Annotated in this window: 65 protein-coding genes and 3 pseudogenes; 21 read left to right on the top strand and 47 right to left on the bottom strand. The window is 38.6% G+C overall.

Going from position 1 to position 57336, the window contains the following annotated elements; genetic code table 11:
• Nucleotides 1-179: 179 nt before the first annotated feature.
• From rnr to I2F17_RS06900, 3 genes and pseudogenes are all read left to right on the top strand, one after another.
• Nucleotides 180-2376 (top strand): annotated as a pseudogene (gene rnr / locus I2F17_RS06910) (ribonuclease R); the annotation flags it as partial.
• Between the two features lie 402 nt (nt 2377-2778).
• On the top strand, nt 2779-4818 hold the full coding sequence (locus I2F17_RS06905; RefSeq protein ID WP_211139418.1) for a M3 family metallopeptidase: 2040 nt from the start codon (nt 2779-2781) through the stop codon (nt 4816-4818).
• Between the two features lie 26 nt (nt 4819-4844).
• On the top strand, nt 4845-5045 hold the full coding sequence (locus I2F17_RS06900) for a YheV family putative zinc ribbon protein (protein ID WP_196423851.1): 201 nt from the start codon (nt 4845-4847) through the stop codon (nt 5043-5045).
• Between the two features lie 399 nt (nt 5046-5444).
• On the opposite strand, the gene I2F17_RS06895 is transcribed toward I2F17_RS06900, so the two are convergent.
• The 30 genes and pseudogenes from I2F17_RS06895 to I2F17_RS06750 all read right to left on the bottom strand — a co-directional run bounded on the left by I2F17_RS06895 (nt 5445) and on the right by I2F17_RS06750 (nt 21600).
• A complete protein-coding gene (locus I2F17_RS06895; RefSeq protein WP_211139417.1) occupies nt 5445-5693 on the bottom strand; it encodes an FAD assembly factor SdhE in 249 nt (82 codons plus the stop codon).
• A gap of 1377 nt (nt 5694-7070) precedes the next feature.
• Nucleotides 7071-7448: a 50S ribosomal protein L17 gene (gene rplQ, locus I2F17_RS06890; protein WP_195769001.1), complete on the bottom strand. Its 378-nt coding sequence runs from the start codon at nt 7446-7448 to the stop codon at nt 7071-7073.
• 18 nt (nt 7449-7466) lie between these two features.
• Entirely contained in the window at nt 7467-8474 is a 1008-nt protein-coding gene (locus I2F17_RS06885; protein ID WP_211139416.1) for a DNA-directed RNA polymerase subunit alpha, read from the bottom strand.
• A 17-nt stretch (nt 8475-8491) separates the two neighbouring features.
• The gene (gene rpsD, locus I2F17_RS06880) at nt 8492-9115 is read right to left on the bottom strand and encodes a 30S ribosomal protein S4 (protein WP_196423597.1); all 624 of its coding nucleotides are present in this window, start codon (nt 9113-9115) and stop codon (nt 8492-8494) included.
• A 12-nt stretch (nt 9116-9127) separates the two neighbouring features.
• Entirely contained in the window at nt 9128-9514 is a 387-nt protein-coding gene (gene rpsK, locus I2F17_RS06875; protein ID WP_088823437.1) for a 30S ribosomal protein S11, read from the bottom strand.
• 20 nt (nt 9515-9534) lie between these two features.
• Entirely contained in the window at nt 9535-9891 is a 357-nt protein-coding gene (gene rpsM / locus I2F17_RS06870) for a 30S ribosomal protein S13 (protein WP_196423598.1), read from the bottom strand.
• A 107-nt stretch (nt 9892-9998) separates the two neighbouring features.
• Complete coding sequence (gene rpmJ / locus I2F17_RS06865; RefSeq protein ID WP_017395330.1) at nt 9999-10115, bottom strand: 50S ribosomal protein L36; 117 nt, start codon at nt 10113-10115, stop codon at nt 9999-10001.
• A gap of 21 nt (nt 10116-10136) precedes the next feature.
• Nucleotides 10137-11456: a preprotein translocase subunit SecY gene (gene secY / locus I2F17_RS06860; RefSeq protein ID WP_211139428.1), complete on the bottom strand. Its 1320-nt coding sequence runs from the start codon at nt 11454-11456 to the stop codon at nt 10137-10139.
• A 44-nt stretch (nt 11457-11500) separates the two neighbouring features.
• Nucleotides 11501-11941 carry a 50S ribosomal protein L15 gene (rplO, locus tag I2F17_RS06855; protein WP_092748461.1) on the bottom strand — a complete coding sequence of 147 codons (441 nt, stop codon included), beginning with the start codon at nt 11939-11941 and terminating at the stop codon, nt 11501-11503.
• Nucleotides 11942-11945: 4 nt separating this feature from the next.
• Entirely contained in the window at nt 11946-12122 is a 177-nt protein-coding gene (gene rpmD, locus I2F17_RS06850; protein ID WP_196423599.1) for a 50S ribosomal protein L30, read from the bottom strand.
• Between the two features lie 6 nt (nt 12123-12128).
• Nucleotides 12129-12626 carry a 30S ribosomal protein S5 gene (gene rpsE, locus I2F17_RS06845; RefSeq protein ID WP_196423600.1) on the bottom strand — a complete coding sequence of 166 codons (498 nt, stop codon included), beginning with the start codon at nt 12624-12626 and terminating at the stop codon, nt 12129-12131.
• 2 nt (nt 12627-12628) lie between these two features.
• Nucleotides 12629-12979: a 50S ribosomal protein L18 gene (gene rplR, locus I2F17_RS06840; protein ID WP_196423601.1), complete on the bottom strand. Its 351-nt coding sequence runs from the start codon at nt 12977-12979 to the stop codon at nt 12629-12631.
• Between the two features lie 14 nt (nt 12980-12993).
• Nucleotides 12994-13527, bottom strand: coding sequence for a 50S ribosomal protein L6 (gene rplF, locus I2F17_RS06835; RefSeq protein ID WP_196423602.1), 534 nt, complete (start codon nt 13525-13527; stop codon nt 12994-12996).
• 13 nt (nt 13528-13540) lie between these two features.
• Complete coding sequence (gene rpsH / locus I2F17_RS06830; protein ID WP_196423603.1) at nt 13541-13936, bottom strand: 30S ribosomal protein S8; 396 nt, start codon at nt 13934-13936, stop codon at nt 13541-13543.
• A 12-nt stretch (nt 13937-13948) separates the two neighbouring features.
• Nucleotides 13949-14254, bottom strand: a complete 306-nt coding sequence (rpsN, locus tag I2F17_RS06825) for a 30S ribosomal protein S14 (protein WP_196423604.1) — start codon at nt 14252-14254, stop codon at nt 13949-13951.
• Between the two features lie 9 nt (nt 14255-14263).
• On the bottom strand, nt 14264-14800 hold the full coding sequence (rplE, locus tag I2F17_RS06820; RefSeq protein WP_196423605.1) for a 50S ribosomal protein L5: 537 nt from the start codon (nt 14798-14800) through the stop codon (nt 14264-14266).
• Nucleotides 14801-14816: 16 nt separating this feature from the next.
• Nucleotides 14817-15137: a 50S ribosomal protein L24 gene (gene rplX / locus I2F17_RS06815; protein ID WP_196423606.1), complete on the bottom strand. Its 321-nt coding sequence runs from the start codon at nt 15135-15137 to the stop codon at nt 14817-14819.
• A 10-nt stretch (nt 15138-15147) separates the two neighbouring features.
• Nucleotides 15148-15516 (bottom strand): 50S ribosomal protein L14, encoded by a 369-nt coding sequence (rplN, locus tag I2F17_RS06810; RefSeq protein ID WP_195768989.1) that lies wholly within the window; start codon nt 15514-15516, stop codon nt 15148-15150.
• A 92-nt stretch (nt 15517-15608) separates the two neighbouring features.
• Nucleotides 15609-15866, bottom strand: coding sequence for a 30S ribosomal protein S17 (gene rpsQ / locus I2F17_RS06805; protein ID WP_092748482.1), 258 nt, complete (start codon nt 15864-15866; stop codon nt 15609-15611).
• Nucleotides 15863-16060, bottom strand: coding sequence for a 50S ribosomal protein L29 (rpmC, locus tag I2F17_RS06800; RefSeq protein WP_195768987.1), 198 nt, complete (start codon nt 16058-16060; stop codon nt 15863-15865). The genes rpsQ and rpmC overlap by 4 nt, the downstream gene beginning before the upstream one ends.
• Complete coding sequence (gene rplP / locus I2F17_RS06795) at nt 16060-16473, bottom strand: 50S ribosomal protein L16 (RefSeq protein WP_195768986.1); 414 nt, start codon at nt 16471-16473, stop codon at nt 16060-16062. Before rplP ends, rpmC begins: the two co-directional genes overlap by 1 nt.
• A pseudogene (gene rpsC, locus I2F17_RS06790) lies at nt 16371-17226 on the bottom strand (30S ribosomal protein S3). Before rpsC ends, rplP begins: the two are co-directional and overlap by 103 nt.
• A 1-nt stretch (nt 17227) precedes the next feature.
• Nucleotides 17228-17557, bottom strand: coding sequence for a 50S ribosomal protein L22 (rplV, locus tag I2F17_RS06785; protein ID WP_195768984.1), 330 nt, complete (start codon nt 17555-17557; stop codon nt 17228-17230).
• A 10-nt stretch (nt 17558-17567) separates the two neighbouring features.
• Complete coding sequence (rpsS, locus tag I2F17_RS06780; RefSeq protein ID WP_195768983.1) at nt 17568-17843, bottom strand: 30S ribosomal protein S19; 276 nt, start codon at nt 17841-17843, stop codon at nt 17568-17570.
• A gap of 20 nt (nt 17844-17863) precedes the next feature.
• Nucleotides 17864-18688 (bottom strand): 50S ribosomal protein L2, encoded by an 825-nt coding sequence (rplB, locus tag I2F17_RS06775; protein ID WP_196423607.1) that lies wholly within the window; start codon nt 18686-18688, stop codon nt 17864-17866.
• Nucleotides 18689-18699: 11 nt separating this feature from the next.
• Nucleotides 18700-19020 carry a 50S ribosomal protein L23 gene (gene rplW / locus I2F17_RS06770; protein ID WP_196423608.1) on the bottom strand — a complete coding sequence of 107 codons (321 nt, stop codon included), beginning with the start codon at nt 19018-19020 and terminating at the stop codon, nt 18700-18702.
• Nucleotides 19017-19619, bottom strand: a complete 603-nt coding sequence (gene rplD / locus I2F17_RS06765; protein WP_196423609.1) for a 50S ribosomal protein L4 — start codon at nt 19617-19619, stop codon at nt 19017-19019. Before rplD ends, rplW begins: the two co-directional genes overlap by 4 nt.
• An 11-nt stretch (nt 19620-19630) precedes the next feature.
• The gene (gene rplC / locus I2F17_RS06760) at nt 19631-20269 is read right to left on the bottom strand and encodes a 50S ribosomal protein L3 (protein ID WP_196423610.1); all 639 of its coding nucleotides are present in this window, start codon (nt 20267-20269) and stop codon (nt 19631-19633) included.
• Nucleotides 20270-20326: 57 nt separating this feature from the next.
• Complete coding sequence (gene rpsJ / locus I2F17_RS06755; RefSeq protein WP_000070912.1) at nt 20327-20638, bottom strand: 30S ribosomal protein S10; 312 nt, start codon at nt 20636-20638, stop codon at nt 20327-20329.
• A gap of 245 nt (nt 20639-20883) precedes the next feature.
• The gene (locus I2F17_RS06750; protein WP_211139415.1) at nt 20884-21600 is read right to left on the bottom strand and encodes a type 1 glutamine amidotransferase; all 717 of its coding nucleotides are present in this window, start codon (nt 21598-21600) and stop codon (nt 20884-20886) included.
• 202 nt (nt 21601-21802) lie between these two features.
• Here I2F17_RS06750 and yihA point away from each other — a divergent pair, with 202 nt between their 5' ends.
• Entirely contained in the window at nt 21803-22582 is a 780-nt protein-coding gene (gene yihA, locus I2F17_RS06745; protein ID WP_211139414.1) for a ribosome biogenesis GTP-binding protein YihA/YsxC, read from the top strand.
• Between the two features lie 62 nt (nt 22583-22644).
• Here yihA and purU read toward each other — a convergent pair whose 3' ends face one another.
• Nucleotides 22645-23508, bottom strand: coding sequence for a formyltetrahydrofolate deformylase (gene purU, locus I2F17_RS06740; protein WP_196423613.1), 864 nt, complete (start codon nt 23506-23508; stop codon nt 22645-22647).
• A gap of 73 nt (nt 23509-23581) precedes the next feature.
• A complete protein-coding gene (locus I2F17_RS06735) occupies nt 23582-24268 on the bottom strand; it encodes a TetR/AcrR family transcriptional regulator (protein ID WP_211139413.1) in 687 nt (228 codons plus the stop codon).
• A gap of 500 nt (nt 24269-24768) precedes the next feature.
• On the opposite strand from I2F17_RS06735, the gene rpmB reads away from it, so the two are divergent.
• The 3 genes from rpmB (at nt 24769) to I2F17_RS06720 (ending at nt 26993) form a co-directional block, all read left to right on the top strand.
• Complete coding sequence (rpmB, locus tag I2F17_RS06730; RefSeq protein WP_092748508.1) at nt 24769-25005, top strand: 50S ribosomal protein L28; 237 nt, start codon at nt 24769-24771, stop codon at nt 25003-25005.
• Nucleotides 25006-25017: 12 nt separating this feature from the next.
• Nucleotides 25018-25173 carry a 50S ribosomal protein L33 gene (rpmG, locus tag I2F17_RS06725; protein ID WP_001205031.1) on the top strand — a complete coding sequence of 52 codons (156 nt, stop codon included), beginning with the start codon at nt 25018-25020 and terminating at the stop codon, nt 25171-25173.
• A 107-nt stretch (nt 25174-25280) separates the two neighbouring features.
• Entirely contained in the window at nt 25281-26993 is a 1713-nt protein-coding gene (locus I2F17_RS06720) for a cation:proton antiporter (protein ID WP_196423615.1), read from the top strand.
• Between the two features lie 55 nt (nt 26994-27048).
• Here the strand turns inward: I2F17_RS06720 and I2F17_RS06715 are convergent, their stop codons facing one another.
• The 9 genes from I2F17_RS06715 to I2F17_RS06675 all read right to left on the bottom strand — a co-directional run bounded on the left by I2F17_RS06715 (nt 27049) and on the right by I2F17_RS06675 (nt 35511).
• A complete protein-coding gene (locus I2F17_RS06715; protein WP_196423616.1) occupies nt 27049-27330 on the bottom strand; it encodes a hypothetical protein in 282 nt (93 codons plus the stop codon).
• A 108-nt stretch (nt 27331-27438) separates the two neighbouring features.
• The gene (locus tag I2F17_RS06710; RefSeq protein ID WP_211139412.1) at nt 27439-27945 is read right to left on the bottom strand and encodes a DUF6586 family protein; all 507 of its coding nucleotides are present in this window, start codon (nt 27943-27945) and stop codon (nt 27439-27441) included.
• A 34-nt stretch (nt 27946-27979) separates the two neighbouring features.
• Nucleotides 27980-28216 carry an RNA recognition motif domain-containing protein gene (locus I2F17_RS06705; RefSeq protein WP_196423618.1) on the bottom strand — a complete coding sequence of 79 codons (237 nt, stop codon included), beginning with the start codon at nt 28214-28216 and terminating at the stop codon, nt 27980-27982.
• A gap of 59 nt (nt 28217-28275) precedes the next feature.
• A complete protein-coding gene (locus I2F17_RS06700; RefSeq protein WP_211139411.1) occupies nt 28276-30258 on the bottom strand; it encodes an ATP-dependent helicase in 1983 nt (660 codons plus the stop codon).
• A gap of 46 nt (nt 30259-30304) precedes the next feature.
• Complete coding sequence (locus I2F17_RS06695; RefSeq protein WP_211139410.1) at nt 30305-31060, bottom strand: hypothetical protein; 756 nt, start codon at nt 31058-31060, stop codon at nt 30305-30307.
• Between the two features lie 33 nt (nt 31061-31093).
• The gene (topA, locus tag I2F17_RS06690) at nt 31094-33739 is read right to left on the bottom strand and encodes a type I DNA topoisomerase (RefSeq protein WP_211139409.1); all 2646 of its coding nucleotides are present in this window, start codon (nt 33737-33739) and stop codon (nt 31094-31096) included.
• A 25-nt stretch (nt 33740-33764) separates the two neighbouring features.
• Nucleotides 33765-34205, bottom strand: a complete 441-nt coding sequence (locus tag I2F17_RS06685) for an ammonium transporter (protein WP_211139408.1) — start codon at nt 34203-34205, stop codon at nt 33765-33767.
• Nucleotides 34206-34385: 180 nt separating this feature from the next.
• Entirely contained in the window at nt 34386-35195 is an 810-nt protein-coding gene (locus I2F17_RS06680) for a PIN domain-containing protein (RefSeq protein WP_211139407.1), read from the bottom strand.
• A 73-nt stretch (nt 35196-35268) separates the two neighbouring features.
• Complete coding sequence (locus I2F17_RS06675) at nt 35269-35511, bottom strand: SlyX family protein (protein ID WP_196423624.1); 243 nt, start codon at nt 35509-35511, stop codon at nt 35269-35271.
• 36 nt (nt 35512-35547) lie between these two features.
• On the opposite strand from I2F17_RS06675, the gene I2F17_RS06670 reads away from it, so the two are divergent.
• The 9 genes and pseudogenes from I2F17_RS06670 (at nt 35548) to infA (ending at nt 45180) form a co-directional block, all read left to right on the top strand.
• A complete protein-coding gene (locus I2F17_RS06670) occupies nt 35548-37419 on the top strand; it encodes an ATP-binding cassette domain-containing protein (protein ID WP_196423625.1) in 1872 nt (623 codons plus the stop codon).
• A 67-nt stretch (nt 37420-37486) separates the two neighbouring features.
• A pseudogene (locus I2F17_RS06665) lies at nt 37487-37879 on the top strand (tautomerase family protein).
• A 77-nt stretch (nt 37880-37956) separates the two neighbouring features.
• Nucleotides 37957-38898, top strand: a complete 942-nt coding sequence (locus tag I2F17_RS06660; RefSeq protein WP_196423627.1) for an LpxL/LpxP family acyltransferase — start codon at nt 37957-37959, stop codon at nt 38896-38898.
• 120 nt (nt 38899-39018) lie between these two features.
• The gene (gene asd, locus I2F17_RS06655; protein WP_196423628.1) at nt 39019-40137 is read left to right on the top strand and encodes an aspartate-semialdehyde dehydrogenase; all 1119 of its coding nucleotides are present in this window, start codon (nt 39019-39021) and stop codon (nt 40135-40137) included.
• 118 nt (nt 40138-40255) lie between these two features.
• Nucleotides 40256-41227 (top strand): FimV/HubP-related protein, encoded by a 972-nt coding sequence (locus tag I2F17_RS06650; RefSeq protein WP_196423629.1) that lies wholly within the window; start codon nt 40256-40258, stop codon nt 41225-41227.
• 63 nt (nt 41228-41290) lie between these two features.
• A complete protein-coding gene (locus I2F17_RS06645; RefSeq protein WP_211139406.1) occupies nt 41291-43021 on the top strand; it encodes a hypothetical protein in 1731 nt (576 codons plus the stop codon).
• Nucleotides 43022-43067: 46 nt separating this feature from the next.
• Nucleotides 43068-44045, top strand: coding sequence for an asparaginase domain-containing protein (locus I2F17_RS06640; RefSeq protein ID WP_211139405.1), 978 nt, complete (start codon nt 43068-43070; stop codon nt 44043-44045).
• A gap of 13 nt (nt 44046-44058) precedes the next feature.
• The gene (truA, locus tag I2F17_RS06635; protein WP_211139404.1) at nt 44059-44856 is read left to right on the top strand and encodes a tRNA pseudouridine(38-40) synthase TruA; all 798 of its coding nucleotides are present in this window, start codon (nt 44059-44061) and stop codon (nt 44854-44856) included.
• 102 nt (nt 44857-44958) lie between these two features.
• Nucleotides 44959-45180, top strand: a complete 222-nt coding sequence (gene infA, locus I2F17_RS06630; protein ID WP_004718087.1) for a translation initiation factor IF-1 — start codon at nt 44959-44961, stop codon at nt 45178-45180.
• A gap of 170 nt (nt 45181-45350) precedes the next feature.
• Here infA and I2F17_RS06625 read toward each other — a convergent pair whose 3' ends face one another.
• The 5 genes from I2F17_RS06625 to leuC form a co-directional block, all read right to left on the bottom strand.
• Nucleotides 45351-46340, bottom strand: coding sequence for an SMI1/KNR4 family protein (locus tag I2F17_RS06625; RefSeq protein WP_211139403.1), 990 nt, complete (start codon nt 46338-46340; stop codon nt 45351-45353).
• Between the two features lie 705 nt (nt 46341-47045).
• Nucleotides 47046-48122, bottom strand: coding sequence for a 3-isopropylmalate dehydrogenase (gene leuB, locus I2F17_RS06620; RefSeq protein WP_211139402.1), 1077 nt, complete (start codon nt 48120-48122; stop codon nt 47046-47048).
• A 40-nt stretch (nt 48123-48162) separates the two neighbouring features.
• Nucleotides 48163-48741, bottom strand: coding sequence for a hypothetical protein (locus I2F17_RS06615; RefSeq protein ID WP_196423636.1), 579 nt, complete (start codon nt 48739-48741; stop codon nt 48163-48165).
• An 86-nt stretch (nt 48742-48827) separates the two neighbouring features.
• Entirely contained in the window at nt 48828-49478 is a 651-nt protein-coding gene (gene leuD, locus I2F17_RS06610) for a 3-isopropylmalate dehydratase small subunit (protein WP_196423637.1), read from the bottom strand.
• Between the two features lie 11 nt (nt 49479-49489).
• A complete protein-coding gene (gene leuC, locus I2F17_RS06605; protein ID WP_211139401.1) occupies nt 49490-50908 on the bottom strand; it encodes a 3-isopropylmalate dehydratase large subunit in 1419 nt (472 codons plus the stop codon).
• A 238-nt stretch (nt 50909-51146) separates the two neighbouring features.
• Here leuC and I2F17_RS06600 point away from each other — a divergent pair, with 238 nt between their 5' ends.
• Both I2F17_RS06600 and I2F17_RS06595 read left to right on the top strand, forming a co-directional pair.
• Nucleotides 51147-52034: a LysR family transcriptional regulator gene (locus I2F17_RS06600; RefSeq protein WP_196423639.1), complete on the top strand. Its 888-nt coding sequence runs from the start codon at nt 51147-51149 to the stop codon at nt 52032-52034.
• A 179-nt stretch (nt 52035-52213) separates the two neighbouring features.
• Nucleotides 52214-52561, top strand: a complete 348-nt coding sequence (locus I2F17_RS06595) for a hypothetical protein (protein ID WP_211139400.1) — start codon at nt 52214-52216, stop codon at nt 52559-52561.
• Between the two features lie 105 nt (nt 52562-52666).
• On the opposite strand, the gene I2F17_RS06590 is transcribed toward I2F17_RS06595, so the two are convergent.
• Nucleotides 52667-53320, bottom strand: a complete 654-nt coding sequence (locus tag I2F17_RS06590) for an HAD family hydrolase (RefSeq protein WP_196423641.1) — start codon at nt 53318-53320, stop codon at nt 52667-52669.
• Nucleotides 53321-53505: 185 nt separating this feature from the next.
• Here I2F17_RS06590 and I2F17_RS06585 point away from each other — a divergent pair, with 185 nt between their 5' ends.
• The 3 genes from I2F17_RS06585 to I2F17_RS06575 all read left to right on the top strand — a co-directional run bounded on the left by I2F17_RS06585 (nt 53506) and on the right by I2F17_RS06575 (nt 57287).
• Entirely contained in the window at nt 53506-53979 is a 474-nt protein-coding gene (locus tag I2F17_RS06585) for an RNA pyrophosphohydrolase (RefSeq protein WP_196423642.1), read from the top strand.
• A 101-nt stretch (nt 53980-54080) separates the two neighbouring features.
• Nucleotides 54081-56375 (top strand): phosphoenolpyruvate--protein phosphotransferase, encoded by a 2295-nt coding sequence (gene ptsP / locus I2F17_RS06580; protein WP_196423643.1) that lies wholly within the window; start codon nt 54081-54083, stop codon nt 56373-56375.
• 555 nt (nt 56376-56930) lie between these two features.
• Nucleotides 56931-57287, top strand: coding sequence for an IS630 transposase-related protein (locus tag I2F17_RS06575; protein ID WP_196424062.1), 357 nt, complete (start codon nt 56931-56933; stop codon nt 57285-57287).
• The last annotated feature ends 49 nt before the right edge of the window (nt 57288-57336 follow it).

Below are 57336 nucleotides of genomic sequence, written 5' to 3'. Positions count from 1 at the left end.
ATTCTATGTTTTTTTACCTACATATCTTGTGAATAAATAACCTGTTGTACTTTAATCTATTCAAAACATTGCCATGCCATATCTGTAAATAAGTGATGCAATCCGTGATGTGCTGTGTACCCATGTATGACTTATGCTAAAGTAAGACTATTATTTATGTACAGATAAGAAGTTACACTATGGATAAAAACTGGGTAGACCCCGAAGCAAAATCAGAATCAGAACGCTATGACAACCCGATTCCAAGTCGCACACTTATTTTAGATACGATTCAACACACCAATACCCCACAATCACATGCAGAGTTAGTCGATCACTTTCAAATACAAGATCAAAAAAGTATCGAAGCCCTTGGACATCGATTAAATGCCATGATCCGTGATGGACAACTGGCAAAAGAAGGCATTAAATTTTTTATACTACCCGCTCAGCCCATACAAGAAGCGACCGTTTACATCAACAGTAAAGGTTTTGGTATGGCGCAAATTACGGGTGAAGATAATTTACAGCTTGCCGAACGTGAGCTTAGATTAGTTTTTAACGGCGATCAGATCGGAGTACGTAAAACCTCTGTAGATCGCAAAGGTAAAACATGGGGACACATCGAAGAGATTAAACAGCGCCGTGTAAAACAACTGATTGGCAAGCTATCTCAGCATGAAGGTGAATATTTCATTCAACCGCCAATGCCAAACCAACACCAACCAATTACCATTGAAAAAGAATTGGTTGAACATGCCAAAATTAAACTGGGTGACTCAGTAAGAATAGCAATAGATGATTACCCAACTCGTGACACATTTGCTACAGGCCATGTTGTACAATCTATGGCAGATAAAGCAGATACTGAAATTATTATTCCACAAACCATTTTAGAATTCGGATTACCTTACGAGTTTCCAGATGAAGTGGTGGCTGAAGCTGAACGTTTTAAAGAACCGACCGCTAAAGATCGGGCTGATCGCATCGACTTAAGAGACTTACCACTGGTCACGATTGATGGAGAAGATGCTAGAGATTTTGATGATGCCGTTTATGCAGAAAAACGCCCTGGGGGTGGATACCGTGTCGTGGTTGCCATTGCCGATGTCAGCCATTATGTGCGTCTAGGAAAACCATTAGATGACGAAGCACAAGACCGTGGTACTTCGGTTTACTTCCCTCACTACGTACTTCCTATGCTCCCTGAAGCACTCTCTAACGGACTGTGTTCACTCAACCCACATGTAGACCGTTTATGCATGGTCTGTGACTTAACATTGTCCCGTTTAGGTCGAGTGACAGGTTATCAATTTTACCCAAGTGTAATGCACTCAAAAGCGCGCCTAACATATACACAAGTCGGGCAGTTTTTTGAAGGGGATACTCAAGCCGTCCCTCAAGATAAAACTATTCATAAATCCCTTAATACGCTATTTCAACTCTATCAAGTGTTAAAAAACTTGCGTAGCCAGCGACATGCAATGGAGTTTGAAACAACAGAAACGTATATGACTTTTGATGAACTCGGTGGAATTAAAGAAATTTTACCAAGATCTCGAAATGTAGCACATAAATTAATTGAAGAATGTATGTTGTTGGCCAATGTTGCTGCAGCTGAATATGCATTAAACAATGATGTAGATATGCTATATCGTGTACATGAGCCACCTGAATTTTCTCGCACTCAAAAAGTTCGCGATTTTGTTAAACTACTTGGTTTCCATTTCCCAGAGCAACCAACACAGGTAGATTATCAAGCCATTATTGAAGCAACCAAAGACCGTGTTGATGCACAAACCATTCATTCCGTTTTATTACGCTCGATGATGCAAGCCTATTACGGTGCTAAAAACGCAGGCCACTTCGGACTAGCGTATGATGCCTACACTCACTTTACATCACCTATTCGACGCTACCCAGACTTACTGCTACACCGTGCTATCAAAGCCAAATTAAGTCAAAAACCATCGCCAATTTCAGGTCAATCCCTCGATGATGCAGGTGAACATTTTTCACAAACTGAACGTCGTGCAGATGAAGCATCTCGTAGCGTAACGTCTTGGCTCAAATGTCACTATATGCAACAACATTTAGGTGATGAGTTTATTGGTCATATTACAACAGTGACTGAGTTTGGATTATTCGTGACGCTGAAAGATCAATATGTAGATGGTATGATTCACATTAGCCAACTTGGTGATGATTTCTTTGTATATGATGTATCAAGTCAAACTTTAATTGGACAAAATCGTGGTCAGGTTTTTGGTTTAGGTGATGAAGTTAAAATTCAAATTGCAAATGTGAATTTAGAAGAACGTAAAATTGATTTTCAATTGATCAAACAACTAACACATGCTGGACGTGTTGTTCGTGAACGTGCCCCTCGTACACAACAAGTGCCTCAAATCACCACTCATTCAAGTCCCAACAAAGTCACTGAGCAAAATCATGTAAAAGCCTCTCCAACACAAGATACTGAAAAAAAGAAAAAACGTAACCCGAAAAAAACCAGTAGCTATAATAAAAAAACGGCAGATCCTAAAAAATCAGCAAGCAAAGAAAAAAAGAAGAAAATAAAAAAGAAGAAAAAAGCTAATGCAAAAACAAAACAGGAATAAGGCATAGTGCTAAACATCACGCCAAAGACTCACTTGGCGTGATGTGTTTATTATTTTTACAATATGTATAAAGCATAACCAAGCACAAGAATATCTTTGATAAAACGTAAATAGCCCTTGATTTTACGCTAAATAAGACCTAAATCTATAAATATACACTCAATTAGGCAATTATCTTATGACCCTCTCCACAGCGACTTTGCCAGTATCTGATTTTTCTAATCTCAGTATCGCTCAACTCAAACAAAGCATTGAAAGCGTTATTCTTCAAGGACAATCATTTCTAGATGAGCTACAAGATGATCCTAGCAGTGTTCAAGAACAGCTTCATGTCATTAATACCTTAGATGATTTATCTAATCAGCTCGATGCAACATGGGGAGTACTTTCACATCTCAATAGCGTCATGAGTAATACAGAAACACGTGAAGCTTATCAGCATATATTGCCACAACTTAGTCAATTTTTAACTCAAATTGGCCAACATACAGTGTTATATCAAACATACCAAACCTTGTTTGAAAGCGAAGCATTTAAACAACTCTCCGATGCTCAAAAAAGTGCAATTAAACTTTCTTTAGATAATTTTAAACGTTCTGGTGTTGCACTAGAAGGGGAAAAGAAAAAACGCTTTGCAGAAATTTCAGCGCGTTTGTCTCAACTTTCATCTGATTTTTCTAATCATGTACTTGATGCAACACAGGCTTATATTAAGCCATTAGCAGATGCCGAATTAAGTGGATTACCAGACAGTGCAGTGGAATTACTGAAACAATATGGCCAACAGCATCAACTTGAACAAGCAGTCGCTACTCTTGAATTTCCATCCTATATTGCAATTATGACCTATGCTGAGAATCGTAAATTACGAGAAGAGCTCTACAAAGCATACTGTACTAAAGCATCAGATCAAGGTACAGATCCAACACTAGACAACACATCAACGATTGAAGAAATTTTAAAATTACGCCAAGAAAAATCTGAATTATTAGGTTTTAATCATTATGCAGAATTTTCAATTGCAGCAAAAATGGCTCCAAATGTCAAAACTGTATATGATTTTTTAATTAATCTTGCAGAGCATGCCAAAAAACCTGCTGCTCAAGAAATCGAAGCTCTTAAAAATATTGCTGCAAAAGATGGCATTACAGAAATTCAACCATGGGATGTCACTTATTATTCAGAAAAATTAAAACAACAACAATTCGATTTATCACAAGAGGAATTAAAACCTTACTTCCCTGCACCAAAAGTCGTTCAAGGTTTGTTCAGTATTATTAAGCAACTGTACAAATTAGAGATTGTAGAACGCAAAGCGCCTGTATGGCATAAAGATGTCCAATATTTTGAAATTCAAGATCATGGACAAGTCATTGCAGGCTTTTATTTCGATTTATACGCGCGTCAAGGTAAACGAGGTGGTGCATGGATGAATGGGGTTTTTTCCAGAATGCAGACCGCAAATGGACTACAAAAACCTATTTGCTATATGGTATGTAACTTCACACCACCTGTTGCAAACCAACCTGCACTTATTACACATGATGAAGTCACCACCTTATTCCATGAGTTTGGGCATGGATTACATCATATGCTCACTGAAGTCGATAATATCGGTGTTGCAGGCACCAATGGTGTTGCATGGGATGCTGTCGAACTTCCAAGCCAGTTTATGGAGTTTTGGACATGGGATAAAACTTCTCTTGATCAGCTTACAGGGCATGTCAGTACACAAGAAACACTTCCTCAACATTTACTCGATGCTTTACTCAACGCACGTTTTTTCCAATCAGGTATGCAAACGTTACGTCAAATTGAATTTGCATTATTTGACCTTAGTATTCATATGCAAAATAAAGCACTCACTGCACAAGAAGTACAACATACTCTAGATGATTTGCGTTCTAACATTTCAGTATTACCAACGGTATCATATAATCGCTTCCAGCATAGCTTTAATCATATTTTTGCAGGTGGTTACGCAGCAGGTTACTACTCATACAAGTGGGCTGAAGTACTTGCAAGCGATGCTTTTGAACGCTTTGAGCAAGAAGGTCTATTCAATCAAAATACTGGGCAAGAGTTTAGATCAGCAATACTCGCTGTTGGTGGTAAAAATGAAGCTTTGGACGCTTTTATTCAGTTTAGAGGCCGTGAACCTCAAATAGATGCGTTATTACGACATCAAGGTTGGACTGAAACCGTATCAACCTCTTAAATTAATCTCTTTGTGAGCATAGTTATATGAAAAAAAGATTTATTGCAGGTGCAATTTGCCCCAAATGTCAGGCTTTGGACCGTATAGTGATGCTCACAAATCATTTAGGACATGAACACATCGAATGTATTTCGTGTAACTATAAAGACGTGCGTCCTAAACACCCAATGCCTGTACTCAATACCGCAGATGACATCGGTGTAATTCAGTTTAAACCTAAGCGTTAATTCTTTGACACTAAAGAATGACGATATAAACGAGCAAGTATTTTCATTTTTTTATAATCCTCATATGTAAATTGGTCTTTCCAAATAATTTGGGTCGACCAATGAACTCCCTTGTTAAAACAAATAATAAAATATAATTGATGATCCAATATAGCATGTACTACCTGAGTTTTTATTTGACCTTCATAATCAAATGTCCATACATCATGATCTAATACTGCAAACGTCAACAACCTTTGACTTTTTTTGAGAAAAACATATAACGTTACAGCAAAAAAACATCCACAGAAAACAACATAAATAAATTCAATTGATTGATACATCACCAACATAATAAAAGAAATAAATATAAACTGTATCCAATACTTTAAACGGCTTTCATGAATACGAAAATATAGATCACGCATGTACATACATCTTTAACTTTTGAATTAATATTTTCATTTCATCTGATGGTATTTTTTCGTCATTCATAAACCAATCTAATAAGTCTGGGTCTTCATATTCTATAAGTTGTTCAAATAATTGTTGTTCATTTAGTGAAGCCGTTAAATAATACTGCTTAACATACGGGTCAAAATAAATATCTAATTCTTTTAACCCTCGTCTCGCTCTATAAATTGTTTTTCTTTGTTGTAAATTAATCATCGTTATTCCATATTTTCTATCATGATTCATATTATCAATGAATATATACATACGAGAAGCCAAAATCCTCTCTTTTTTAAAATCTAGCAACAAATTACCTTTTACCTATTTTACTAAAATGGATGTCTGGTTAACGTTGTCCTATTTTAGCTATTTAAATTATTATGAAAATAAAATTGAATAAATTACGTACACCCAAAATATTGAAGAACATACATGAAAACCAAACAACATTGCCAAAAAAATTTGATATTAGTAACTATAACTATGTAAAGAGTTAGATGGTTTGACTATAAATATAATTTTTTTGTTATTTAAATAAGAAAGTGAATAAGTGAATAAGTGAATAAGTGAATAAGTGAATAAGTGAATAAGTGAATAAGTGAATAAGTGAATAAGTGAATAAGTGAATAAGTGAATAAGTGAATAAGTGAATAAGTGAATAAGTGAATAAGTGAATAAGTGAATAAGTGAATAAGTGAATAAGTGAATTATAATTAAACACTTTAATTATTCATACAAACATGAAAAAACATCTGAAATAATTGCTTAATACAATCCTCCTGCCTTCTTTTTTCTTCATCCATGTCCATTGAATGTCATTAAAATCAGGGCTATATAAAGTGATAACCATAAAATCTGATGCCCATGGCTATTTTGTGTTTGCTCGTTTGTGAAAGGTCGCGTTATCCATCACAATGACACTGGGTCGGTCATTAAGGAATAAGAAAATACTCTACTCAGAAATGAAATACATCTGAATTAAGTCTGCAATCAAATAAGCCAACATAGTGCTACTTTGGAAGAGTAACCATCAGGTCGATCATCCTGTGATTTAAACTCATTTTCATCAAGATAAACAATGGAATGTTTTTATTGAAGCTGATTTAAAACTTTGGTGAATGTTGATTTAAGGAATTCTTTTGCTTATGAGATGGTGCAAGGTCTTTTTTCAATGTGATTCTTAAAGGTCTTAATAATGTATAACTAGTAGATGTGACTGAGCAGGAAAAGCATACAGCAACTCATATTGATATGAGCAGCACTGTTGCGCAAAAGGATATTTTTCAACATCTACACGTAATGCACCATCGTCAATTTTAAAAGTTTTTCGTGAGCGAGTTTTTTTAACTCAAAATTGTATTTTTATCAATCTCAAATTTTGTAGATACCATACTACTCGTATCAAATATCCATCCCTAAGCTTCTATAACTTTTCGTCTAAAATATTTTGAATAACTCATTCTTATATTGTTTTATATTCTTGATTGTTTGACTATAAATCTCTTTTTTGAGTATTAAAGCAAGAACTAACATTATGATATTCAATAAAAAAGGCCAGAGAAATCTGACCTTTTTTATGATTACTTGAGCAATTTATTCTGCTGAAGTATTTACTTCACGATCTACAAGCTCAACATAAGCCATCGGTGCTGCATCTCCAGCACGAAAGCCTGCTTTAAGCACGCGTAGATAACCGCCGTTACGTTCTTTATAACGAGGGCCTAGAACGGTAAATAACTTACCAACAGTTGCTGCATTACGAGTACGAGCAAACGCAATACGACGGTTTGCTACTGTATCGTTTTTAGCTAAAGTGATTAAAGGCTCAGCAACACGACGAAGCTCTTTCGCCTTCGGTAAAGTCGTTTTAATTAACTCGTGCTCAACAAGAGCATTTGCTAAATTTTGAAACAACGCCTTACGGTGGCTGCTTGTACGGCCTAATTTCACACCACTATTACGATGACGCATGGTGATAGTCCTACTTAATTAACGGCTACGATAGGCAAAACGGTCGTCCATACGAAGACTAGCTGGTGGCCAGTTCTCTAGACGCATACCTAGTTGTAAACCTTTCGATGCCAACACATCTTTAATCTCAGTCAACGATTTCTTACCTAAGTTAGGAGTTTTTAACAACTCAACTTCAGTACGCTGAACAAGATCACCAATGTAATAAATATTTTCTGCTTTTAAACAATTCGCAGAACGAACAGTAAGCTCTAGATCATCTACTGGACGAAGCAAGATCGGATCAACTTCTTCGCGAGGCTCTTGAGCAACTGGTGTTTGATCTTTCTGCAAGTCCACAAATATTGCAATTTGCTGTTGCAGTATTGTTGCTGCCTTACGAATTGCTTCTTCAGGATCAACAGTACCATTTGTTTCAAGATCAATGATCAATTTATCAAGGTCTGTACGTTGTTCTACACGTGCATTTTCAACAGTGTAAGAAATACGTTTGATTGGGCTATAGCTTGCATCTAACTGTAAACGTCCTACTGGGCGAGTTTCGCCTTCAGGAAAGCGTGAGTCAGAAGTTTCATAACCACGACCTTGAGCAACTTTAAGGCGCATTTTTAATGAACCAGATGCACTCAAAGTACCGATCACATGCTCAGGGTTAACCAATTCAACATTATGAGGTAAACGAAGATCTGCAGCTGTAACATCGCCTGAACCTTGTTTTTCTAATGTTAAATATGCTTCATTTTGATCGAACAGCTTAATCGACAATCCTTTAAGGTTCAGCAAGAGCTCGACGATGTCCTGCTGCAAGCCCTCTAAAGTACTGTACTCGTGCTCGACGCCTTCTATTTCAACTTCCACCACAGCAGCGCCAGGTAAAGAAGACAATAGGATGCGACGTAAAGCATTACCAAGAGTATGACCAAAGCCACGCTCTAATGGTTCAAGAATCACTTTTGCCGAGGTCCCGCTTGCCGCTTCGACCTTGATTGCTTGCGGAGTAAGGAACTCGTTTGCAGTACGCGTCATTATTGCTACCTCAAGGATTATTTAGAATACAATTCTACAATCAAGCTTTCATTGATTTCAGCAGGTAGATCAGAACGATCTGGTGCAGCTTTAAACGTACCTTCAAACTTAGAGTGATCAACTTCAACCCAAGTCGGAATACCACGTTGAGTCGCTAATTCAACTGCGCTTTTAATACGTAGTTGTTGTTTAGCACCTTCATGAACGGCAATTACATCACCAGCTTTTACTTGAATAGACGCAATGTTTACACGACGACCATTTAAAGTAATAGAGCGATGACTTACTAATTGACGAGCTTCTGCACGTGTAGAACCAAAACCCATGCGATAAACAACGTTATCTAGACGGCTTTCAAGCAACTGTAATAAGTTTTCGCCTGTTGCGCCTTTAACACGAGCAGCTTCTTTATAGTAGTTACTAAACTGACGTTCTAAAACACCGTACATACGACGTACTTTTTGTTTTTCACGTAATTGTAGTGAGTACTCTGATTGCTTCGCACGTGACTGGCCATGTTGACCAGGTGCTTTAGCATGTTTTTTAGTTTTGACGTCAAATGGTTTAACGCCAGATTTAAGTTGCAGGTCTGTCCCTTCACGACGAGAGAGTTTGCATTTTGGACCAATATAACGAGCCATGAATGTTTCTCCTTAGACGCGACGTTTTTTAGGTGGACGACAACCGTTGTGAGGAATTGGTGTCACATCGGTAATACTGCTAATCTTATAACCCACTGCTCCTAATGCACGAACCGCGGATTCACGACCTGGACCTGGACCTTTTACAAGGACTTCCAAGTTTTTCAAACCATAATCTAAAGCTGCTTTACCAGCAACTTCAGCAGCTACCTGAGCAGCAAATGGTGTTGATTTACGTGAACCACGGAAGCCTTGTCCACCAGAGGTAGCCCAAGCCAATGCATTACCTTGACGATCGGTAATCGTTACAATGGTGTTATTAAAAGAAGCGTGAATGTGTGCAACACCTTCAGAGACGGTACGTGTGACCTTCTTGCGTGCGCGAGTATCTTTAGCCATCTTTTAGCTTCCAGAAAATCTTACTTTTTAATCGGTTTGCGCGGACCTTTGCGGGTACGTGCGTTAGTTTTTGTGCGTTGACCGCGGACAGGCAAGCTACGACGATGACGAAGGCCACGATAGCAACCTAAATCCATTAAACGTTTAATGTTCATGGAAATTTCGCGACGCAAGTCACCTTCGGTTGGAACCTTAGCAACTTCTGCACGAATCGCATCAAGCTGAGCATCGTCCAACTCACGTACTTTTGTAGTAAAGCCAATGCCAGCAGCTGCAAGGATATTCTTTGCAGTGTGACGACCTACACCAAAAATGTAAGTGAGGGAGATAACAGCATGCTTGTTATCCGGAATGTTTACACCGGCAATACGAGCCATTCACTTTCTCCAAAAAGGCAGTTAAGTTAACTAACCGCCCATTAAATTCTTAAGGAGCGGATATTAACTCAATTCACCTACTGAAATCAACAGTCTAAGTTATTTTATTAACCTTGACGCTGTTTATGACGAGGTTCTGCGTTACAAATCACGCGAATAACCCCATTACGACGGATAACTTTACAGCTACCACAAATTTTCTTTACAGAAGCTTGTACTTTCATGATGAAAACCTCTAAGTGCGCTTATCCTTTAGGATGAGCTGTCGTTTTTTTCATCAATGTTTGATTATCATATTGATGCGATGTTAAATGTGATTGTAATTGTGCCATAAAATCCATAACAACAACGACAACAATTAACAACGATGTACCACCAACGTTCATTGTCATGCTAAATGCACTTTGCAGTATCATTGGCATTAGACAGATGAATGTAATATAGATTGCACCAATAAATGTCAAACGATTGAGAATATGGTCTAAGTAACGAGCTGTTTGCTCTCCTGGGCGTATACCAGGCACATATGCTCCGCTACGCTTCAAATTCTCTGACACTTCTTTGGGACTAAATACAAGTGCCGTATAGAAATAACAGAAGAATATAATCAGCACAGCAAAAAGTATTAAATACAATGCATGTCCAGGCGACAATACAAGTGCCAAATCTTGTAAACCACGCTTAATAAAACCAGCATTTGGATCTGTACTACCCACCCATTGCCCAAGACTTGCTGGAAACAATAAAAGTGAACTTGCAAAGATTGCTGGAATCACACCGGCCATATTAATTTTCAATGGTAAATGTGTTTGTTGCGCAGTAAATATTCGACGCCCTTGTTGTTTTTGTGCATAGTTAACAGTAATTCGACGTTGTGCTTTTTCTATAAATACAATAGCAACTAAAACCGCAAGCGCCAGTAATGCAAGCACCACTAACCCTATTACTGTTGTTTGACCATTTTCTACAGCTGAAAATGATTGCAAAGCAAGTGTAGGAAGTCCTGCCACAATACCTGCAAATATAATCATCGAGATCCCATTACCAATACCACGTTCGGTAATTTGCTCTCCAAGCCACATTAAAAACATGGTGCCAGCTATTAAGGATGTTACTGCAGGAATATAAAAACCTAATCCTGAACTCAGCGTAATACCTTGAGAAATTAATCCTGCACACATTCCAGTTGCTTGAACAATCGCTAAAACCAACGTACCTTGGCGGGTATATTGATTAATTTTACGTTTGCCTTGCTCACCTTCTTTTTTCAAAGCCTCGAGTGAAGGAATTACAGTAGACATTAATTGCACAATAATTGATGCAGAAATGTAAGGCATAATTCCCAAAGCTAGAATGGACATGCGCTGCAATGCGCCACCAGAGAACATGTTAAACAAACCAAGAATTGTCCCTTGGTTTGCATTAAATAAATGCTCTAGTGCCGCATTATTTATGCCTGGTACGGGAATATGCGATCCTAGTCTAAACACCAATAATGCACAGATTAAAAACACCATGCGACGTATAATTTCACGGTATTTTACGTGGAAAGGTTGACCTTTCATCATGTGAACATGACTTGAAGAACTAGGAGACATAGACACTCGTATTACTCCTCGACTTTACCGCCAGCAGCTTCAATTGCAACTTTAGCGCCTTTAGTCAATACAACACCTTTAACAGTGAATGCACGAGTTACTTCGCCTGAAAGTACAATACGAGCACGTATTTGGTCACGACGCACAACGTTTGCAGCTTTTAAAGTTTCAAGACTAACAATATCGCCTTCCACTTTATTTAATTCAGAAACACGTACTTCAGCAGTTTTTAATGCCAACTGACTTGTGAAACCAAACTTAGGCAAACGACGATAAAGTGCTGTTTGACCACCTTCAAAGCCGGGACGAACGCCACCGCTTTTACGTGATTTTTGCCCTTTAACACCACGACCACCAGTTTTTCCGACACCAGAACCGATACCACGGCCAAGACGACGGTGTTCACGTTTTGCACCTTCTGCAGGTGATAGTTCATTTAAACGCAGAGTCATAGCCTTACCCCTCTACACTAACCATATAGTAGACTTTATTGATCATACCACGGTTAGAAGGTGTATCTTGCACTTCTACAGTATGACCGATGCGACGCAGACCTAAACCTTGTAGGCACAGTTTATGATTTTTCAAACGGTGCGATGAAGATTTAGTCTGGGTAACTTTAATCGTTTTCATGATCTATTACCCTTGAATTTCTTCTACTGTTTTACCACGTTTCGCAGCGACTTTCTCAGGAGAAGTCATATCACGCAAACCATTAAAAGTTGCATTTACTACGTTTGCAGCATTTGTAGAACCATAACATTTAGCAAGTACGTTTTGCACACCTGCTGCCTCTAAAACCGCACGCATCGCACCACCTGCAATTACACCAGTACCTTCTGATGCTGGTTGCATGTATACACGGCTTGCACCATGACGAGCGTTTACAGGGTGTTGTAATGTGGTTCCACTTAGATCAACAGTAATCATGTTGCGACGAGCAGCTTCAAGTGCTTTAGAAATAGCAGCTGGAACTTCACGTGCTTTACCACGGCCAAAACCCACGCGACCATTACCATCTCCAACTACAGTCAATGCTGTGAAAGAGAAAATACGACCACCTTTTACAACCTTGGCTACACGATCAACGGCAACCAGTTTCTCAACGAGACCTTCGTTTTGTTCAACTTTCGCCATGATTAGAACTCCAAGCCAGCTTCACGGGCAGCATCAGCTAAAGCTTTAATACGACCATGATATTTGAAACCAGAACGATCAAATGCAACTTTAGTTACACCAGCTGCTTTTGCACGTTCTGCGATTAATGCACCCACTTTAGTTGCTGCTGCAACGTTACCAGTGCCATCGCTACGCAATGATGCATCTAAAGTAGAAGCTTGCGCTAATACTTTGCCACCATCTGCAGAAATGATTTGAGCATAGATGTGACGCGGCGTGCGGTTGACGCACAAACGAGTCGCACCCAATGCACGAATGTGCAAGCGTGTGCTTTTTGCACGACGCAAACGGGATTGTTTCTTTTCGTTCATAAGAACCTCGCGCCCTATTTCTTCTTAGCTTCTTTACGAAGAATAACTTCATCCGAATAACGAACACCTTTACCTTTATACGGTTCAGGAGAACGATAAGCACGAATGTTTGCAGCTACTTGACCTAACAACTGTTTGTTTGCTGATTTCAACAAAATTTCAGTTGCAGTTGGAGTTTCTGCTGTTACGCCTTCAGGTAGTGTGTAATCGATCGGATGTGAGAAACCTAAGTTTAGGTTTACTACATTTCCTTTTACCGCAGCTTTGTAACCAACACCAACAAGTTGGAGTTTACGTTCAAAACCTTCGTTTACACCTTTAACAAGATTATTTAATACAGCGCGAGCAGTACCAGCTTGCATCCAAGCATCTTGTGAGTTTTTAACTGGAGCAAGTTGAAGTTTACCTTCTTCCTGTTTTAGCTCGACCAGCGCATGCAGGTTGAAAGACAATGTACCTTTCGTGCCTTTCACTTCGACCTGCCGGCCGTTCTGAGTAACTGCTACACCATTTGGTACAGTTACTGGGGCTTTAGCCACACGAGACATGAGGAATCACCTATTAAGAAACAAAAGCAATAACTTCACCACCGATACCTGCAGCACGTGCAGCGCGATCAGTCATGATGCCTTTGCTTGTAGAAACAATTGCAATACCTAATCCTTGCTTAACGCTTGGAAGTTTATCTTTACCGCGATACTGACGTAAACCTGGACGGCTTATGCGTTTCACAGTTTCGATAACTGGTTTGCCTTCAAAATACTTTAAAGTAATAGTCAAAGTAGGTTTGCCTTCATTATCAGCAACTTCTACGTTTGAAACATAACCTTCTTGCTCTAAAACGTTTGCAATTGCAACTTTTAGATTAGAGCTTGGCATAGAAACTGTTTGTTTTTTTGCCATTTGTGCGTTACGAACACGTGTTAGCATGTCGGCAACGGTATCTTGCATACTCATTATAGTCGCCCCTTACCAGCTAGCTTTCACAACGCCAGGCACATCACCTTGCATTACTGTATCACGTAATTTGTTACGGCTTAAACCGAACTTACGGAAGTAGCCATGTGGACGGCCTGTCAAACCACAACGGTTGCGCAAACGAACTGGAGATGCATTACGTGGCAATGCTTGTAATTTTAGCATTGCTTCGAAACGTTCTTCATCGCTTGCATTTACATTTGCAATAACAGCTTTTAATTCAGCACGTTTTGCAGCAAATTTAGCAACAGTTTTTTCGCGTTTTAATTCGCGATTAATCATACCTTTCTTAGCCATATCGACCTCTTATTTGAACGGGAAGCCGAATGTACGCATAAGCGCACGGCCTTCGTCATCGGTGCGAGCAGTCGTAGTAATGGTAATATCCATACCACGAATACGATCAATCTTGTCAAAATCGATTTCAGGGAAAACGATTTGCTCTTTCAAGCCCATTGAGTAGTTACCACGACCATCAAATGATTTAGAAGAAAAACCACGGAAGTCACGGATACGAGGGATTGCAATAGAGATCAAACGGTCTAAGAACTCATACATTTGCTCGCCACGTAATGTAACTTTACATCCGATTGGCCAACCATCACGGATTTTAAAACCAGCGATTGATTTACGAGCAAGTGTAAGCACAGGTTTCTGACCAGCAATAAGTTGCATATCAGAAAGTGCACCATCTAATAATTTCTTATCAGCTGCTGCAGCACCAACACCCATGTTTAGTGTAATTTTTGTAATGCGTGGAATTTGCATTACGTTTGCTAGACCAAGTTCTTCTTTTAACTTTGCCTTGAGCTCTTCGTTGTAACGTGTTTTAAGTCTGGCCATTGCCTTTTTCAACCTATTACTTTGCTACCGCCACTGATTCACCATTTGATTTATAAACACGGTTTTTTGTGCCATTTTCATCAAACTGGTAACCAATACGGTCAGCTTTTTGGGTTGTAGCATTTAAAATTGCCACATTAGAAATATGAAGCGCAGCTTCTTGAGTAACAATACCGCCTTCGGCGCCTGTTGCTCTATTCGGCTTTTGATGCTTCTTTACCAAATTAAGGCCTTCAACCTTAATACGGTCATCTGAAACAGACAAAACTGTACCTTGTTTGCCTTTCTCTTTACCTGCGATCACAATAATTTGATCGCCTTTTCTGATTTTAGCCATGATCGCCTCTTTATAGAACTTCTGGAGCTAATGAAATAATTTTCATAAACTGTTCAGTACGAAGTTCACGAGTCACTGGTCCAAAGATACGAGTCGCAATCGGTGCCTTGTTAGTGTTTAACAAAACTGCAGCATTATCATCAAAACGGATCACAGAACCATCTGGACGACGAGTACCAAATTTTGTACGCACAACAACTGCATTCATCACATCGCCTTTTTTAACACGGCCACGTGGGATTGCTTCTTTTACAGTAACTTTAATAATATCGCCAACTGAAGCATAACGACGGTGTGAACCACCCAGTACTTTAATACACTGTACGCGGCGTGCACCACTGTTGTCTGCTACGTCAAGCATCGTTTCGGTTTGAATCATTGCCCTACTCCAAAACCGAGCATCACCGGTCACAATTTCGAAAGACGCATAGCGTACTCGAAATTACCCGATGATGCAACAAGAACGTCTAATTACTCAGCAGCTGCTTCAACAACTTCCACTAAAGCCCAAGCTTTAGTTTTAGATACTGGGCGGCTTTCTTTAATGGTCACAGTATCGCCAATTTTAGCAACATTGTTCTCATCATGAGCGTGTAATTTTGTTGAACGGCGGATTGATTTGCCATACAACGGGTGTTGAACTTGGCGTTCAATAAGCACAACAATAGATTTTTCCATTTTGTCGCTTACGACTTTACCAGTCAACGTGCGGACTGTTTTTTCATTCATTGTCCGTTCCCCTCTTTTTCGGTAAGGAGTGTCTTAATACGAGCAACTGTTTTACGAGCAACTTGCACTTCGTGCGTTTTACCCAATTGACCAGTCGCCTTAGCCATACGAAGACGGAATTGGTTTAGCTGAGTTTCATCAAGCACAGCTTTCAACTCTTCTACCGATTTTTCACGTAGATCTTTAGTTTTCATTACATTACCGTCCGATTCACGATAGCAGTTTTAAACGGAAGTTTAGCTGCAGCCAAAGCAAATGCTTCACGTGCTAATTCTTCGTTTACACCTTCCATCTCGTAAAGAATCTTACCTGGTTTGATTTCACAAACCCAGTATTCCACACTACCTTTACCTTTACCCATACGCACTTCTAGAGGCTTTTGAGTAATTGGTTTGTCAGGAAATACACGAATGAAGATTTTACCACCACGTTTAACGCGACGGCTAATAGTACGACGTGCTGCTTCAATTTGACGCGCAGTCATACGACCACGTTCAACTGATTTCAGCGCAATTGTACCAAAAGATACAGTACTACCGCGATGTGCAAGACCTGTGTTACGGCCTTTTTGCACTTTACGAAATTTTGTACGTTTAGGTTGCAACATGACTTATTCTCCCTTAGCAGCAGAACGATCATTGCGACGACCACGACGCTCTTGACCTTCACGACCGCGACCACGTTTCGCTGGGCGTTCTTCTTGTGGTGCAGGGTTCATGACTTGTTTCATGCCACCTAAAATTTCACCACGGAAAACCCATACTTTAACGCCAATCGTACCGTAAGTTGTTTCAGCACGTACAGATGCATAGTCAATGTCTGCGCGAAGTGTATGTAAAGGTACACGACCTTCACGATACCATTCAGTACGTGCGATTTCTGCACCACCTAGACGACCAGAAACCTCAACTTTGATACCTTTAGCACCAGCACGCATTGAGTTTTGTACCGCACGTTTCATTGCACGACGGAACATCACACGCTTTTCTAGCTGAGATGCAATCGCTTCAGCAACTAACTTTGCGTCTAAGTCTGGACGTTCAATTTCATTGATACTTACTTGTGCAGGCATACCCATAATTGCAGTAAGCTCACGCTGTAATTTCTCAATGTCTTCGCCTTTCTTACCAATAACGATACCAGGACGAGCTGTGCTGATTGTTACTTTAGCAGCACCCGTTGGACGTTCGATAAGAATGTTACTTACCATCGCGCTCTTCAATTTTTTCGTTAAAAATTCACGAACTTGAAGATCTTTTAGTAAATACTCAGAATATTGTTTCGGACTCGCATACCAATTAGCGTTATGACGTTTCACAACACCTAGGCGGATACCGATTGGATGAACCTTCTGACCCATATCAAACTCCTACCTTAACAGTGATGTGACAAGTACGCTTAGTAATGCGATCTGCACGACCTTTCGCACGTGGCATAATACGCTTCAAGCTCACACCTTCATCAACATAGATTGTTGACACTTTCAAGTCATCAACATCTAAATTATTGTTGTGTTCAGCATTTGCAATCGCAGATTCAAGTGCTTTTTTTACTAAAACAGCAGCTTTTTTGTTACTGAAGTTCAAGATATCAAGTGCACGTGCAACCGATTTACCACGAATTTGATCAGCAACCAAACGTGTTTTTTGTGCCGAGATAGCGGCACCGCGTAATTTTGCAGTAACTTCCATCATAGCACCCTTAACGTTTAGATTTCTTGTCAACACCGTGACCACGATAGGTACGAGTTGGCGCGAATTCACCGAGTTTATGACCAACCATATGCTCAGAGATAATCACTGGAACATGGTTACGACCATTGTGAACAGAAATTGTTAAACCAACAAAATCCGGGAGGATCATCGAACGACGAGACCAAGTTTTGATCGGCTTGCGTGAGTTACTTGCAACAGCCACTTCAATCTTAGCGAACAAGTGCGCATCGACGAATGGGCCTTTTTTCAATGAACGAGGCATTTGTCAGATTCCTTTACTTGTTACTTAACGCGACGGTCGCGAATAATCATCTTAGTCGTACGCTTGTTGGTACGTGTTTTGTACCCTTTCGCTTTTTGACCCCATGGGCTTACAGGTTGAATACCCTTGTTACGCCCTTCACCACCACCATGTGGGTGATCTACTGGGTTCATAGCCATACCACGTACGGTAGGACGAACACCACGCCAACGAGAAGCACCAGCTTTACCAAGTGAACGCAAGTTACTTTCTTGGTTAGATACTTCACCGATTACAGCACGACATTCAACATGAACTTTACGCATTTCACCTGAACGAAGGCGAAGAATGGCATAAGAACCGTCACGACCCAATAATTGAACTGAAGTACCAGCAGAACGTGCTAATTGCGCGCCTTTACCGATTTTTAATTCAATATTGTGTAGCGTTGAACCGATTGGCATGTTACGAAGTGGTAAGCAGTTACCTGGACGAATTGGAGCATCGTTACCAGATTGTACTTTATCACCAGCACGTACGCCTTTAGGTGCAATGATGTAACGACGTTCACCATCAGCATATTTCAATAAAGCAATATGTGCTGTACGGTTAGGATCGTACTCAATACGTTCTACAGTTGCAGGAACACCATCTTTGTTGCGTTTAAAGTCAACAATACGATAGTTTTGTTTATGACCACCACCAACATGGCGAGTGGTAATATGACCATTGTTATTACGGCCACCTGTTCTTTTCTTACTTTCTACCAACGCAGCAAATGGGCGGCCTTTGTATAGGTGGTCATGAACCACTTTTTCTACAAAGCGACGTCCTGGAGACGTTGGCTTACATTTTTGAATAGGCATAATTCTCGTCCTTATTCCGCTGTGGTTTCAGCGGTATCGCCCAAGTCAGCCATTTCTACATCTTGGCCAGCTTTCAGGGTGACGTATGCTTTTTTAACATCAGAACGACGTCCTAATGTTTTACCAAAGCGTTTTGTTTTACCTTTAGTGATTGTTGTATTTACTTTTACAACTTCAACACCAAATAGTTGCTCGACAGCTTTTTTAACTTCAAGTTTAGTTGCGTTTACATCAACTTTAAATACTTGAACGCCAGCTGTTTCGCCTAAAACCTGTGCTTTTTCTGAGAATACTGGTCCACGAAGGATTTGATAGATACGTTCGTTATTCATCCGAGTTCTACCTCAATTTTCTTAGCAGCAGCTACAGACATCACAACTTTATCAAATGCAATTAAACTTACAGGATCAATTGTCGCTGAGTCGATTACATCTACATGTGGTAAGTTGCGTGCTGCAAGATACAAGTTCTCATCTACAGCGTCAGTTACGATTAATGCACGTGGTGCATTAAGTTCGTTTAGCTTAGCAAGCAATTCTTTTGTTTTAGGTGCAGAAACTTGCACATCTTCAACAAGGACTAAACGTTCTTGACGAACAAGTTCAGCAAGAATACATTGCATTGCACCGCGGTACATTTTGCGGTTAACTTTTTGAGACCAATCTTGTGGACGAGCAGCAAAAGTTTTACCACCACCAACCCAGATTGGGCTACGAATTGAGCCTGCACGTGCACGGCCAGTACCCTTTTGACGGAATGGCTTAATACCACCGCCAGATACTTCACCACGTGATTTTTGAGCACGAGAACCTTGACGACCACCTGCTAAATAAGCAGTAACAACTTGGTGTACAAGCGCTTCGTTAAATTCACGACCGAAAGCAACTTCAGACAACTCAACAGCAGAACCGGAAACAGTTTGTAAATTCACGTTATTTCCCCTCAAGCCTTGATCGTAGGACAAACAATCACGTCACCACCTGTTGCGCCAGGAATTGCACCTTTTACAACAAGAATCGAACGTTCTGTGTCAATTGAAACAACCTCAAGACCTTGAACTGTTACACGTGCATCACCTAAGTGACCAGGCATTTTTTTGCCTTTAAATACGCGTCCAGGTGTTTGGTTTTGACCTGTTGAACCAACAGCACGATGTGACAAAGAGTTACCATGGGTTGCATCTTGCGTACGGAAATTCCAACGCTTCACACCACCTTGAAAACCTTTACCTTTAGATTGTCCAGTGACATCAATTACTTGACCAACTGCAAACAAATCAACACCGATTGTTCCGCCAACTTCACGACCTTCTAGCTCAGCTTCCGTTACACGGAATTCTTTTACTAAACGACCAGCTGCAACACCAGCTTTTGCAAAATGACCTTTTTGAGCCTTTGTTACGCGTGACTCACGACGTTCGCCTGTTGTTACTTGAACAGCTTGATAACCATCAGTTTCAAGTGTTTTGATTTGAGTGATGCGGTTCGCATCAACTTCAATCACTGTAACAGGCACAGAAACACCGGCTTCTGTAAAAATACGGGTCATACCGCATTTACGACCGACTAGACCAATAGCCATGTGTGTAAACCTCTTAAAATACGGCTTAATTAACTTAAGTTAATCAACCGACAAGCCTTATCCCAATGCGATCTGAACATCAACACCAGCTGCAAGATCTAATTTCATCAATGCATCAACAGTTTTGTCTGTTGGTTGAACGATGTCAATCAAGCGCTTGTAGGTGCGGATTTCGTATTGATCACGCGCATCTTTATTCACGTGCGGTGAAGTCAGAACGTTGAAGCGTTCGATGCGAGTAGGCATCGGGATTGGACCACACACTTGTGCACCAGTACGCTTTGCTGTTTCTACGATCTCTTGAGCAGATTGATCAATCAGACGATGATCAAAAGACTTAAGACGGATACGGATTCTCTGGTTAGACATACCAGTAAACTCCAAGCCAAAATATGTAAAGAATCACCCATGACGCACCTCACCTATAGGGTAAGTGTCAAGGGTAGTGAAAATCACTAAGGTCGTGATCGATGCCACGACTGTAACGATACAGTTGCTTTTGTTTTTAAACGAAGAAACTGCCCTTCTAATTTGAAGGTGGCTCATTATAACGACTGTTTATAGATTAAGCAAATTTTTTTTAGCCTAGATGGGCGTTTTTTGCCGTCCAATCATTACGACTGCAACACATACTCTATGGCTTGTTCCAAAACACGATGGCTATGCAAAAAATAATCTTGAGGCACATTTTTGAGCTGTATAATCGATTGATCTATATCCAATATGGTTTCTGTTTCATTTAAAAATTCTATTAAACCATCTGGTGTAATTTCCAAAGAAAATTGAAACCCCAAAATATTTCGCCCAATTTGATAGCATGAATTTTGAAAATTTTCACCGATAGCAAGTGATATTGCACCTTTAGGTAAAGCAGATATTTCTTGATTTAACGACATCACATGCATCTCTTGAGGCATTTGAAAATAATCTTTTGGTAAATTGGCAACACTATGTACCCTACTCCAGCTCATTGTCGCATTGTTGTTTGTTAATATAGGTGCACCTAAGGCACTAGCAATAATTTGACCACCAACACATAGACCTAACACAGGTTTTTTTAACGCAATATATCGCCTAATCCAACGCTTTTCTATTTTCAACCATGGGCAATTAACCTCATCATCGGCATGAATTTTCCCTCCCATGACAATCAATAAATCAACATCTTGAATGTGTGGTAGGGCATCTATATCTAAGGCAATCTCTGCAGGTAAAGCAAAAAACTCTGTGGTGGTAATGTGTGCACGATGTGCAAGCAATAACTCACGACAGCTATTTAAATTATCGCAGGCTGTATGTTGAAAGCAATGCACTCTCAAATTTTGCTTCATTGTTATTCTCTTATAAATAAAAATAAATCATTAAGAATTTATTTGCAAAAATAAAGCCAACTCAGACAACATGCTGTAAATCATTACATGATCATAGCAATCACTTACGTGAATAATTTAAAGGTTATCGCCAATCATATTCGCAGTAGATCGTTTATTTGTTTATACTAGCGATTAAATTGTTATTTGCTGTGAAATACGTATGCATCGTTATGCCAAATCTAAAGACACTAAAGCGAAACTTGCACCTAAGCAAAAAATTAGTTACGAAAAAAAGGCTGACCCTGCATTAACCGTATATGCAACCCAAAGCTTGAATTGGCTCCGCAAAGCAACTTTTTTAATGAGCGCACCTAAACTGAGTTTATGTGTAGAAGATACAGGGTATGAAATTGCATTTGCGGGTCGTTCAAATGCAGGCAAATCGAGTGCGATTAATGCTCTCACCAACCAACGACAGCTTGCTCGTGCCTCTAAAAAGCCAGGCCGAACACAAATGCTGAACTTTTTTAGTCTAGGTAACCCTGATCAACGCCTTGTTGATTTGCCAGGATATGGCTACGCTGCTGTACCTGAAGAAATGAAAAAAGTTTGGCAAAAAGAGTTAGAACACTATTTAATTGAACGTCAAAGCTTGCAAGGCTTAGTATTACTCATGGACATACGCCACCCTTTGCAACACTTTGACTTGATGATGCTAGAGTGGGCATATTCACGGCACTTGTTTGTACATATCTTGCTGACCAAAGCAGATAAACTCAATCGTGGCCCTGCAAATAAAGTCCTGCTAGAGGTTAAAGATCATTTAAAGAAAATGAAACTGGATTTTTCCATTCAACTCTTCTCATCATTAAATAAACAAGGACTTGAAGAACTGGCTTCTGTGATGGCAGGACGCTTAAACTTTACACTAGAGCAAACAATACAAGACCTTGATGTATCTGAGATCGCCGAAGTATCAGAGCATGATTTAGACACATAAAAACATACCTACATCCTGTATAATTAAATGGATGTAGGTATTTTATTTATTAAAAACAACTCTTAAAATACAACTGTTTTATGACCATCTACGATAATCCGATCTTCTAGATGACTTTTCACTGCGCGTGCAAGGACGTTACGCTCGACATCCTGACCCAAATCACGCAGTTGTTCTACACTATATTCATGACTCACTCGTTCAACATCTTGCTCAATAATCGGGCCTTGATCTAAATCTGCCGTAACATAGTGCGCTGTTGCACCTATGAGCTTCACGCCTTTTTCATATGCTTGTTTGTACGGGTTAGCCCCTACAAATGCAGGTAAAAATGAATGATGGATATTAATAACTTTCATTGGCCATTTTTCTACAAAATCTGCACTGAGTATTTGCATATAACGAGCCAATATCAAGAGATCATTCCCTTGCATAATTTGATGAATTTCTGCTTCAGCTTCTGCTTTATTTTCTTTAGTAACCGGCACAACTGTAAAAGGAATACCAAACTGCTCTACAGCAACCTTTAATGTTTCATGATTTGAAACGACATGTGTTATTTCACATGGTAGTAAGCCACGCGCATGGCGCCATAATAACTCTAGTAAAGCATGATCTACACGTGAAACTAAAATACCCACTTTTTTAAGATCGCTTACAGACGCTAAACGCCATTGCATTTGATAACGACCTGCAACATTGACTTCAAATGTTTGAACCAAACTCTCTTTTCGTGTTTGTAAATGCTCTAACTCAAACTCAACACGCATAAAGTAGCGGCCGCCTTGTGCTTCCGTCGCATATTGATCTAATGCGGTAATGTTTGCCCCTTGGTGATATAAAAAGCTAGATACAGCCTGAACAATACCTGCCTTGTCTTCACACGTAATCAATAAACGGGCTGTATTTGTAGTGGTCGTATTCATGGGGTTATATATCACTTCTGCAATTTAAAATTGCACTGATTATACGCATGTGATTTTCGCAAGCATAGTGTTTTCATGTGGATCGAGTCACCTCAGCAAACAGATTGGCATTTTCCATAGATGCCAATAGGCGTTCATAGGTCTGCCGACTCTCACCAATTAAATAAGGAGATTCCAATAAAACCAATTGACGCAAAGCAAATAATGACCATTTGTCTTGAGCATGGTTATTACCATTTAAATGCCCCGACATAAACAAAAAATTTGTCCAATTGGTTAAAATAATCCAAATATTAATAATTAATGCCTCCATTTCTGTGGCTGACATTTTCATTAATCCTGCATGAATAAATGCTTGATATAAAATCTGTACTCTTTGCATGACCTGAGCTGCAAATTGTGCATATTCTTGATTAAAATGTTGATCCTTTTCGACCAAATCATAAACATCTCTATGTAAAAAACGGTACGCCCATAAATGTTCACTCAATGCTTTAAAATAGGTAATTTTATCATTTGCAGTTACTGTACGATCCATAGGTAATGCCAGCATCGCCAATGTTTGTTGTTGATACTGCTCTGTCAATGCTTTAATAATCTCTTGCTTATTATTATAGTGGTAATATAAATTGCCCGGACTCATTTGCAATGCAGCTGCAATATGGTTCGTTGTCACTGCTCGTTCACTTTGTTCATTAAAGAGCATTAGACTTGTATCTAAAATACGTTGCTTCGTTTTCGATGTTTTTTTCTTCACCACAACTCAAACCATCACACATTAAACACAGATCATCTATTATGAACAACTTCACTCCATTTATCTAGAATATTTACTCTAAAAAATAATCTTCTTTCGTCAAAAGTCAAAAGTCAAAAGTCAAAAGTCAAAAGTCAAAAGTACATCAAAGCCCTGCTTTATTTAAAAAGATATCTTGAAGTAACTTTAAAATATACTTGCTCCTATTGCCTATTTTTATTTAAAATAGCCGCACATAGGGTTTAATATGGATTCTCGTATATTTTTTATGCACAATATCTCCCATACAGATAAGCATAAATACCTAGATTCGATTTTCTTGTCACTGACTGTTTGAAAATGGTTAAGGCATGAGCTATTGCACTAGTGAAGATACCATTTTATACAAATATGCTTGTCTTTTAATCGCATTTTTGGTATAAAACGCCCCTTGAATAAATTCAATCTGTTTGTTTTATGACTGGCCACAGATTTGCTGTTGGCTAAATCAATGGAGTTCCACCATGTCTAAGGTTTGCCAAGTTACCGGCAAGCGTCCAGTCGTTGGTAACAACGTCTCACACGCAAACAACAAAACCAAACGCCGGTTCGAGCCGAACCTGCATCACCACCGTTTTTGGTTAGAAAGCGAAAAGCGTTTTGTACGCCTTCGTTTGACAACTAAAGGTATGCGTATTATCGACAAAAAGGGCATTGAAAAGGTTGTAGCAGATCTTCGTGCTCAAGGCCAAAAGATCTAAGGAGTCATTGCCATGCGTGACAAAATTCGCCTAGTTTCTTCTGCGGGTACAGGTTATTTCTATACGACTACGAAGAACAAACGTACTATGCCGGAAAAAATGGAAATCAAAAAATTTGATCCAAAAATCCGTCAACACGTTATTTTCAAAGAAGCTAAAATCAAATAATTTTAGTTTTTTAAAAAACGGCTCCTTTAGGAGTCGTTTTTTTTGCCTTTTATATTACAATTCATGATCTCATTCGTTTATTTTGTCAGTTTTTGGGGAATTCGCCTGTGCCACATGATGTTGATCTAATTATATTATTAGCGATTGGCTTTGGTCTCGCACTTCTTTTTGGATATATTGCTGCACGACTAAGACTCCCTCCCTTAGTCGGTTATCTGATCGCAGGTGTTATTATTAGCCCTAATACACCAGGTATGGTGGGAGATTTATCTCTTGCAAACCAGTTGGCTGAACTTGGCGTCATGTTTTTAATGTTTGGTGTGGGTATGCATTTTTCATTAAAAGATTTACTTGAGGTCAGACGAATTGCATTGCCTGGTGCCATTTTACAAATTACTGTTGCTACCTTACTTGGCCTTAGTATTTCGATGTTATGGGGTTGGCCTTTTGGCAACGCTTTAGTATTTGGACTGTGTTTATCGTGTGCAAGTACCGTTGTTTTACTTAAAGCATTGGGAGACAAAGGACTACTGTCTTCAGTGAATGGTAAAATTGCGGTAGGCTGGCTATTAGTTGAAGATTTGATGATGGTCATGGTGTTGGTTTTACTCCCTGCTATTGCTGTTTTACTCGGGGGTAAAGGCATAGATACTCATGGGCAACAGCAAGCCATTTGGCTCACCATTTTAATCACCTTATTAAAAGTCAGCGGTTTTATTGCCTTTATGCTTATTATTGGTAAACGCTTAATTCCACGGATTATGCAATTTGTTGCAAGATTAGGCTCTAGAGAATTATTTACCTTAACTGTCGTTGCTTGTGCTGTTTCTATTGCTTATGGTGCTTATGCTATATTTGGTGTATCTATGGCACTTGGCGCATTTTTTGCGGGCATGGTTGTTAAAGAGTCTGATTTTTGTCATCGTGCTGAAGAAGAAACCTTACCTCTTCGTGAAATTTTTGCCATTTTATTCTTTATATCTGTAGGCATGTTATTTGATCCACATATTTTAATTGAAAAACCTTTGCATATTTTAGCAGTGGTGGCAATTATTGTGGTGGGTAAAACCATCGCTGCAATGGCTTTGGTTCTATTCTTCCGCTATCCACTCAATACTGCGCTTACCGTTGGTGCAAGTTTGGCACAAATTGGGGAATTTTCCTTTATTTTAGCAGCACTCGGTATTTCTCTTGGTTTATTGACCATAGAAGCACAGAATCTAATTTTAGCAGGTGCTCTTTTTTCCATTACCTTAAACTCATTCATGTTCACAGCCATAGAACCTGTACAACAATGGATTCGTAATCGATCATCTTTAGCACGTTTACTTGAACGTAGTAGTGACCCTTTGGCGATGCTACCTGATGAGGTTGACCAAAATTATTTACGTGATCAGGTGGTCATGATTGGTTATGGTGAAGTGGGGCGCCGTATTACGCAAAGCTTAATTCAAAAAAATATTAAAGTGGTGATTGCCGAAGAAAATAGAGAGCTTGTTGAGGATTTACGAGAGAAAGAAATTGCTGCGGTGTGTGGTATAGCCACTGAGCCTAGTGTACTCATTCAAGCACATATTCAACATGCTCGACTCGTGATTATTTCGCCAATGGACCTGTTAAACATTCATCGTATTGTTGATATTTCAAAACAGCTTAATCCTAAAATTGAAGTATTACTTTGTGCAGAAAACAAAGAAGAAGCTGAAATTATTCGAGCCGATGGCGTAGGTCAAGTGTTTTATGCAAAAGAAGAAATGGCAATGAATATGAGTCAACACGTTTTAAAACAGATTCAAGCTGCTCATCAAAGTGTTCATTAATCCTGCTAAAAATCAACAATAAAAAATGCGCAATCAATGCGCATTTTTTATTGTGTTAACTGAAGTGTTGAGGCTGTTCATCTACAATTTCAGCATCAATTTGATTCATTTGTTTTTCAAGTAAACTAAACAGTGCTGCTTGTACCATATTTTGCGCCACAATACCTGCTTGGTCACCCAATAAGGCTTTAACATCATCATTAAATTGAATCGTCATCAGTGGCGCTTTTTCTGAGTCTGCATTGCGTAATGCAAGCTCTCCATTTTCAAGTTGTACTAACTCAAGCACAGCCTCTTGACTACCAAAAAGTTCTTTGAGTTGCTGTTGAATAGACATTCCACCTCCTAGTGCACCATAACCACTGATGCCTTGCTCGAACCTTAGACTAACCTATATTTGGGAGCAAAAGCAAAATTTCAAGTGTGTATTTGCGTTATTTTATAATTAAAATTCCACCATTTCGTCTCTAAAGCCGTTAATTAATTGCATTAATTGTTGATACCAATCTCTTAAAATCGTGGTATCAGGCAACCATGATTGTGGCCCTTGAGTCACTTTAATAATTAAATGCGAAGATGTATCTTGCTCTGCCTGTGGTGGTGTAGGTTCTGGGCTATATTGACACATCCGATAAGCATGATTTAGTTCCGCCAAAAAACCATCGCGTGCAAGTGTCTTTAATACAGATATTTCAGGAGAAACTTGCCCTTTTTCAGCCATTTTTTGTTCAATTGACTGTAAAGTTGGCTGTATATCATGTAATCGATAATAACGTACCAATTCTTGCAAAAATGCCAAAACAGCACCTTGTAAATGAAAAACAACGCTCTCTTTACACGCTTGAGATTGTTGGACATTGTCACACAGCGATTCTGCTTGTACACAACTTAACCGGGCAAAGTAAAGTTTTTGATTGGTACGATCTGCATGGTAACGTGCTACTCTAGACATCATGACTCCTTACATACGCCATCATCAATTCAAATTATTCCGCTGATTTTACACGTATACCAATGCCTTTGACTCTTAACGTATTGAGCCCTTTAATGGCTTTAACAGCATCACGACCATGTGGCATTTCAACAAAACCAAAACCTTTTGATTTTCCTGTGGCTTCATCTAATACCACTGTACAGGTTTCAACGTCACCAAATGGGCTAAATAAATCACGAAGCTCAGCTTCTGTAATTGATCGCTCCAAGTTACGTACTAAAATTTTCATATCATTCACTCAATTTGCTTGAGACCAGTGTAGTCGATCTCGAAAAATAGCGGTGCAGTTTAATCTAAATCTAAGTCAAATGAGATCTTTTTTACATGATTCGATGATGCTTTTGTCAAAGTATTGTCTATAGAAACACGTCGATGTATTTGAAGATCAACCAAATCAGTTGGAAAATCATTCAAAAAATAACCACTCACATGGCGACCTTGTTCATCTTTTAAATCATAACTCCAACTCACAGACTCATGCTTAGTCAAAATAAGTTCATTTCTTGCGCGTGTCAATGCAACATATAACACACGGCGCTCCTCTTCTACTGCATCAAAATCACCTTGTGTTCGTGCATGTGGATAAAACCCAACAGATAAATGAGGTACATAACACACATTTTCTTCTAAGCCCTTCGCAGAATGTATGGTGGTTAAGGTGACAATATCATCGTTTGTTGTTTGTTTTACATCTGCAATAGAAATTGGTTCAAGTACATACTCTTCTAGAAATTGTGCCAAATGGTGATGTTTCATTGCTAATTGCTGTACTAAATAAAAATCTTTTTGACGTTTTGACCAGTCTTGTTGATACTTTTCTTCAAGTTGATCTGTCAAGATTGCCACTGCATGTACAATACTTTTTTCACTATGATGCGTAAGTTGCGATAATTGCCTTAAACCTTCAATGACATGACTTGGCAATTTACTCACACAAGACGTCAAATAATCACAACATTGATTTAAATGATTATACTCACTCATGTGCATAGCAATTTTACTTGCTCCTACATCACCAATTCCATTCCATAATGTTAAGAAACGCATCCATGCAATGTCATCTTTACAATTAACCACAACTCTAAGCATACTCAGTAGATCTTTCACATGAGCTGATTCTAAAAGTTTTGCACCACCAATAAATTGATAAGGAATAGACATGGCAATAAAAGCACGTTCAATATGCCGTGCCGCATATGCAGAACGAACTAAAACCATATGTTCATTCCATGCTGTATGATGAGTATGGTGGCGTGCATAGATATCTTGTGAAATCCAAGTTGCTTCTTCAAATTCATTCATAAAAAGATGAAACTGGGGCTTACTTTGTTTATGTCGTGTAGCGATCAACGATTTATTATAGTTAATCTCACTTTGTTTTAATAACCAATTTGATACATCTAAAATTTGCTGTGTCGAGCGATAGTTGTTTTCAAGTTTATACACCATCGCATCTGGTACATAGCTTTTAAAACGATGGATATTTTCAAAATCTGCCCCCCTAAAACCATAAATAGATTGTGCATCATCGCCCACACAAAATAATTGAGCACGGCCAATAAAGGGTTCGAGTAATGCCCATTGTAATGGATTAGTATCTTGCATTTCATCGACTAAAAATGCCTGATGTTGTTTTACAACTGATGTTAAAAATGATGTTGATTGCTGAAGCTGTGTTGCGACTGCCACTAAAATATCATCGTAATCAAAAAACTGACTACGGCGTTTACGCTGTTCATAAGCTTTCATCACTTCAGCAATATTTTCTTTATCGCCAATGGCCTCTGGCAGTATTTTTTCGAGCGCCTCCGATAAATTACAGCAGGTATTACGAGCAAATGAATAAATATCACACAGTTGAGCCGCTTTAGGAAGTGTATTATTTTTGCCTTTACCACGTAATAAGCGAAATATCATAACCTGATCATCTCGATCAATGACTGTAAACTGCCCTAAGCCCAATGCTTTACTATGTTTACGTAATAAAGCAATACAAAAAGTATGGAACGTAGATGCTCTAAGCCCGTGTGCGGCTTCACCAAGTTGCTGCTCTACACGCGTCACAATTTCTGACGCTGCTCTACGAGTAAACGTTAAAATTTGCACATGTGATGCAGGCATCCCTTGAGTAATCAAATACGCAGCACGAGCAATAATGGTTTTGGTTTTTCCACAACCTGCACCTGCCAAAACAAGGCAATGGGCCTGATCTGTCGTCACCGCTTCACGTTGTTGCGCATTTAACTCAGACAATAATTGATCTTGTTTCATGCAACTTCCCTAATTTCGGTCACATTCATTTTATATACAGGATGTGTTATTTCAACCAGCCAATCTCTTTTGCACTCATTTGCCCAATCATGGTTTGTTCTAAATCATTTGGCATTTTGCTTTGCTGTGAGGTGACTGGAATATATCCCGCCATTAATTCTGCCATATGCTGAGGTAACCGTGGTTGTAACTCTGGGTGAGCATAACCACTCGGATAAATAGGTTGTCCTGTCATTAAGTCATATTTATCTGTGGCACCAAAAGCATGAAGTAATTCATGTGTAATCACGACATCATTTTGTGCAGACTGTTGCGCATCTGAGAATAAATTTACACTGCCAATACGACCTCGCTCTAGGGCAGTAGAGTGTAATAGTCGTTGGCGTGTTTTTGGTGAATAGTAATTCAGATATAAAACAACCGTTGCTGTTGGGTCGCTCGATGTTTTTTGTTGCCACGCATAATAACGAAACTTTAAACTCCATAACACCGTCTGTAGCATACCACCTTGGGTTGGAACTTCTGGTGGCAATACTGCCAATGTTCGTCCTAGCAACACAATAAAATGTGTATTTTGTCCGTATTGCTGTGCACTTTGTTTTAAGTAATGAGAGATCCGACCAAACTCTGCACCTTGCAACTGTTGAATATATGCCTGTGTTTCTGCTGTACCATCGGCATTTACAGGATGTAGCAGCACAACCACAGGACGGTTCCAATTTTGGTTTTGATCTCGCCATGCATTCACTGCAACAACCAATAAAATGGCCAATAAGATCGCAATTCTAATTTTTTTCCACATACGATCTTATTCTCAATGTTGATTGATCAATGTCTACTCTTCGACCCAACGACCGTCTTTATAAATTAAGCTCCATTTCGTGGCTTTGCCATCTGAATTTTCAGAACCCACATATTGCGTCTGATTTTTTCGACTAAAACGCACAATGGTGGCTTGCCCTTCAGGATCTTGATCTGGTGCCTTTAAAAGATATTGATACTTTTCGTCTAACTGATCTGCAACAGTGCGTAATTCAGTAATTTTCGGTGTACGCGTTTCTCGTATTTTAGGGAATTTACTCGCAGCTAAAAACAAACCAGCAGCACCATCTCTGAGCACGAAAAAATCATCGTGTTTATTTGAGCGTACATGTTCCATTTTTATAGGATCGACACGAGGTGGTGCAGGTTGACCACTTTTAAGTACTTTACGAGTGTTATCACAGCTTAGACACGCAAAGTATGGACCAAAACGACCTGTTTTGAGTTGCATTTCAGCATCACACTTATCACAAGGAATGGTCGGGCCATCGTATCCTTTAATTTTAAACTCGCCCGTTTCAACTTCAAAACCATCACAGTCTGGGTTATTACCACACACATGCAATTTACGTGCACCATCAATCACGTAACTGTCCATCGCCGTACTACATTTTGGACAACGTCTTTTAGACATGAGGTCTGCAGTTTCTGCACCATCATCATCTGAAAGTATGGCCAAAGATTCTACAGGGGTTAAATTTAATGTCCCTTTACAGCGCTCTTTTGGAGGTAAGTTATATCCCGAACAGCCTAGAAAAACACCCGTTGTTCCTGTACGAATTTGCATAGCGCGTTCACATTCAGGACAGTGTACATCTTTTACTTCCACAGGCTGGTTACGGCGCATTCCCTCTTCACCTTGTGCGGTGGTTATGCGTGTTTTGAAATCACCATAGAAGCTATTAAGCAATTCTTTCCAATCACGATCACCAACTGCAACTTTATCGAGTTGGCCTTCTAAGTCAGCTGTAAATGCATAGTTCATGAGATTACTAAAACTTTCACCCAATCGCTCCGTCACAATTTCGCCCATTTTTTCAGCAAAAAGACGTCGATTTTCGAGTTTCACGTACCCACGATCTTGAATGGTTGAAATAATAGCTGCATACGTTGATGGTCGACCGATGCCCTTTTTTTCAAGTTCTTTGACTAAAGATGCCTCTGTAAAACGTGCAGGGGGTTTAGTAAAATGTTGGCTTGGATCTAGTTTATCGAGTTTAAGCGTCTCACCTACTTGTACCGCAGGCAATAAAATATCGTCATCAGATTTATTGGCACCACGTACACGCGTAAAGCCATCAAACACCAAAGTACGGCCTTTGGCTTTTAAATCGACCTCGCCTGCTTTCACATGTAAGGTTGATGATAAATATTGTGCAGGTGTCATCTGACAGGCAACAAACTGACGCCAAATCAAATCGTACAATCGCTGTGCGTCACGCTCTGCACCTGCCAACTGATCGCCTTTTAGTGACACATTCGATGGACGAATCGCCTCATGTGCCTCTTGTGCACCTGCTTTATTGCCATAACGGTTTGGTTGAGCAGGTAAATATCGATCACCATACTGCTCTCCAATATGATCACGAACCATGGTTACTGCATCATCACTCAAAAATGTTGAGTCAGTACGCATATAGGTAATAAAACCTGCTTCATACAAACGCTGTGCCAAAGTCATAGTTTTTTTCACTGAAAAACCTAACCGTGTACTGGCTGCTTGCTGTAATGTTGAAGTGATGTATGGCGCACTTGGATTCACTTTGGTCGGTTTATCTTCACGCTGTGAAACAATAAATTCTGCCGTTTTCAGTTGATCTAAAATTGCATCTGTATCGGCTTTACTTCGAAGTTTCAGTGTTTTACCCAAATGCTTCACTGCTTCTAAACGAATTAAATCTTGTTTAGATTGGGTGTCGGCAAAAATTTGCCAATATTCTTCAGGAATAAATGCACGAATCTCACGTTCACGTTCCACAACCAATTTCACTGCAACTGATTGAACTCGACCAGCTGAAAGCCCTCTGGCTATTTTTTCCCATAATAATGGCGAAATCATAAAGCCAACAACTCGGTCTAAAAAGCGACGCGCTTGCTGTGCATTTACTCGATCTATATCTAAACGTGTTGGTTTTTTAAATGCATCTTGAATCGCATTTTTGGTAATTTCATTAAAAACCACACGATGATAACGTGACGCATCACCACCAATCACTTCTCGTAAATGCCAAGCTATTGCTTCACCCTCACGGTCTAAATCGGTTGCAAGATAGATTTCGTCTGCTTGTTCTGCCAGTTTTTTCAGTTCAGATACGACATGCTCTTTGCCAGGTAACACTTCGTAGTGTGCTTTCCAATCATGTTCGGGATCGATACCCATACGATTTACCAATGCTTGCTGTGCTTTTTTTTGCTTTTGTGCATCGGTTAATTTGGTACGAGGAACCGTGGTTTTCTTTTCTGTGGTTTTGGCTGAACCACCTGTAGGTAAATCACGTACATGCCCTACAGAAGAACGAACAATATATTCTGAACCTAAATATTTATTAATGGTTTTGGCTTTCGCAGGCGACTCCACAATCACTAAGGCGCGTTTTTTCACTGCTGTATTTGCCTTCGCTGTGGTGGTTTTTGCTGTAGTTGTAGAAGCATTCGCCATGTGTTTTTTGTATCCTATGACTAAATTAAACGTCTGCTAAAGACATTAAAAAGGTTTTCATCTGTTCTAATTGTGTGCCATGCAAATCAGCTTCTTCATCCCAGTACACTCCGATACTGTTGGCTTGCATATCTATTGCATAAACACCCTTTAATGGGACGGGGTAATTTTTAAACTTCTCTGCGCCATGAACGACTGTAAAATGACCATTTTCGACACATGCACGCATTAAAGGTAATCTAGCTTGTGGCAATAGTACATTGTAATATGCCACCATACTGGCTCGATTTTCCGCAGCTTTTTCAATATTTGTCCATTCAGGTGCAGGAAGTAAGCGAGGGTATAACGCCATTTTCCTAGCTCGATCACGCATTTCACCCAAAGCTTTTTCTCTGGGATTAACACGCACACCAAATATCGATCCCACAACAAATACCACAATAATTAAGGTAATCCAAAGACCCATGGTCGCAACCGTCTCCTACAAACCTTACTATTAGGTTTACATAATCTAGATAGAAAAGGCAAGTATTGTGCACATTTACACAACGGGTCGCCATCAATAGTGCTGTATAGTAATCGTGAATCTCAGATTTTCAATACTTAATTTATGCTTTTAGCCTGTAATCATCTAAACATATCTATATTACAATCCTTGCTGTGCATAGCGAGAAATCACATTCATGTTGTACTGTAATTTATTGTTTTGATCATTTACAGCCACAATACAATGTTTACACAATAAGTTAAATCGATCTTTTAATGTTTGCTCATGCTCAATACGCATGACATTTTTTATTGAATTGCATAACGCCTTTTTAGTGGTAGGCTTACTTTTTTGCTTGGCAAGATAACAACAATAATCATGCAAAAACTGTAAATGTGGTTTTTGACTCACTTGGGTGGTTTTTTTATTCACCAGAAAATGCTTTTGTGCAATCAAACGTTGTAGTAAGCATTCAGCCTGTACACGATCCACTTTCACCCAAGAGCAAATCGCATTGACACATGCTTCAGACGTTGTGGGTTTATTTTGAACTTTAGACCATGTATGTAGCAACTTAACCCAAAGTACATCTTCAAGGTTTTCAACCAACTGTTGTTTTACATCAACATGAAAACCTTGTTGTTGCAATAATTCTGATACATATTGCATGGCATGGTCGTGTGATACGATTTCAAACACCACCTCTTGTGCATGATATTGTTGGCTGAGTTTTCCTGCCCAAAATGCCAAACCAAAGTCAGCTGCATCTTTACCTACTTTGGACATTTTTAATACATGAAAACGACCTGCTTGTATAAATGGTAAAAATTCGTGTAGCTCATCTAAAGAAAAGTTCACATTCGATGTGGCATACACGACATATACTTGTGCATAATCATTTAAACTACTTTGCAACTGATGTAATGCCCGACCACAATTTTCAATATCGATGAGTAAAATTTTATTCATTGATGCGTATTCATCTATTATAAAAAAGTACACTTCCATATCTATGCTAATATAGCGAAGTTTGCAACAGTATTTAGTAATGTGGTGGCTTATTGGTAAATGGATCAAATTCGGCGATCCCCTCCGATACGTCTGCACGTTCTACGCGCTGATACAACAATTGCATTTGCTTTTTTAGCACACTGATTTCTTGATGCTGGCGAACCACCTGTTGATTGAGCTGTTCAACCAAATCATCTAAAAATGCAATACGCACTTGCAAATCTTCAATGGGTGCGGACAATAAACCGAGATCATCATTTTTTGGTGTTGTCATTTCACACTCCTGTATTTTAAAACTTTAGGAAACATTATGGCCTATATTACACTAAGGGACGTCCAACTTGCATTTGGTGGCCCTGCCCTCCTCGACGGCGCAAATTTTAACTTAGAACGTGGCGAGCGAGTATGTTTAATTGGTCGTAATGGTGAAGGTAAATCTACACTACTCAAACTCATAGACGGCACACTCCAAGCAGATCAAGGCGAAGTCCTTATTCAAAATGGGCTCAGCATTTCTATGTTAACCCAAGATGTACCGATGGACAGTGGACGTGTGGCAGATATTGTGGCGGATGGTGCAGGCGAAGTCGCTGACATTTTAAGACAATACAATCAAGCCAGTGATGCGTGTGTGATGGGTGACATGCAAGCGTGTGAACACATGGGCGACCTACAACACAAAATGGATCAGTTCGATGGCTGGTCACTAGACACCAAGGTCAATACCATTTTGGCAAAAATGGGATTAGATCCAGATGCAGATCTTGCCGACTTATCTGGTGGGCGAAAACGCCGTGTCCTTCTTGCAAGAGCCCTACTCACACAACCTGATATTTTACTACTCGATGAGCCAACCAACCATCTTGATGTAGAAAGTATTGAATGGTTAGAAAAATTTCTCCTCGAACAAAACAACTTAACCCTGCTGTTTATTTCACATGACCGTTCATTTGTAGATCGTCTTGCAACACGTATTGTTGAACTTGATCGAGGAACATTGCGTAGCTATGAAGGTAACTATTCACGTTACTTAGAATTAAAAGCACAGCAAATGGAAGCAGAAGAAAAACAAAATGCTTTATTTGATAAAAAATTAGCCGAAGAAGAAGCGTGGATCCGTCAAGGAATTAAAGCTCGTCGTACCCGTAATGAAGGTCGAGTCAGAGCACTCAAAGATTTGCGTGAAGAATCAAAAGCAAGACGCTCACAGCAAGGCAAAGTTAATATGGGTGTACAAACAGCTCAACGCTCAGGTAAGTTGGTGTTTGACATTGAAAACCTTTCCGTAAGTTATGATGATACACAGCTTATTCATAACTTCTCCTCTGTCGTCATGCGTGGTGACCGTATTGGCCTTGTCGGTGACAATGGTGTAGGAAAAACAACCCTCATCAAAGCCATTTTAGGAGACATTGCACATACAGGTGAAGTCAAAACAGGAACTCAACTTGAAATTGCTTATTTTGACCAACTGCGTAATCAGCTTGACCTAGAAAACACGGTTGCCAATAATGTCTCTGAAGGTTCAGATTTTATTGACATCAATGGCCAACGTCGCCATATTTTAAGCTACTTGCAAGACTTCCTCTTTTCACCAGAACGTGCTCGTACCCCCGTTAAAGCACTTTCAGGCGGTGAAAGAAACCGAGTTTTACTCGCCAAATTATTGGTCAAGCCTTCAAATCTTATTGTAATGGATGAGCCAACCAACGATTTAGATATGGTCACCTTAGAGTTACTTGAAGAAATGTTGTCTGAATACAAAGGCACATTACTTCTGATTAGCCATGACCGTGCATTTATGGATAACGTTGTAACATCAACATGGGTATTTGATGGTAAAGGCGGTATTGCAGAATATATTGGTGGCTACCAAGATTATTTAGCACAGCGTCCGAGTATTACGCCAACAACGGTAAAAAAAGACAGTCCAAAAGCTGAAAAATCAAACGCAACACAAAAAACCAAACTGAGCTATAAAGACCAACGTGAGCTTGAACAGCTTCCGCAAGAAATTGAACAATTAGAGCAAGAACAAGCACAGTTGACAGATAAATTGGCTGATGGTTCTTGGTTTATCAAAGATGCGGAGGCAGCAACTCTTGCAAGTCAACGTCTTTCAGACATTGAAGAACAATTGTTAGAAAAGCTTGAGCGTTGGGATGCTTTAGACAGTAAATAAGTCTCACCTGCCCCAAATCAACATGTCATGGTTTGGGGTCGTTTAATATAAAAATAATAGGTTAAATATGTCACAAGTTAAAATCTACGCACAACAACACACCATTACACAGTGTCGTGACCAATGATCATATGCAATCCATCAAGCATTGGTGAGCTGTTTTAATCTTCCGCAAGATAAATGCTTTCAACAATTTATTGCATTAAATCCTGAAGATTTCATTTACCCAAATGATCGCTCAGAACACTATACAATTATTGAAATATCTATGTTTGAAGGACGTAACGATACACATAAAAAACAATTAATTAAAACAATTTTTCATCATATTGAGCACCAATGTGGCATTTCACCCCAAGATATTGAAATCACTTTGTTTGAAACCCCAAGATCTCATTGGGGGATTCGCGGACAATCTGCTGACGAACTAAAATTAAATTATGTTGTACATTTAGAATAACCTAGTAACATATCAAAAATAAAATGCATCATGTTAAACTACAACAGTTTTTTACCTACATGTTGACCTCTTGATCTATGAGCAGTTCTAGCCCCCAGTATGTTGCTGGCAAATTTTATTATCGATTTTTACAGCCTAAATACTGGTTAAATTGGCTATGTATTGTACTGCTCATGTTACTTGCTATTTTACCATGGTGCATACAACGTATCATTGCTCATGGTTTGGCCAATTTATGTTGGTTTTTACTCAAATCACGTAAAAAAACAACCATCACAAATCTACGTGTTTGTTTTCCTGAATGGTCTGAGCAATACCTCTACCAACAAAGTAAACTCGTTTTTCATGACATGATTTTAGGCGTGTTTGAAACCCTAAATGCATGGTACAAACCACATTGGTTTAAAGATCGTGTGAGCATTGAAGGCTTAGAACACATCGAAAATGCACAAAAAAATGGGCATGGTATTTTACTTCTTGGAACGCACAGTACACTTCTTGATGCAGGTGGTTATATCTGTTCAAAATACTTTAGCCCAGATGTGGTCTATCGACCACAAAACAACCCTCTGTTAGACATGCTCATTTACCGTTGTCGTAGTACCATTTATAAAGCACAAATTGACCACGACGACATGCGAGGTTTGATTAAACACCTCAAAGCAGGCGATGCTATTTGGTATAGCCCAGATCAAGATTTTGGTTTAAAACAAGGAATAATGGCACCTTTTTTTGGTGAACCTGCCGCAACAGTAACCGCACATCGTCGATTATTAAAAATATCTAAAGCCGTCGCCATACCACTATATTTTTACCGTGATGGTCACGATAAAAACCCACATTATAAAATTATCATCGAACCTATGCTTGAACAAATGCCCTCAGATAATGAACTTCTAGATGCCACACGTGTCAATGCAATTATCGAGCAACAACTTCGGATTGCACCTACACAATATATGTGGTTCCACCGAAGATTCAAAACCAGACCTGAAGGCTATCCAAATATTTACAACTAAACCCTATTAAACCCTTAAAAAAATCATATATTTCGATACAACTAACGCTTGCAGTTCAAACTAGGTTTGATACACTCGGAAGTCCCTTTTTATTTTTATACACTACCGAGGCACAATGACATGAAAGTAGGTCTGGTCGGTTGGCGTGGAATGGTTGGTTCCGTTCTAATGCAACGTATGGTTGAAGAAAATGACTTTGCTCACATCGAGCCATTTTATTTTTCTACCAGTAACGCAGGTGGCGAAGCACCTGCTTTTGGCGGTAAAACTGCCCCAGCACTTATGGACGCGACAGATATTGACTGTCTAAAACACATGGACGTCATTATCACCTGCCAAGGTGGTGACTATACCACTGCTGTATACGGCCCACTCAAAGCCACAGGTTGGAATGGCTATTGGATTGATGCTGCATCTACACTACGCATGAAAGATGATGCCGTCATTGTACTTGACCCTGTCAATGCCAGTGTGATTCAAAACTCACTCAGTCAAGGAACAACCACTTTTGTGGGTGGTAACTGTACAGTGTCTTTAATGCTCATGGGCTTGGGCTCTTTATTCCAAAACAACTTAGTTGAATGGATGAGCGCAATGACCTATCAAGCAGCTTCTGGTGCAGGTGCGCAAAATATGCGTGAACTGATTACCAGTATGGGTTATTTATACAACAACACTAAAAGTTTATTAGACGATCCAAAATCTGCCATTTTAGACATCGACCGTGAAGTGGCTCAGTTACAACGTGGCAATGATTTTCCAAAAGAAAACTTTGGTGTCCCACTTGCAGGGTCTTTAATTCCATATATCGACAAACAGCTTGAAAATGGTCAATCGAAAGAAGAGTGGAAAGCACAAGCAGAAACCAATAAAATCTTAGGTCGTTCAAGTATTGTTCCTATCGATGGTCATTGTGTTCGTATTGGTGCTATGCGTTGTCACTCTCAAGCATTAACCATTAAATTACGTAAAGATGTTCCTCTGAACGAAATTGAAGACATGATTAACCAATCTAACCCATGGGCAAAAGTGATCTCAAATACACGTGAAGCCTCTATTCATGAGCTTTCACCTGTTGCAGTAACAGGTACTTTAAATGTTCCTGTAGGACGCTTACGTAAGCTAAATATGGGCAAAGAATACCTAGGTGCATTTACGGTAGGTGACCAATTACTTTGGGGTGCAGCCGAGCCATTACGCCGTATGCTACGTATTTTACTCGAATATAAAGCCAAATAACGCACATATTTCCCTAAAAAACCAATCTAATGATTGGTTTTTTTATAAAAATTTTACAAATGTGGAACTTAACGCTACATTATAAGTTGCGCCCACTTAAAGTATTGTGATTTACGCTATGACCTTACCTCACAAGTTTTGTCTTACCGCATTGTTGACGTGCTGTTTGGTACAAACAGGCTATGCGCTTGTTTTAGGTCAGCCTGTGATTCAATCCACTAAAGAGCAACTTCTTTACATGGAAGTGCCTTATAGTGAAGCCACAAACATTAAATCCATTCGTGTCAATATTGAAGATGATGATGAAGTCTCTAAACTTGGAATCAATAGTAAAGACATGGGTTTTGTTGTACGTAAAAATGGCGCAAATTTTGGTGTGATTGTAATTACATCAAATAAACCGATTCGCTCATCACGTATTAACTTCGTACTTAAAGTGACTGAGTCGGATACACCTTACCTCAAACGTATCAATATTCCATTTAAAGTCAGCAATTCTAATACCTTACTCACTGACATACACAATGAAGAAAAAAACCTCGACCCTGTATCAATAAAAAACAATGAAAACACCCCAAAAGTAAAAACACCCGCGAAACCTATCATCAATGAAGACATTAACCGTACTGTCGCTGCTGATCCTAACAATGATGTTGAATTTACCTATAAAGTTCGACCACAAGATACACTTTGGTCTATTTCTGCGCGTATTTCTACTCAAACAGGTGAACGACTTGATGATATTGCAAGAAAGATTAAGGCTGACAATCCAAACGCCTTTACACGGCAAAATGTCAATCACATTAAATCAGGAGTCAGAATTAAACTTTCAGGATCAGAACACGTTCAAAATATGTTACAAGGAACACCATCTGCCCCTGTAACGAATAAAGTAAATGACCAACTGTCAGAAGATATTCAAAAAGAGCTTTTACAAACCAAATCCCGCATTCGTGCTTTAGAGCACGAAATTGCTCGGTTACAGCGTGAAATGAGACAGCGTAATGCTAAATTTGACGTCATTAATGGCAAAATTAACGATTTAAAGCAACAGATCAAACAATTGAATGAAAAAAATGTTCGTTCATAGTATGTTCAATCATTTAATGTCCATCCAGATTAAAGAAGCTATAACACAATTTAAGGTATAGGTATGCTCATATATATTATTCCATGTATCATTTTACTGGTTGTTGCTTTATTACTTAAAAAGCGAAATGATGCCAATAAAGATGACAGCGCTGAAAAGAAAAGTAATAAGTTAAAAGAAAGATCATCTAAAGCGAAAAAAGAAAATGTAAAAACAGCAGAGATTACAGAAAAACCAACTGTAAATGACGCACCACAAGTGACGAAAAAACAGCAAGAAAACCACAGTGAAACCTATAAAAGTGTTCAAAGGCTCATTCTTGCCAAAGACTTTGCGGTGGCAGAAGCTCAAATCAATCAAACTTTAAACCAAAGTCCTGAACAGCATCAATTTTATCTTTTATTGGCACAAATTTACCGTGAACAAGATGATGAAATCGCCACTAAACAGCTTATTTCACATCTTAAGCAATTAAAACTGTTTGATATTATAGAAACAATTGAAAAAGAAAATGCTGAGGCTGAACTCAAAAAACAACAGGCAGAACAAGCAGCTCTAGCTGCTGCCGCCCTAGCAGCACAGCAAACACATGCTCGTACAACAGATGATGCTGAACCTACTGCCAAACCGACTGAGCAGACCACTGCCCATGACACACAAGAACATGAGCATGTTCAACCAGTCACTGAAAACAAAGATACTGCAAGCAATGAACACACTGCGCCAGTGACTGATAAAACGACACAAGATCATCATGAGCCAGTCACCCAATCACGCTCGCACGATGACAGTGAGTCAGCAACACAAAAAATCGTACCGAACGACAACACCCATACGAAAAAAGAAGAATCGCAAGAAACCACATCTACGAACAACGCAAAAGAGTCTGAGTCAACATCTGAAAAAGACACATCAAACGATTCTAATCTCTTAGACTTCTACCCTACTGCACAAAATGATGATGCTAAAAACAATTCATCAGATGCATCTAAAGAAACATCTTCAAATCTAACAACCGAAGACCATTCGACTGAAAAGTCACATACAGATCAGCAAACATCAGAGACATCATCAAAAACAAACGATACAAAATCTAAGCAACAAAATGAACACGATTTAGGCGATTTTGAATTTACGTTAAATGATTCAAATGAAGTGGCTTACACGCCTGAATCTACAACGCATAAATCATCAGATTTAGATTTCAGTTTAAATGAAGAGCACAACACGACTGAAAAGAAGCCATCTGAATCAACAAATGATTTAGATTTTGTACTTGAACCAGAAGATCAACTTCATCAAGAAAAAATACCATCAGAGCAAAAGAATGATTCGCACACCGATGAAAATCATTCACTCGACTATAGTACTTCAAATACATCTTCAGCCAATAAAGAATCTATTGAGCTAGATACATTTGATCTTGTTGACCACTCAGCCGAAAAATCAACAGAAACATCAAGTGAACCATCTACAGATCAAACGAAAGATACAGCTACATCTTCAGACGTTACTTTAGAACCTCATATTGCGAAAACAGATACAACGACACCTCAAAGCCAACAACATATTCGTGATGAGGTGGTAACTGCTGAATCTACAGATGTACTGTTCACTGAGTTTGATGAACTCAAACAACTCGATGAAGCAGAACTTAACCTTGATCTCGCTGCAGAATACATCATGATTGGTGAATATGAACGTGCAACACAACTATTGTCTGCATCGAATATTGAATTCTCTGAGCTACAAAAAACCAAAGCAGAGCAACTGTTAAATAAAATGGCATCTTAAAGCCGTTCGATTTATCATAGACTTTTGCTCATGATTACGTTGTCTTATGTCAAAAGTTGCTGTTATTTATATGGGTGGAACATTCGGCTGTGTCGGATCTCCACTCAGCCCTCTACCTCACGACCAATTTCTACCTAAATTACACGCGGTCATGACATCGCATACGCTATTAGACCTCGAATGTTTCCCAGCACCAGATATTATTGACAGTAGTGCCTGTACTGCCAAAACGTGGTTACGCTTAATTCAGTTGATTCAAAAATTACAGTCTACACAAAACATTCAAAAATTTATTGTCATTCACGGTACAGATACTTTAAGTTATGCAAGTGCTGTCCTTGCTCATTTTTTAGCACAAAGTTGTCGTGTGATTTTAACAGGAAGTCAATATCCGTTGCTTAATGTTGAAGGTAATGCTGTACGTCACCAAACAGATGCCTTAAGCAATTTGTGTTATGCACTAGACCATATCAACCACATCACTGCAGGGGTACATCTTGCGTTTGATGCACAGCTTTATCATGGTCACAGTGCCATCAAGCACCATACAACGGAACGATCTGCCTTTAAAGGTATTTCAAGTACCGAAAAGATCACTACACCTCAAAAACATCATAGCGTCACCGATCAAAATATCACTCGTGCACAAACACTAAATGTGATCAATTTAATGCTTCAGCCCACTGAACAAGCAAATCTTTGTCATTTTTTAAAGCTCATGACTACACAAGCGCCTGACTTTCTTATTTTACAGGGTTTTGGCACAGGTAATATTGCAACAAATGCAGATATTATTCATCAACTTAAACAACTACAACAACACAATTGTTTAACCATCTTAACCACCCAAGTGACTTTTGGTGAAATTGACCAACGCTATGCGATTAGCCAATGGGTAAAAGAGGCAGATATTTTGGTGTCCAATGCGATCGGACACGCAGATTTATATGCGAAAATTTTAAAACTTTATTTAACATATGATGAAATACAGCAGTATCGTCAACATTGGGCAGATACACAATAATTTGAGGTTTACAATGCAACGATATGCAATAGGAATAGAATATTGCGGCACACATTATCGAGGTTGGCAAACCCAACAAGCAGGTGTAGTGAGTGTACAAGAAACCATTGAACAGGTATTAAGCAAAGTCGCAAATCATCAAGTGATTTTACATGGTGCAGGTCGTACAGATGCAGGCGTTCATGCGACCAATATGGTGGCACACTTTGACAGCCCATCACAACGTAGTGATTACGGTTGGATTCGAGGCACCAATAGCCAATTGCCTAAAGATATTTCTCTACAATGGATTAAACGCATGGATGATGACTTTCATGCTCGATTTAAAGCCACATCACGGCGTTATCGTTACGTGATTTATAATGCACCTTACCGCCCTGCACTTCTTTACAAACAAGTCACTCATGTAACAATCCCGTTAGATTTTCTAGCCATGCAACGCGCCACTAAAAAATTTGAAGGAACACATAATTTTGAAAGTTTTCGTGCTGCTGCATGTCAATCAAATCAACCAATAAGACATGTCTCTCATTGCCATTTAACGCAACATGGGCCATTTATGATATTGGACATTCAAGCAGATGGTTTTTTACACCATATGGTACGTAATATCGTAGGCTGTTTAATTGACATTGGCCAACATACACATGACGAAGCGTATATTGACACAATTTTTGCAGCACAAGACCGTAAAGCGGCTGGAATGACAGCACCTGCAGATGGTTTATATTTTATTCAGGCCACCTATCCTGAAATATTTAATTTACCTCAGGTTGCTCTTGGCCCTCAGTGGTTAAATTGGCCGACTTAATCGCCATGCTTATTTTATCAGCCGCCTCAAGGCACTTGCTTGTGTTCTTATTGTAATTTGTATATAATTTGCGCCTTGTCATTTTATTCATTTAGGTAGGCTATGGCCAATAAAGAGGAACTGATCGAGTTCGAAGGCGTTGTCACCGAGACGCTTCCTAATACTATGTTTCGTGTTCGTTTAGAAAATGGGCATGAAGTAATTGCGCATATTTCTGGTAAAATGCGTAAGCACTATATCCGTATATTAACTGGCGATAACGTAAAAGTCGAAATGACGCCTTACGATTTAACAAAAGGTCGTATTACTTATCGTGCACGCTAGTCATTAGTCGAAGCGAAAAAGCCACTCAATATAGCGTGGCTTTTTTTTGAATCTTAAAAATCATGAATGTATGTCAATCTGTATTAAAATTTTTATATAGGCTGTCGCTATCATAATACATGGCTTGAAAACAACTCATCTTATGTTCATTGTTGAGCAAGCTAACTCACTTAAGTCATAGCATTGAGTTGTGTAATTTTTTCACGAATTAATGCATACAGTGAATCTGCAACAACATAGCGATCCCATGATTCATTACTCAACACAATAATTTGGCCAATCTGACCACATGCACTAGGTGCCATATCAATCAATAAATAATCCCCTTGCTTATCTGTAGCAATTGGAATCCATTCTGGTTTTGCATATGCATGTGCATCAATTTCTAGATCATAGTCTCCAAAATAATCATCTTCTAGCATATCTTGTGTATCTTCGATCAAATCTTGTATTGCTTCCCATTCTTGTGCAATATCCGCAAAAGACAATAGTTCAAAAGCATCATCTGTATCTAATGTAAATAACCATTCACAAGAAGCATGGTTAACATCATGAATCGTATACAGTGCCAATAATTCTACAGGGTATTTAACATTTGTTATTTGATCTATTTCATGCTGAGTCACTCCACTTTGAAGAACATCATGTATCGTTTCTTCATCATGCTGTTGACTTAAGGCATTCACCCAATCATGCCATAATTGTAGATATTGGGGGTCTCTTTGCAAAGATGTTTCTTTTGCAGTTTTATGGAAAGGATATGTTGTATAGTGGCCTAAACGAAACAAGTAAAAAATACTATCTGCATTTTCAATGATATACACATAAATCTGATCTGCAACTTTTAAATAGTTAAATGCTGTTTTTGACTTTTCGAGCGCCACCCACTCTTCTTCATGTTCAGCATAATAGTCCGATAGACGTTGATTTTTGTATATAATACAAACATTTTTAGAGCTCATCGTCAGACTATTACTGTCTCTATTTAAAAATATATTGGGCTGGTGCCATCGATAGCTATCAACATAAGACATATCACTAACTTTTTCGATACAATAATCTTCCCCAAATCCTGCAATTAACGTATCTAATGAAAAATTACTTGGTAGTTTCTGATCATTGATCACAAACATATTTTCATTTATTTCTAATCTGTACATATGAGACTCTCACACTAAAAATCAAACTTAACACACTATTTATTATAAATATATTAAATAAGTCACACTATTGCGCTCTATGATGTACTCAAAATGATTTGGAAAAGATATATACTGAAAAGGCTATTTAATTCAAATTTTACTCACCAATAAATACAAATTATTGTTTTTTAATTAAACTATCGAAAATACATACAAGTAAAGACTACAGAATATGTGTAGGCAAGCCATTCATTTTATTCGCTGTATGCACAAATAAAAGGTTTTATTGTATATAGATATGGTTTATATTTTTTATGAAAAAAATACAGTGACTTACATAAATATTAACCAACTTAAGTCCTGTTTAATGAATTCGAGTAAGCTACTGTTTTATATGTTTTTATATAAAATAAATGCTTTCTTTTACAGTCTAGTATGATGAATAGACCAATTTCCCTTTAAAAAACAGCACTGAGTGACTGAAAGTATAAGCTACATAATTTCAGTATTTGATTAAAACATCATAAGCAAATGATTTTAAAAAAATTTAAGCAGAATTCGGGTTAATTAGGGGGTCATTTAATTAAAAATGATCAAGATATTTTATATTACTCAACAATTGATTTTTAATGACCACATAAAAATATGTCATGACCTCTTTTAAAACACATAAGGCAGAATCATATTGCCTATGACTCTGCCTATTTTTCATTCTATAAAGAATTATAATGCGGCAACAACAGCCTCACCCATGGCTTTCGTACCGATTTTTTGCATGCCTGTAGACATAATATCAGCCGTACGTAGACCTTGATCGAGTACCTTACCAACCGCCTGCTCAATAGCAAGTGCAGCCGTTTCCTCTCTAAAAGTATAACGTAACATCATAGCAACAGATAAGATGGTTGCAAGCGGGTTAGCAATATCTTGTCCTGCAATATCAGGAGCTGAACCATGACAAGGTTCATACATGCCTTTTCCTTGCTCATCTAAAGAAGCAGATGGCAACATGCCAATCGATCCTGTGAGCATTGCAGCTTCATCTGATAAAATATCACCAAATAAATTACCGGTCACAATCACATCAAACTGTTTTGGTGCGCGTACAAGTTGCATGGCAGCATTATCGACATACATATGTGACAGATTAATCTCTGGATAATTGTCTTGTTGTACCTGAGTGACCGTTTGTTTCCAAAGTTCTGTCACTTCAAGCACATTGGCTTTATCGACTGAACAAACTTTACTACCACGTAATTGTGCAAGCTCAAATGCTACTTTTGCAATACGCTTAATTTCAGATTCAGCATATACATCCGTGTTGTATCCTTGTTTTTCACCGTTCTCTAGCTCACGAATACCACGAGGCTGGCCGAAATAAATACCACCGGTCAATTCACGAACGATTAAAATATCTAAACCAGAGACGACTTCAGGTTTTAAACTCGAAGCATCTGCAAGCTGTGGATACAAAATAGCAGGGCGCAAATTTGCAAATAGATTCAACTCACTTCTAATTTTAAGAAGACCACGTTCTGGACGAATTGAACGCTCGATTGTATCCCATTTTGGCCCACCAACTGCCCCCAATAAAATTGCATCTGCATCTTTCGCTTGTTGGCTCGTAATATCTGGGTATGGACTACCATGTACGTCGATTGCAGCACCACCAAGTAACCCATGCTCCCAGTCCAAATCTAAGTGAAACTTTTGATTGACCTCAGCAAGTACTGTTTCTGCTGCTTTGATAATTTCAGGGCCAATTCCATCACCCGCTAAAATAAGAATCTTTTTTGACATAGCATGTTGTTCCAGCATTATATTTTATGAAATAAATCACCTAATCTTTAAATGATTTAAAATCGTTTTTTTGTTCTACAAACTCACCTAAGCCGGTTAAAACATTATATGGTTTACAAAAGCGACGAATCACTCGTTGCCCTTCTAAAAGCTTGACACATAATGGATCTGGTGTAGATAAACTCAGTAGATTATTATCACGTTTAATCCGATCTCTATACATACTAAAAGTATAATTTTGATTAGGTTTAAACTGATGAATAACATTAATTTTTTCTGCACGATCTAAAGAAATTGGATAAAAACGAATCACAATTTCTTGTTGTTGTGCAGGTATCGTTAAATACAAGTGATTTGACTCTAACGTAGAGCTTAACTGTAGGCGAACATAGCCTTTTTGAATAGCATCATAGTCCACTAAATGTGTTGTTTCATTCACAATACGAACATGATTTACGCGTTCAAATTCACACTTTTTTGCACCGTCACAAAAAATTTTCACAGTACTATTGTTAGGCAATACTTGTTTTGAAACCAAATGCTTTGGCGTTGTTTGACATGCGCTGAAACTCAAACAGCACATGCCGATCAGCACCATTTTAGCAGTCATGTTTTTCATGGATTTAAGCCAACCTGACGGCAGTCTATTCAAAAGATGACTTATTTTAACAAGAGTTTATTTAATGCACCACGACTATCATGCTATTAAGATGAAAGTGCATTAAAAATCCATGGTTTACGTTGTTTAATTTTATCTTCATAAGCGTGTATAAGCTCACTATCTTGCAATGTTAAACCAATGTCGTCCAAACCATTTAATAAACAATGCTTACGAAATGGATCTACTTCAAATTGAAACACTTCACCACTTGATAAGCGAACTTCTTGCGTTGCTAAGTCTACAGTTAAAGTATAGCCTTCTTGCGCTTGGCATGCCTTAATAATGCAGTCCACTTGCTCTTCTGACAAAATCACAGGCAACATGCCATTTTTAAAACTATTGTTATAAAAAATATCCGCATAACTTGGAGCAATCACTGTACGAAAGCCATATTCGTTGAGTGCCCACGGCGCATGTTCACGACTTGAACCACAACCAAAGTTTTTACGCGTAACCAAAATGGTTGCACCTTGATAACGTGCTTGATTTAATACAAAATCTGGATTTTTAGGGCGTTTACTGTTGTCTTGTCCGGGATAACCTTCATCTAAATAACGAAGCTCATCGAATAAATTATCCCCAAAACCTGTACGTTTAATTGATTTCAAAAACTGTTTTGGAATAATTAAATCTGTATCAACATTTGCACGATCTAAGGGTGCAACAATTCCTGTTTCAATGGTATATGCTTTCATTGTATTGCTCCTTAGAATGTACGAACATCGACAAAATGACCTGCGATTGCAGCAGCAGCGGCCATTGCAGGGCTCACCAAATGTGTACGCCCTCCATTGCCCTGACGCCCTTCAAAGTTACGATTTGAAGTTGATGCGCAATGTTCGCCCGATTGTAATTTATCTGCATTCATGGCTAAACACATTGAACAACCAGGTTCACGCCACTCAAATCCTGCATCAATAAAGATTTGATGCAATCCTTCTTGCTCAGCTTGTGATTTCACTAAACCTGACCCTGGTACAACCATCGCTTGTTTAATTGTGGTCGCCACTTTACGACCTTTAACAATCTGAGCTGCTGCTCGAATGTCTTCAATCCGTGAATTAGTACAAGAACCAATAAAAACACGATCAAGACGAATATCTTTTAAAGCCTGTCCTTCGGTTAAACCCATATATTGATATGAACGAATCCAATCGTTACGCTGTACATCATCTTTGGCTTCTGCAAGCGTTGGAACCATTTTAGATACAGGAATAACCATTTCAGGTGAGGTTCCCCAAGATACTTGTGGTTCAATATCTTCACCTTGTAATACCACAACAGTATCAAAATGTGCATCAGCATCTGAATGCAATGTATTCCAATACTCTACAGCTTTATCCCAATCTTGCGCTTTAGGCGCATATGGGCGATTTTTGACATAGTCGATAGTTTTATCATCTACACCAACCAACCCTACTCGTGCACCGCCTTCGATGGCCATATTACATACGGTCATACGGCCTTCAATAGACATATCTCGGAAAACTTGACCACCAAACTCTATGGCATGGCCTGTGCCACCTGCTGTTCCAATTTTTCCAATAATCGCCAATACAACGTCTTTTGATGTAACACCTTGGCCAAGCTTGCCATCTACACGCACAAGCATGTTTTTCATTTTCTTTTGTACTAAGCACTGAGTTGCAAGCACATGTTCAACTTCTGAGGTGCCGATGCCATGTGCTAAACAACCAAATGCACCATGTGTAGCAGTATGTGAGTCACCACAAACCACGGTCATACCAGGTAAAGTTAAACCTTGTTCGGGGCCAACCACATGCACAATACCTTGACGAACATCATTAATGCCAAATTGCACAACATTAAAACTCTTACAGTTGTCATCTAATGTTTGAACTTGAATACGTGATGTGTGATCTTCAATGCCTGCAATGCCTTGTTCACGTTCTTTTTTAGACGTTGGAACATTATGATCTGGTGTGGCAACATTTGCCCCTAAACGCCATGGCTGACGACCTGCAAGTACAAGACCTTCAAAAGCCTGTGGCGAAGTTACTTCATGTAAAAGTTGTCGATCGATGTAAATTAAACTTGAACCATCGTCACGTTGTTTAACTAAATGGTCATCCCATAATTTATCGTATAACGTTTTGCCTGCCATGTCGTTGTACTCCATTGGACTGGGTGCGTTTTGAGTGGTTTATAAGCCATTATAGCTTGAGTTTATCATAAATCTAATTTATCATTTTTATACATCATTAAACTTTTTGGAATCATTCAATGATGTATAAAAGGCATTTAAAATTTTTATAACCACCTGCTTAATCACAATAATTATGTAAAAAAATGATATAATTTAGCCTATTATATGCATTCTTCCGACCACAAAGGGATAGACCATGAATCTTTCAGCTTTTGAAGCATTTGTAAAAGTAATGGAAACTGGGTCTATTTCTTTGGCAGCAGATCAACTTTTTATTACTCAACCTGCTGTGACTAAGCGTATTCACAATGTAGAGTCTTATTTTAATGTGAGACTTTTTGAGTCTGCTGGACGAGGAATCCAACCCACACAAGTGGCATATCACTTACTCCCTGAAGTTAAAGCATGGCTTAATACCCTTGGTAGTATTCACCATACATTAAGCCATGAACATGAATCCGTTCAAGGATTACTCAAACTAGGTACAAGCCATCATATTGGTTTACACCACTTACCTCAACATTTAAAGCATTATGTTCAACAATACCCACAAGTCACCCTTGATGTAAAGTTTGTAGATTCAGAACAGGCACACGAACATGTACTTGCAGGTGATTTAGAAATTGCCTTTTTAACACTTCCTCCTAAACTTGATGAGCGTTTAAGTTACATTTCTTTATGGGAAGATCCTTTAATTTTTGTTGCTGCTCCTTTTCACCCATTGGCCATGGCCCAATCATTAAGCCTTGAACAACTCATGAGCTACCCAAGTTTATTGCCTGCGGCAAAAACGTATACTAGCCAAATTACTTTAGCAGAATTTGAAAAACAAAATTTACGCCCTAAAGTGAGTATGACCAATAACCCATTAGAGTCTATTCGTATGCTTGCCTCTATAGGCTTAGGATGGTCTGTCTTACCTCAAACACTACTCAATGATGATCTTGTTCGCTTAAATCTTAATCTTGAGCTCAAACGAACCCTTGGTATGGTATGGCATCCTCATCGTAGCCAATCTAAGGCCACTGAAGCACTCATTGATTTTATGACATTACAGCAATGTGCAAAATTTGAAGAAAATTAGAGCTGACCATTTTTTCAATCTCGATCAATGCATATCTCGGTATATTTAATGACACAAAATAAATATAACCAGACAGTAGAGATATTTAATGTGATTTAAATCATAAAATTATATTTTAATGATATATTTGAAACAATTTTAAACTATAGTTTGCTTTTAAATTTTAAAAGTCAGTCATTATGTTAAATTTCGTTAGTAATGAAGATGAGTTAACATCTGCTCTCCAAAATAATTTACAAACTATTGAAGTTAAAGGTGAGTTTGCAAATGATCTTGCTCGACGTATCAAGCTCATGAAATCTGCATTCAAAAATATGTTGTTTACGCTGCCAATATGTGGGCTGTTGATGGTGTATTACCAAATTGATTTAATGGCTATTTTGATATCTATGCTTGTTACAGTCATATTTGTTTATGGCACATTTTACTTCATATTACGTGGCTCAACCTTCAAAAAAATGACAGATGAATATATCGTCCAAGAAAAAGCCACTCACTACCTACGCTTAGAAAGAAAATCAATCTAACAGTAATAGGCTTACAAAAATTTCAGCTTTCATTGACCTCCAATTTCATCAGCATGCAGAATTGCTTGTATTCACCATTCACCATCATGAATACAAGCGATACTTTTAAGACATAGACCAGTCTAAAATAGGCCATGCCTGTTCGTTTGCTAACGCCGTTAAACGTGTATCAGGCGTTACAGCAAATGCATGATCTGCATATTTCAATAAAAAGCGATCATTAAAAGAGTCTGAATATGCCCAGCTTTCTTCAACGTCTTGACCATCTAACCACTGCGCTAAACGCTCTAATTTTCCTGTTTGAAAACATGGTATTCCTAAAACACGCCCCGTATAACGACCCTCATGTCGCTCAGCTTGTGTTGCAATCACTTGAGTAATGCCAAAAGCATTAAAAATAGGTGTGGTAATAAAATCATTTGTTGCCGTAATACCCACAATTTCATGACCTAGTGCTTGATGATATTGCACTTTTTTTAATCCTTCAGGTCGCATTTGTGGTCGAATCACGTTATGCATAAAACGTGCATGAACCTGAGCTAATGTTGCTTGGTCATTTTGTGTCAAAAATTCAAAGACAAATTCATTGTACGCAATTGGATCAAGTTGACCAGCTTTGTAATCTTCATAAAATTGGTCATTCATTTTACGATGACGTTGCTCATCAACCAAGCCTTCTTGAATCAGAAATTCACCCCAAGAATGATCTGAATCTATGTTTAGTAAGGTATGATCTAAGTCAAATAAAGCCAATTTCATGAAAACTCTCATTTAATGTAAAGAATAAAGAAAAAAAATGTAAATCAATCACCGATTAAGGTCAGAAATTCGTTAAGATCATAGCAATTTTTTAATAAGATTCTACGGTCTTTTTTTTACAAGCGTATGCTAAATACTTTTATTTAAATCAGACCTATAAAAATCAATAGAATATAGGTAGCCAAATGATCGACTCCGAAGGTTTCCGACCCAATGTCGGGATCATTTTGGCAAACGATAATGGACAAGTGTTATGGGCAAAACGCATTGGGCACAATGCTTGGCAATTTCCACAAGGTGGTATACAGCAAGGCGAAACTCCTGAACAAGCACTTTATAGAGAGCTCAGAGAAGAAGTAGGCCTGCTTCCCGAACATGTCCAAATGATTGCACAAACCAAAGGTTGGTTACGCTATCGTTTGCCACACCGATACATTCGTTCAGGCTCTGAACCCATTTGTATTGGACAAAAACAGAAATGGTTTTTATTACGACTGATTGCACCCACCAAATATATACAGTTGAACTTATCACATCCGCCCGAATTTGATCAGTGGCAATGGGTCAGTTATTGGTATCCACTGGGGCAAGTCGTCAATTTTAAACGAGATGTTTACCGTAAAGCCATGCTTGAGTTATCTACTCAATTTTTACACTAAAAAATGTATAAAAAGAGGCAGTTTTAGTGAATGATTTTTCTGCATGATACTGTTATAACTACAGTGATTATTACCTATTAAATGCTCAGGAGTATGCATTTATGTCGAACATGCAACTAGATACATTAAGGCGCATTGTCCAAGAAATCAATGCCTCTAATGACCTTCATGAGTCTTTAGACATTATGGTCAAACAAGTATCTGCGGCAATGGACGTTGATGTATGTTCGATTTATTTACTTGATGAGCGTAATGAATCTTACTTACTGATGGCCACCAAAGGATTAAATATTGAATCTGTCGGCCATGTATCACTACAGTTTGGTGAAGGATTAGTGGGTTTAGTCGGACAACGAGAAGAAATCGTTAACCTTGAACATGCATCCGAGCACGAAAAGTATGCATACTTTCCTGAAACAGGCGAAGAAAACTATCACTCATTTATGGGTGTACCTGTTATGTATCGCCGTAAAGTCATGGGAGTACTGGTTGTACAAAACAAACAACGCCAAGATTTTAGTGAAGCTGCAGAATCTTTTTTAGTCACTTTATGTGCGCAACTTTCAGGCGTGATTGCCCATGCACATGCAGTCAATGGTACTGACTTGTTTAGAAAAGTGGCCAATATTTCAAGCTATAAAACATTTCAGGGTGTTGCTGGCTCTGGCGGTATTGCGCTAGGTCGTGCGATTGTACTTTACCCACCGTCAGACATCTCTGCTGTACCCGAAAGAGAAGCAGAAGATATTAGCGAACAATTAACGCTGCTCGATCAAGCCGTGATTTCAGTTCGTGAAAACATCAAACGTTTAGATGAAAAAATGCAAGACTCTCTCATGTCTGATGAGCGGGCTTTATTTAGTATTTTTTTACGTATGCTCGATGATCATGCCTTACCACAAGAAATTAAAGAGGAAATTAAAGCAGGTCACTGGGCACAAGGTGCGGTTAGAATTGTTTTAGAACGCCATATCGCTCATTTTGCTCAAATGGAAGATGATTATTTACGTGAACGTGTATCTGACCTAAAAGATTTAGGACGGCGTATTTTAGCATCACTGCAAGAGGCCGATGCAAGCCATAAAGAATTAAGTTCAGACAGTATTTTAATTGGTGATGAAATTAGTACTGCTGCATTGGTCGAACTGCCTTTAGACAAAATAGCTGCCATTGTCACCACAGATGGTGCAGCAAACTCTCATATGGTCATTGTTGCACGTGCTTTAGGTATTCCTACCGTTGTGGGAGTGACTGAATTACCTATTAACACGCTTGACGATGTAGAAATGATTGTTGACGCTTACCAAGGTAAAGTCACCATTAACCCACCTCGTAGATTACGTCAACGTTATAAAGAGATTCAAAAAGAAGAAGAGCAAATTGCAAAAGAGTTAAAACAATACGAAACCAAAGACACCATCACACCAGATGGATTTGCGATCAACTTACTGGTCAATACAGGTTTGATGATTGATGTTGTTCGTGGAGTACAACGTGGTGCTAAAGGCGTTGGCTTATATCGTAGTGAAATTCCATTCATGTTACGCGATCGCTTTCCGGGTGAAGAAGAACAACGTGTCATTTACCGTCAGCAACTTAGTCACTTTGCCAACAAACCTGTCACCATGCGTACCTTAGACATAGGTGCAGATAAAGAACTGCCTTACTTTAGTATTAAAGAGGCAAACTCTGCATTGGGTTGGCGTGGTTTACGGTTTACTTTAGACCATCCTGAAATCTTTTCTTCACAAATTCGAGCCATGCTGAAAGCCAATATAGGCTTAAATAATCTACATATTTTGTTACCGATGGTCACAAGTATTAGTGAGGTTGAAGAAGTACTTTACTTGCTAGAACGAGACTGTAAAGCCATTCAAGAAGAAGAACAGGTTAAAATTACCCAACCTAAATTAGGCATTATGGTTGAAGTACCTAGTGTACTTTTTCAAATTCGTGAATTTTCAGGTTTAGTTGATTTTTTCTCTGTCGGTTCCAACGATTTAACCCAATACCTATTGGCTGTAGATCGTAACAACTCACATGTATCGGGCGTATATTCTCATTTTCACCCTGCTGTATTACGGGCACTCAATCGCTTAGTACAAGAATGTCATCAATATAACAAACCGATTAGTATTTGCGGTGAAATGGCTGGAGACCCTCTTTCTGCAATTTTGCTTATGGCAATGGGATTTAATACGCTTTCTATGAGCTCAAGTAATATTTTACGTGTACGTAAAGCCATTTGCCACGTGCCCATGCATGAAGCTCAAGAGCTACTTGCGCATGTACTTACTTTGAACAATCCATTAATTATTAAAAGTTGGTTAGAAAATTATTTTAAAACACATGGCTTAGCCGATATGGTGAAAACCAATCGTTTAATTACTAGCTAATTAAAAGGCATTACTTCGCTTTAAAAACCTTGTTTAAGTTGAATAGTCAATCATTCTCGTGAATGAGTGATAAACCCACTGACTTAAACAAGGCTCACGTTATTTAACTCAAAATTCAAAATAAAAGGGGCTTAATATTAGCTCTGAAATAAAAAACTAATCATCATATACAACCTTAAATCAATTTTTTATTTTTTAAAAAACAATTAAATGGCTTAATACATATGATATTAGAATGATGAAAATTTATCATATGAAATCAATTGCTTATAACTTTCTCTATATTAAACATGTATATAGCATCTATCGTCTAACATTTAAGTTTGTTTAGTGATCTTGGGCATAACGACACTCTCTCATCAATCCATTGCAATATTTAAATTAAAGCTTAAAAATAAGAACAATCATCTATTTAGGCATTAACAAAATTAAAATTATTGCCCAAATGGATAAATCATTGTTATTTATTATTTTTTAACTGTTGTACCCGATCAAATATTTCATTAAAAATAACTGTATATAGTCAAACAATCAAAAATATAAGACAATATAAAAATGAGTTATTCAGAACATTTTAGACGAAAAGTGATAGCGAAGCTTGAGGAAGGATATTCCATACGAGCGGTCTCTGCACAATTTGAAATTGATAAAAATACAATTTTGAGTTGGAAAAAACGAATTGAGGTTAAAAGAACCCGCCCACGGAAACCTTTTAAAATTGAGGATGATGCACTACGTGCTGATGTTGAGAAATATCCAGATGATTATCAATATGAGCGTGCTGTACGCTTTTCCTGCTCAGCTGCATCTATTGGTTATGCATTAAAACGTTTAGGAATCACAGTGAAAAAAAGACCTTACGCCACCCACAAGCCAAAGAATCCCTCAGATCAGAATTTATCGAAGCTTTAGATCAGCTTAAACAAAAGCACCCCATTGTTTATCTTGATGAAAGCGGGTT

The sequence above is a fragment of the Acinetobacter baretiae genome, from assembly GCF_015627105.1.
GTDB lineage: Bacteria > Pseudomonadota > Gammaproteobacteria > Pseudomonadales > Moraxellaceae > Acinetobacter > Acinetobacter baretiae.
Note: the sequence above shows the minus strand (reverse complement) of the source record. Positions and strands in the feature narration are given on the sequence as shown.

Bases quoted from the DNA above. Each gene is read 5' to 3' on its own strand.
- rpsH (WP_196423603.1), bottom strand. From the start codon at position 13,936: ATGAGTATGCAAGATACCGTTGCCGACATGCTAACACGTGTTCGTAAC.
- rpmB (WP_092748508.1), top strand. From the start codon at position 24,769: ATGTCTAAGGTTTGCCAAGTTACCGGCAAGCGTCCAGTCGTTGGTAAC.
- rplC (WP_196423610.1), bottom strand. From the start codon at position 20,269: ATGGCTATTGGTCTAGTCGGTCGTAAATGCGGTATGACCCGTATTTTT.
- topA (WP_211139409.1), bottom strand. From the start codon at position 33,739: ATGGCGAATGCTTCTACAACTACAGCAAAAACCACCACAGCGAAGGCA.
- I2F17_RS06595 (WP_211139400.1), top strand. From the start codon at position 52,214: ATGTTAAATTTCGTTAGTAATGAAGATGAGTTAACATCTGCTCTCCAA.
- I2F17_RS06600 (WP_196423639.1), top strand. From the start codon at position 51,147: ATGAATCTTTCAGCTTTTGAAGCATTTGTAAAAGTAATGGAAACTGGG.
- I2F17_RS06715 (WP_196423616.1), bottom strand. From the start codon at position 27,330: ATGTCTATTCAACAGCAACTCAAAGAACTTTTTGGTAGTCAAGAGGCT.
- I2F17_RS06615 (WP_196423636.1), bottom strand. From the start codon at position 48,741: ATGAAAAACATGACTGCTAAAATGGTGCTGATCGGCATGTGCTGTTTG.
- rplW (WP_196423608.1), bottom strand. From the start codon at position 19,020: ATGAATAACGAACGTATCTATCAAATCCTTCGTGGACCAGTATTCTCA.
- rplE (WP_196423605.1), bottom strand. From the start codon at position 14,800: ATGGCCAGACTTAAAACACGTTACAACGAAGAGCTCAAGGCAAAGTTA.
- I2F17_RS06710 (WP_211139412.1), bottom strand. From the start codon at position 27,945: ATGTCTAGAGTAGCACGTTACCATGCAGATCGTACCAATCAAAAACTT.
- leuB (WP_211139402.1), bottom strand. From the start codon at position 48,122: ATGTCAAAAAAGATTCTTATTTTAGCGGGTGATGGAATTGGCCCTGAA.
- rplV (WP_195768984.1), bottom strand. From the start codon at position 17,557: ATGGAAGTTACTGCAAAATTACGCGGTGCCGCTATCTCGGCACAAAAA.
- rplO (WP_092748461.1), bottom strand. From the start codon at position 11,941: ATGACTCTGCGTTTAAATGAACTATCACCTGCAGAAGGTGCAAAACGT.
- rpsK (WP_088823437.1), bottom strand. From the start codon at position 9,514: ATGGCTAAAGATACTCGCGCACGCAAGAAGGTCACACGTACCGTCTCT.
- I2F17_RS06885 (WP_211139416.1), bottom strand. From the start codon at position 8,474: ATGACGCGTACTGCAAACGAGTTCCTTACTCCGCAAGCAATCAAGGTC.
- I2F17_RS06705 (WP_196423618.1), bottom strand. From the start codon at position 28,216: ATGAAAATTTTAGTACGTAACTTGGAGCGATCAATTACAGAAGCTGAG.
- I2F17_RS06680 (WP_211139407.1), bottom strand. From the start codon at position 35,195: ATGAATAAAATTTTACTCATCGATATTGAAAATTGTGGTCGGGCATTA.
- leuD (WP_196423637.1), bottom strand. From the start codon at position 49,478: ATGAAAGCATATACCATTGAAACAGGAATTGTTGCACCCTTAGATCGT.
- I2F17_RS06640 (WP_211139405.1), top strand. From the start codon at position 43,068: ATGTCAAAAGTTGCTGTTATTTATATGGGTGGAACATTCGGCTGTGTC.
- rplF (WP_196423602.1), bottom strand. From the start codon at position 13,527: ATGTCTCGTGTGGCTAAAGCCCCAGTAACTGTACCAAATGGTGTAGCA.
- rpmJ (WP_017395330.1), bottom strand. From the start codon at position 10,115: ATGAAAGTACAAGCTTCTGTAAAGAAAATTTGTGGTAGCTGTAAAGTT.
- rpmG (WP_001205031.1), top strand. From the start codon at position 25,018: ATGCGTGACAAAATTCGCCTAGTTTCTTCTGCGGGTACAGGTTATTTC.
- rpsE (WP_196423600.1), bottom strand. From the start codon at position 12,626: ATGGCGAAAGTTGAACAAAACGAAGGTCTCGTTGAGAAACTGGTTGCC.
- rpsS (WP_195768983.1), bottom strand. From the start codon at position 17,843: ATGCCTCGTTCATTGAAAAAAGGCCCATTCGTCGATGCGCACTTGTTC.
- rpsQ (WP_092748482.1), bottom strand. From the start codon at position 15,866: ATGAATGAAAAAACAGTCCGCACGTTGACTGGTAAAGTCGTAAGCGAC.
- I2F17_RS06685 (WP_211139408.1), bottom strand. From the start codon at position 34,205: ATGGGTCTTTGGATTACCTTAATTATTGTGGTATTTGTTGTGGGATCG.
- I2F17_RS06585 (WP_196423642.1), top strand. From the start codon at position 53,506: ATGATCGACTCCGAAGGTTTCCGACCCAATGTCGGGATCATTTTGGCA.
- rplQ (WP_195769001.1), bottom strand. From the start codon at position 7,448: ATGCGTCATCGTAATAGTGGTGTGAAATTAGGCCGTACAAGCAGCCAC.
- rpsD (WP_196423597.1), bottom strand. From the start codon at position 9,115: ATGGCTCGTTATATTGGTCCAAAATGCAAACTCTCTCGTCGTGAAGGG.
- ptsP (WP_196423643.1), top strand. From the start codon at position 54,081: ATGTCGAACATGCAACTAGATACATTAAGGCGCATTGTCCAAGAAATC.
- I2F17_RS06900 (WP_196423851.1), top strand. From the start codon at position 4,845: ATGAAAAAAAGATTTATTGCAGGTGCAATTTGCCCCAAATGTCAGGCT.
- rpmD (WP_196423599.1), bottom strand. From the start codon at position 12,122: ATGAAAACGATTAAAGTTACCCAGACTAAATCTTCATCGCACCGTTTG.
- rplX (WP_196423606.1), bottom strand. From the start codon at position 15,137: ATGGCTAAAATCAGAAAAGGCGATCAAATTATTGTGATCGCAGGTAAA.
- I2F17_RS06645 (WP_211139406.1), top strand. From the start codon at position 41,291: ATGCTCATATATATTATTCCATGTATCATTTTACTGGTTGTTGCTTTA.
- I2F17_RS06895 (WP_211139417.1), bottom strand. From the start codon at position 5,693: ATGATTAATTTACAACAAAGAAAAACAATTTATAGAGCGAGACGAGGG.
- rpsN (WP_196423604.1), bottom strand. From the start codon at position 14,254: ATGGCTAAGAAAGGTATGATTAATCGCGAATTAAAACGCGAAAAAACT.
- rplP (WP_195768986.1), bottom strand. From the start codon at position 16,473: ATGTTGCAACCTAAACGTACAAAATTTCGTAAAGTGCAAAAAGGCCGT.
- I2F17_RS06750 (WP_211139415.1), bottom strand. From the start codon at position 21,600: ATGAAGCAAAATTTGAGAGTGCATTGCTTTCAACATACAGCCTGCGAT.
- rplR (WP_196423601.1), bottom strand. From the start codon at position 12,979: ATGAACGAAAAGAAACAATCCCGTTTGCGTCGTGCAAAAAGCACACGC.
- I2F17_RS06695 (WP_211139410.1), bottom strand. From the start codon at position 31,060: ATGTGGAAAAAAATTAGAATTGCGATCTTATTGGCCATTTTATTGGTT.
- infA (WP_004718087.1), top strand. From the start codon at position 44,959: ATGGCCAATAAAGAGGAACTGATCGAGTTCGAAGGCGTTGTCACCGAG.
- rpsM (WP_196423598.1), bottom strand. From the start codon at position 9,891: ATGGCTCGTATTGCCGGTGTAAACATTCCGGATAACAAGCATGCTGTT.
- I2F17_RS06700 (WP_211139411.1), bottom strand. From the start codon at position 30,258: ATGAAACAAGATCAATTATTGTCTGAGTTAAATGCGCAACAACGTGAA.
- asd (WP_196423628.1), top strand. From the start codon at position 39,019: ATGAAAGTAGGTCTGGTCGGTTGGCGTGGAATGGTTGGTTCCGTTCTA.
- rplB (WP_196423607.1), bottom strand. From the start codon at position 18,688: ATGCCTATTCAAAAATGTAAGCCAACGTCTCCAGGACGTCGCTTTGTA.
- rplN (WP_195768989.1), bottom strand. From the start codon at position 15,516: ATGATTCAAACCGAAACGATGCTTGACGTAGCAGACAACAGTGGTGCA.
- leuC (WP_211139401.1), bottom strand. From the start codon at position 50,908: ATGGCAGGCAAAACGTTATACGATAAATTATGGGATGACCATTTAGTT.
- yihA (WP_211139414.1), top strand. From the start codon at position 21,803: ATGCATCGTTATGCCAAATCTAAAGACACTAAAGCGAAACTTGCACCT.
- I2F17_RS06675 (WP_196423624.1), bottom strand. From the start codon at position 35,511: ATGACAACACCAAAAAATGATGATCTCGGTTTATTGTCCGCACCCATT.
- I2F17_RS06660 (WP_196423627.1), top strand. From the start codon at position 37,957: ATGAGCAGTTCTAGCCCCCAGTATGTTGCTGGCAAATTTTATTATCGA.
- I2F17_RS06905 (WP_211139418.1), top strand. From the start codon at position 2,779: ATGACCCTCTCCACAGCGACTTTGCCAGTATCTGATTTTTCTAATCTC.
- rpmC (WP_195768987.1), bottom strand. From the start codon at position 16,060: ATGAAAACTAAAGATCTACGTGAAAAATCGGTAGAAGAGTTGAAAGCT.
- I2F17_RS06625 (WP_211139403.1), bottom strand. From the start codon at position 46,340: ATGTACAGATTAGAAATAAATGAAAATATGTTTGTGATCAATGATCAG.
- I2F17_RS06650 (WP_196423629.1), top strand. From the start codon at position 40,256: ATGACCTTACCTCACAAGTTTTGTCTTACCGCATTGTTGACGTGCTGT.
- I2F17_RS06670 (WP_196423625.1), top strand. From the start codon at position 35,548: ATGGCCTATATTACACTAAGGGACGTCCAACTTGCATTTGGTGGCCCT.
- I2F17_RS06590 (WP_196423641.1), bottom strand. From the start codon at position 53,320: ATGAAATTGGCTTTATTTGACTTAGATCATACCTTACTAAACATAGAT.
- rpsJ (WP_000070912.1), bottom strand. From the start codon at position 20,638: ATGTCTAACCAGAGAATCCGTATCCGTCTTAAGTCTTTTGATCATCGT.
- purU (WP_196423613.1), bottom strand. From the start codon at position 23,508: ATGAATACGACCACTACAAATACAGCCCGTTTATTGATTACGTGTGAA.
- secY (WP_211139428.1), bottom strand. From the start codon at position 11,456: ATGAAAGGTCAACCTTTCCACGTAAAATACCGTGAAATTATACGTCGC.
- truA (WP_211139404.1), top strand. From the start codon at position 44,059: ATGCAACGATATGCAATAGGAATAGAATATTGCGGCACACATTATCGA.
- I2F17_RS06575 (WP_196424062.1), top strand. From the start codon at position 56,931: ATGAGTTATTCAGAACATTTTAGACGAAAAGTGATAGCGAAGCTTGAG.